Source organism: Tateyamaria sp. (genome assembly GCF_039945315.1).
Classification (GTDB): Bacteria; Pseudomonadota; Alphaproteobacteria; order Rhodobacterales; family Rhodobacteraceae; genus Tateyamaria.
The window spans coordinates 55107-111212 of record NZ_JBDUXB010000049.1 but is presented as its reverse complement, the minus strand read 5'-3'; the positions used below and the strand labels follow the sequence as shown (position 1 = coordinate 111212).

At 58.4% G+C, this 56106-nt stretch carries 56 protein-coding genes (1 of these 56 cut by a window edge); 35 read left to right on the top strand and 21 right to left on the bottom strand.

Going from position 1 to position 56106, the window contains the following annotated elements:
* Nucleotides 1-1417, top strand: partial view of an AMP-binding protein gene (locus ABJD00_RS15520; protein WP_413832400.1) — the 3' portion only. It extends 476 nt beyond the left edge of the window; only the last 1417 of its 1893 coding nucleotides appear in the window; the start codon falls outside the window, past its left edge; its stop codon occupies nt 1415-1417.
* Here the strand turns inward: ABJD00_RS15520 and ABJD00_RS15515 are convergent.
* Nucleotides 1404-2810: a sensor histidine kinase gene (locus tag ABJD00_RS15515; protein WP_413832398.1), complete on the bottom strand. Its 1407-nt coding sequence runs from the start codon at nt 2808-2810 to the stop codon at nt 1404-1406. The genes ABJD00_RS15520 and ABJD00_RS15515 overlap by 14 nt on opposite strands.
* Complete coding sequence (locus ABJD00_RS15510) at nt 2807-3481, bottom strand: response regulator transcription factor (RefSeq protein WP_413832396.1); 675 nt, start codon at nt 3479-3481, stop codon at nt 2807-2809. The genes ABJD00_RS15515 and ABJD00_RS15510 overlap by 4 nt, the downstream gene beginning before the upstream one ends.
* Nucleotides 3482-3619: 138 nt before the next feature.
* Between ABJD00_RS15510 and ABJD00_RS15505 the strand changes: the two genes are divergently transcribed.
* The 3 genes from ABJD00_RS15505 to ABJD00_RS15495 all read left to right on the top strand — a co-directional run bounded on the left by ABJD00_RS15505 (nt 3620) and on the right by ABJD00_RS15495 (nt 7908).
* Nucleotides 3620-4726, top strand: a complete 1107-nt coding sequence (locus ABJD00_RS15505) for a tricarboxylate transporter (protein WP_413832394.1) — start codon at nt 3620-3622, stop codon at nt 4724-4726.
* A gap of 69 nt (nt 4727-4795) precedes the next feature.
* Nucleotides 4796-6823 (top strand): tripartite tricarboxylate transporter permease, encoded by a 2028-nt coding sequence (locus tag ABJD00_RS15500; protein ID WP_413832392.1) that lies wholly within the window; start codon nt 4796-4798, stop codon nt 6821-6823.
* Entirely contained in the window at nt 6820-7908 is a 1089-nt protein-coding gene (locus tag ABJD00_RS15495) for a 4-oxalomesaconate tautomerase (RefSeq protein ID WP_413832390.1), read from the top strand. Before ABJD00_RS15500 ends, ABJD00_RS15495 begins: the two co-directional genes overlap by 4 nt.
* Here the strand turns inward: ABJD00_RS15495 and ABJD00_RS15490 are convergent.
* A complete protein-coding gene (locus ABJD00_RS15490) occupies nt 7905-8579 on the bottom strand; it encodes a transporter substrate-binding domain-containing protein (RefSeq protein ID WP_413832388.1) in 675 nt (224 codons plus the stop codon). The genes ABJD00_RS15495 and ABJD00_RS15490 overlap by 4 nt on opposite strands.
* Nucleotides 8580-8700: 121 nt before the next feature.
* Here ABJD00_RS15490 and tcuA point away from each other — a divergent pair, with 121 nt between their 5' ends.
* Entirely contained in the window at nt 8701-10164 is a 1464-nt protein-coding gene (gene tcuA / locus ABJD00_RS15485) for an FAD-dependent tricarballylate dehydrogenase TcuA (RefSeq protein ID WP_413832386.1), read from the top strand.
* Here the strand turns inward: tcuA and ABJD00_RS15480 are convergent.
* A complete protein-coding gene (locus ABJD00_RS15480; protein ID WP_413832384.1) occupies nt 10161-11789 on the bottom strand; it encodes an AMP-binding protein in 1629 nt (542 codons plus the stop codon). The two genes, tcuA and ABJD00_RS15480, sit on opposite strands and share 4 nt — an antisense overlap.
* Before the next feature lie 122 nt (nt 11790-11911).
* Here ABJD00_RS15480 and ABJD00_RS15475 point away from each other — a divergent pair, with 122 nt between their 5' ends.
* A complete protein-coding gene (locus ABJD00_RS15475) occupies nt 11912-12553 on the top strand; it encodes a Type II secretory pathway, pullulanase PulA (protein WP_413832382.1) in 642 nt (213 codons plus the stop codon).
* 188 nt (nt 12554-12741) lie between these two features.
* Nucleotides 12742-13389: a Hint domain-containing protein gene (locus tag ABJD00_RS15470; protein ID WP_413849049.1), complete on the top strand. Its 648-nt coding sequence runs from the start codon at nt 12742-12744 to the stop codon at nt 13387-13389.
* Between the two features lie 213 nt (nt 13390-13602).
* Here ABJD00_RS15470 and ABJD00_RS15465 read toward each other — a convergent pair whose 3' ends face one another.
* The 10 genes from ABJD00_RS15465 to ABJD00_RS15420 all read right to left on the bottom strand — a co-directional run bounded on the left by ABJD00_RS15465 (nt 13603) and on the right by ABJD00_RS15420 (nt 24009).
* Nucleotides 13603-15801 carry a 3-hydroxyacyl-CoA dehydrogenase NAD-binding domain-containing protein gene (locus tag ABJD00_RS15465; RefSeq protein WP_413832378.1) on the bottom strand — a complete coding sequence of 733 codons (2199 nt, stop codon included), beginning with the start codon at nt 15799-15801 and terminating at the stop codon, nt 13603-13605.
* Nucleotides 15783-16766 (bottom strand): hypothetical protein, encoded by a 984-nt coding sequence (locus tag ABJD00_RS15460; RefSeq protein WP_413832376.1) that lies wholly within the window; start codon nt 16764-16766, stop codon nt 15783-15785. The genes ABJD00_RS15465 and ABJD00_RS15460 overlap by 19 nt, the downstream gene beginning before the upstream one ends.
* Nucleotides 16766-17977 (bottom strand): acetyl-CoA C-acetyltransferase, encoded by a 1212-nt coding sequence (locus ABJD00_RS15455; protein ID WP_413832374.1) that lies wholly within the window; start codon nt 17975-17977, stop codon nt 16766-16768. Before ABJD00_RS15455 ends, ABJD00_RS15460 begins: the two co-directional genes overlap by 1 nt.
* Before the next feature lie 103 nt (nt 17978-18080).
* Nucleotides 18081-18713: a glutathione S-transferase family protein gene (locus tag ABJD00_RS15450; RefSeq protein WP_413832372.1), complete on the bottom strand. Its 633-nt coding sequence runs from the start codon at nt 18711-18713 to the stop codon at nt 18081-18083.
* A 219-nt stretch (nt 18714-18932) separates the two neighbouring features.
* On the bottom strand, nt 18933-20090 hold the full coding sequence (locus tag ABJD00_RS15445) for an acyl-CoA dehydrogenase family protein (protein ID WP_413832370.1): 1158 nt from the start codon (nt 20088-20090) through the stop codon (nt 18933-18935).
* 24 nt (nt 20091-20114) lie between these two features.
* On the bottom strand, nt 20115-20327 hold the full coding sequence (locus ABJD00_RS15440) for a hypothetical protein (protein ID WP_413832368.1): 213 nt from the start codon (nt 20325-20327) through the stop codon (nt 20115-20117).
* A gap of 48 nt (nt 20328-20375) precedes the next feature.
* Nucleotides 20376-22157, bottom strand: coding sequence for an acyl-CoA dehydrogenase C-terminal domain-containing protein (locus ABJD00_RS15435; RefSeq protein ID WP_413832366.1), 1782 nt, complete (start codon nt 22155-22157; stop codon nt 20376-20378).
* Nucleotides 22158-22184: 27 nt separating this feature from the next.
* The gene (locus ABJD00_RS15430; protein WP_413832364.1) at nt 22185-22586 is read right to left on the bottom strand and encodes a MerR family transcriptional regulator; all 402 of its coding nucleotides are present in this window, start codon (nt 22584-22586) and stop codon (nt 22185-22187) included.
* 190 nt (nt 22587-22776) lie between these two features.
* Entirely contained in the window at nt 22777-23526 is a 750-nt protein-coding gene (locus tag ABJD00_RS15425) for a hypothetical protein (protein ID WP_413832362.1), read from the bottom strand.
* A gap of 108 nt (nt 23527-23634) precedes the next feature.
* A complete protein-coding gene (locus ABJD00_RS15420) occupies nt 23635-24009 on the bottom strand; it encodes a MerR family transcriptional regulator (protein WP_413832360.1) in 375 nt (124 codons plus the stop codon).
* 119 nt (nt 24010-24128) lie between these two features.
* Here ABJD00_RS15420 and ABJD00_RS15415 point away from each other — a divergent pair, with 119 nt between their 5' ends.
* Genes ABJD00_RS15415 through ABJD00_RS15405 form a run of 3 tightly spaced genes read left to right on the top strand, consistent with a single transcriptional unit; the run spans nt 24129 to nt 26379 of the window.
* The gene (locus tag ABJD00_RS15415) at nt 24129-24551 is read left to right on the top strand and encodes a PaaI family thioesterase (RefSeq protein ID WP_413832358.1); all 423 of its coding nucleotides are present in this window, start codon (nt 24129-24131) and stop codon (nt 24549-24551) included.
* Complete coding sequence (locus ABJD00_RS15410) at nt 24548-25048, top strand: PaaI family thioesterase (RefSeq protein WP_413832356.1); 501 nt, start codon at nt 24548-24550, stop codon at nt 25046-25048. The genes ABJD00_RS15415 and ABJD00_RS15410 overlap by 4 nt, the downstream gene beginning before the upstream one ends.
* 50 nt (nt 25049-25098) lie before the next feature.
* Entirely contained in the window at nt 25099-26379 is a 1281-nt protein-coding gene (locus ABJD00_RS15405; RefSeq protein ID WP_413832354.1) for an MATE family efflux transporter, read from the top strand.
* Nucleotides 26380-26430: 51 nt separating this feature from the next.
* Here ABJD00_RS15405 and ABJD00_RS15400 read toward each other — a convergent pair whose 3' ends face one another.
* The 3 genes from ABJD00_RS15400 to ABJD00_RS15390 are packed head-to-tail and all read right to left on the bottom strand — an operon-like array spanning nt 26431 to nt 28039.
* Entirely contained in the window at nt 26431-27474 is a 1044-nt protein-coding gene (locus tag ABJD00_RS15400; RefSeq protein WP_413832352.1) for a quinone-dependent dihydroorotate dehydrogenase, read from the bottom strand.
* Nucleotides 27471-27695: a hypothetical protein gene (locus ABJD00_RS15395; RefSeq protein ID WP_413832350.1), complete on the bottom strand. Its 225-nt coding sequence runs from the start codon at nt 27693-27695 to the stop codon at nt 27471-27473. Before ABJD00_RS15395 ends, ABJD00_RS15400 begins: the two co-directional genes overlap by 4 nt.
* Nucleotides 27692-28039: a DUF952 domain-containing protein gene (locus ABJD00_RS15390; RefSeq protein WP_413832348.1), complete on the bottom strand. Its 348-nt coding sequence runs from the start codon at nt 28037-28039 to the stop codon at nt 27692-27694. Before ABJD00_RS15390 ends, ABJD00_RS15395 begins: the two co-directional genes overlap by 4 nt.
* Nucleotides 28040-28180: 141 nt before the next feature.
* Between ABJD00_RS15390 and ABJD00_RS15385 the strand changes: the two genes are divergently transcribed.
* Nucleotides 28181-29740, top strand: coding sequence for a bifunctional metallophosphatase/5'-nucleotidase (locus tag ABJD00_RS15385; RefSeq protein WP_413832346.1), 1560 nt, complete (start codon nt 28181-28183; stop codon nt 29738-29740).
* 93 nt (nt 29741-29833) lie between these two features.
* Here ABJD00_RS15385 and ABJD00_RS15380 read toward each other — a convergent pair whose 3' ends face one another.
* Complete coding sequence (locus ABJD00_RS15380) at nt 29834-30334, bottom strand: flavodoxin family protein (RefSeq protein ID WP_413832447.1); 501 nt, start codon at nt 30332-30334, stop codon at nt 29834-29836.
* Here ABJD00_RS15380 and ABJD00_RS15375 point away from each other — a divergent pair.
* Nucleotides 30263-30430 carry a hypothetical protein gene (locus tag ABJD00_RS15375; protein ID WP_413832344.1) on the top strand — a complete coding sequence of 56 codons (168 nt, stop codon included), beginning with the start codon at nt 30263-30265 and terminating at the stop codon, nt 30428-30430. The genes ABJD00_RS15380 and ABJD00_RS15375 overlap by 72 nt on opposite strands.
* Nucleotides 30431-30485: 55 nt before the next feature.
* Nucleotides 30486-31163: an SOS response-associated peptidase gene (locus ABJD00_RS15370; protein WP_413832445.1), complete on the top strand. Its 678-nt coding sequence runs from the start codon at nt 30486-30488 to the stop codon at nt 31161-31163.
* Here ABJD00_RS15370 and ABJD00_RS15365 read toward each other — a convergent pair.
* Nucleotides 31160-31507 (bottom strand): hypothetical protein, encoded by a 348-nt coding sequence (locus ABJD00_RS15365; RefSeq protein WP_413832342.1) that lies wholly within the window; start codon nt 31505-31507, stop codon nt 31160-31162. The genes ABJD00_RS15370 and ABJD00_RS15365 overlap by 4 nt on opposite strands.
* 297 nt (nt 31508-31804) lie before the next feature.
* On the opposite strand from ABJD00_RS15365, the gene ABJD00_RS15360 reads away from it, so the two are divergent.
* The 22 genes from ABJD00_RS15360 (at nt 31805) to ABJD00_RS15255 (ending at nt 53662) form a co-directional block, all read left to right on the top strand.
* The gene (locus ABJD00_RS15360) at nt 31805-33028 is read left to right on the top strand and encodes an acyl-CoA dehydrogenase (protein ID WP_413832340.1); all 1224 of its coding nucleotides are present in this window, start codon (nt 31805-31807) and stop codon (nt 33026-33028) included.
* Between the two features lie 124 nt (nt 33029-33152).
* Nucleotides 33153-35309 carry a thiamine pyrophosphate-dependent enzyme gene (locus ABJD00_RS15355; protein WP_413832338.1) on the top strand — a complete coding sequence of 719 codons (2157 nt, stop codon included), beginning with the start codon at nt 33153-33155 and terminating at the stop codon, nt 35307-35309.
* A 158-nt stretch (nt 35310-35467) separates the two neighbouring features.
* Nucleotides 35468-36514: an ABC transporter ATP-binding protein gene (locus ABJD00_RS15350; protein ID WP_413832336.1), complete on the top strand. Its 1047-nt coding sequence runs from the start codon at nt 35468-35470 to the stop codon at nt 36512-36514.
* A gap of 102 nt (nt 36515-36616) precedes the next feature.
* Complete coding sequence (locus ABJD00_RS15345; protein ID WP_413832334.1) at nt 36617-37837, top strand: ABC transporter substrate-binding protein; 1221 nt, start codon at nt 36617-36619, stop codon at nt 37835-37837.
* 58 nt (nt 37838-37895) lie between these two features.
* On the top strand, nt 37896-38129 hold the full coding sequence (locus tag ABJD00_RS15340; protein WP_413832332.1) for a hypothetical protein: 234 nt from the start codon (nt 37896-37898) through the stop codon (nt 38127-38129).
* Nucleotides 38126-39154, top strand: a complete 1029-nt coding sequence (locus ABJD00_RS15335) for a carbohydrate ABC transporter permease (protein ID WP_108835332.1) — start codon at nt 38126-38128, stop codon at nt 39152-39154. The genes ABJD00_RS15340 and ABJD00_RS15335 overlap by 4 nt, the downstream gene beginning before the upstream one ends.
* Nucleotides 39154-40305 carry a carbohydrate ABC transporter permease gene (locus ABJD00_RS15330; protein WP_413832330.1) on the top strand — a complete coding sequence of 384 codons (1152 nt, stop codon included), beginning with the start codon at nt 39154-39156 and terminating at the stop codon, nt 40303-40305. The genes ABJD00_RS15335 and ABJD00_RS15330 overlap by 1 nt, the downstream gene beginning before the upstream one ends.
* A 79-nt stretch (nt 40306-40384) precedes the next feature.
* Complete coding sequence (locus ABJD00_RS15325) at nt 40385-40921, top strand: ester cyclase (RefSeq protein WP_413832328.1); 537 nt, start codon at nt 40385-40387, stop codon at nt 40919-40921.
* Nucleotides 40922-40925: 4 nt separating this feature from the next.
* The gene (gene hisD / locus ABJD00_RS15320; protein ID WP_413832326.1) at nt 40926-42254 is read left to right on the top strand and encodes a histidinol dehydrogenase; all 1329 of its coding nucleotides are present in this window, start codon (nt 40926-40928) and stop codon (nt 42252-42254) included.
* 65 nt (nt 42255-42319) lie between these two features.
* On the top strand, nt 42320-43330 hold the full coding sequence (locus tag ABJD00_RS15315) for an ester cyclase (RefSeq protein ID WP_413832324.1): 1011 nt from the start codon (nt 42320-42322) through the stop codon (nt 43328-43330).
* Nucleotides 43327-44376 carry an ester cyclase gene (locus tag ABJD00_RS15310; RefSeq protein WP_413832322.1) on the top strand — a complete coding sequence of 350 codons (1050 nt, stop codon included), beginning with the start codon at nt 43327-43329 and terminating at the stop codon, nt 44374-44376. Before ABJD00_RS15315 ends, ABJD00_RS15310 begins: the two co-directional genes overlap by 4 nt.
* Nucleotides 44373-45134, top strand: a complete 762-nt coding sequence (locus ABJD00_RS15305; protein ID WP_413832320.1) for an SDR family NAD(P)-dependent oxidoreductase — start codon at nt 44373-44375, stop codon at nt 45132-45134. Before ABJD00_RS15310 ends, ABJD00_RS15305 begins: the two co-directional genes overlap by 4 nt.
* Entirely contained in the window at nt 45134-46153 is a 1020-nt protein-coding gene (locus tag ABJD00_RS15300) for a LacI family DNA-binding transcriptional regulator (RefSeq protein WP_413832318.1), read from the top strand. The genes ABJD00_RS15305 and ABJD00_RS15300 overlap by 1 nt, the downstream gene beginning before the upstream one ends.
* Complete coding sequence (locus tag ABJD00_RS15295) at nt 46150-47118, top strand: ester cyclase (protein ID WP_413832316.1); 969 nt, start codon at nt 46150-46152, stop codon at nt 47116-47118. Before ABJD00_RS15300 ends, ABJD00_RS15295 begins: the two co-directional genes overlap by 4 nt.
* Nucleotides 47119-47204: 86 nt before the next feature.
* Nucleotides 47205-47819, top strand: coding sequence for a pyridoxamine 5'-phosphate oxidase family protein (locus ABJD00_RS15290; RefSeq protein WP_413832314.1), 615 nt, complete (start codon nt 47205-47207; stop codon nt 47817-47819).
* A complete protein-coding gene (locus ABJD00_RS15285) occupies nt 47816-48346 on the top strand; it encodes a DUF6653 family protein (RefSeq protein WP_413832312.1) in 531 nt (176 codons plus the stop codon). Before ABJD00_RS15290 ends, ABJD00_RS15285 begins: the two co-directional genes overlap by 4 nt.
* Nucleotides 48347-48350: 4 nt before the next feature.
* Entirely contained in the window at nt 48351-49316 is a 966-nt protein-coding gene (locus tag ABJD00_RS15280) for a cupin domain-containing protein (RefSeq protein ID WP_413832310.1), read from the top strand.
* Nucleotides 49304-50305 (top strand): hypothetical protein, encoded by a 1002-nt coding sequence (locus ABJD00_RS15275; protein WP_413832308.1) that lies wholly within the window; start codon nt 49304-49306, stop codon nt 50303-50305. Before ABJD00_RS15280 ends, ABJD00_RS15275 begins: the two co-directional genes overlap by 13 nt.
* Nucleotides 50302-50928, top strand: a complete 627-nt coding sequence (locus tag ABJD00_RS15270) for a class I SAM-dependent DNA methyltransferase (protein WP_413832306.1) — start codon at nt 50302-50304, stop codon at nt 50926-50928. The genes ABJD00_RS15275 and ABJD00_RS15270 overlap by 4 nt, the downstream gene beginning before the upstream one ends.
* 1 nt (nt 50929) lies before the next feature.
* Complete coding sequence (locus ABJD00_RS15265) at nt 50930-52054, top strand: cobalamin-independent methionine synthase II family protein (RefSeq protein ID WP_413832304.1); 1125 nt, start codon at nt 50930-50932, stop codon at nt 52052-52054.
* A 55-nt stretch (nt 52055-52109) separates the two neighbouring features.
* Complete coding sequence (locus ABJD00_RS15260; protein WP_413832302.1) at nt 52110-52577, top strand: CIA30 family protein; 468 nt, start codon at nt 52110-52112, stop codon at nt 52575-52577.
* 194 nt (nt 52578-52771) lie between these two features.
* Nucleotides 52772-53662: an adenylate/guanylate cyclase domain-containing protein gene (locus tag ABJD00_RS15255; RefSeq protein ID WP_413832300.1), complete on the top strand. Its 891-nt coding sequence runs from the start codon at nt 52772-52774 to the stop codon at nt 53660-53662.
* On the opposite strand, the gene ABJD00_RS15250 is transcribed toward ABJD00_RS15255, so the two are convergent.
* Both ABJD00_RS15250 and ABJD00_RS15245 read right to left on the bottom strand, forming a co-directional pair.
* Entirely contained in the window at nt 53659-54894 is a 1236-nt protein-coding gene (locus tag ABJD00_RS15250) for a mandelate racemase/muconate lactonizing enzyme family protein (protein ID WP_413832298.1), read from the bottom strand. The genes ABJD00_RS15255 and ABJD00_RS15250 overlap by 4 nt on opposite strands.
* A gap of 65 nt (nt 54895-54959) precedes the next feature.
* Entirely contained in the window at nt 54960-56051 is a 1092-nt protein-coding gene (locus tag ABJD00_RS15245; protein WP_413832443.1) for a Zn-dependent alcohol dehydrogenase, read from the bottom strand.
* Nucleotides 56052-56106: the final 55 nt, after the last annotated feature.

Sequence of the window (56106 nt, the reverse complement as noted above, 5' to 3'; positions counted from 1 at the left end):
GATCATTGCCGCCTCATGCGGGATCGAGCCGGGCCGTGTGGTCGCCTATAAGCCCTTGTTGGACGGCGCCATTGAACTGGCCGAGCACACTCCGGACGTTTGCGTGATCTTGCAAAGGGAACAAAGCCGCTGTGATCTTGGGCCGCTGGACGTCGATTGGCATGATTTTCAGGCAGGCGTCGCGCCGGCCCCTTGTGTTCCGGTTCCCGGCAATCATCCGGCTTACATCCTGTACACCTCTGGCACCACGGGCGCGCCCAAAGGCGTTGTCCGTCCCACCGCTGGTCATCTGGTCGCACTGAACTGGACCATGAAGAACATCTATCAGGTCGATCTGGGCGAAGTGTTCTGGGCGGCTTCTGATGTCGGTTGGGTCGTTGGACACTCCTACATCTGCTATGCGCCGCTGATTCACGGCAACACGACGATTGTGTTCGAGGGCAAACCCATCGGGACACCCGATGCGGGGACCTTTTGGCGCGTGATCGCTGAACATGACGTCAAATCCTTCTTTACGGCACCGACGGCAATACGCGCGGTCAAACGCGAAGACCCCAAAGGCCTCGAGCTCAAGAAATATGACATCTCTGGCCTGCGTGCCTTGTATCTGGCTGGCGAGAGGGCCGATCCGGATACGATTGAGTGGGCGCAAAACCTGTTGGGCGTGCCAGTGTACGATCACTGGTGGCAAACCGAAACGGGTTATACCATCGCTGGAAACCCTGCCGGGCTTGAGGCCTTGCCGGTCAAGATCGGATCCCCCACGGTCGCAATGCCGGGCTACGACGTTCAAATTCTTGATGAGGCCGGCCATCCTGTCAAAGCCGGCACGCTCGGCGCGATCGCCATTAAATTGCCGCTGCCTCCTGGCACCCTGCCGACGCTTTGGAACGCCGAGGCGCGGTTCAAGTCGTCCTACCTGAACGCCTTTCCTGGCTACTATGAGACTGGGGATGCCGGGATGATGGATGAAGACGGGTACCTCTACATTATGGCGCGCACCGATGATGTCATCAACGTAGCCGGGCACCGCCTGAGCACGGGTGCCATGGAAGAAGTCCTTGCAGGGCATCCGGACGTGGCTGAATGCGCAGTTGTCGGAGTGTCTGACCCGCTCAAAGGGCAGGCACCGCTTGGCCTTGTCTGTCTGACCAAGGGCGTGAACCGGCCTCATGACGAGATCCAGGCAGAATGTGTGAAGCGGGTGCGCGAACAGATTGGGCCAGTGGCTGCATTTAAGTTGGCGTTGGTTGTCGACCGTTTGCCCAAGACCCGTTCGGGCAAAATCCTACGCGCAACCGTGGTCAAGATCGCCGACAATGAGAAATTCAAGATGCCCGCGACCATTGATGATCCGGTCATTCTGGACGAGATCAGGGAAGCGTTGCAAACTATCGGACTAGCTACGGGCGCTTAACTGCTCTTACGTTACCAGGCGAGGATGTGCGCTGAGACAGAGGCAGCGCCATCTGGATCGCAGCACCCCCGCTGTGATCCAGAATTCTCAACTGCCCGCCATGGTTTTCCGCGACCCTGAGCGCAATGGGCAGGCCCAGACCTGAGCCTGCCCCGCCGCCTGCCTGTGCAAAGCGGCTGATGGCAGCGATGCGTTTGTCCGCTGGGATACCGACGCCGTCGTCGATCACATCAAGAACCGCCATGCCTTCTGTGGCCCGTAGTGACAGAGTGACGGTCGTCATGTCTGGCCCGCCGTGTGTCGTAGCGTTTGTCAGCAAATTTAGAATGGCCTCGTGCAACATCACCGCTTCGCCTCGCACGAACACCTGATCATCGGGCAGTTCATAAACCAATGTGGCCGCCCGATCACTGGTGGCAGTTGTATAAGTGGTCCCCACCTGTCGGATAAGGGCGCCAAAATCGAGTGGTTCACCGGATTGGCGCATGTCGGTCCCGCTTGCCCGCTCAAAGGACAACAGCTTGTTTGTGAGCGCGCTCGCTTCGCGGGCTGCCTGCACCAATTCAGCGCTGCGTTCCTGCGCTGCGTTGGGGTTGGGCGCGTTTTGCACTGCTTCGGCCAATGCTAACACTCCGGCCACCGGATTGCGCAACTGATGCGCCGCGTTCGAGATGAACTCGTCCTTTGAGCTGATCCTGCGCGATATCCGATCGAGCAGGCTGTTGAGTGTTCGGACAAGGCCCTGGGCTTCGACCGGGACGGGCCGCTGAATTGGTTCCAGTTCAGTCGGTGTGCGTTTGGCGATTGCGCTTTCGAGGTCAACGAGTGGGCGCAGGCCCAGACCCACCCCGAACCAGACGACCACAGCGACGCAGAGAACCAGCAGGGCGATGACACCAAAGGATCGGCTAAGCACGTCGCGCACAAAATTGCTGCGCACCTGAGCACTTTGCCAGACGGTGATATTGAACACGCCAGCAATTCCGCTGACCACGGTAACATCTTGGAACCGTAAGACACGGACATCTTCGCCCTGATAACGTGCGTCATAAAAATAGGGTTCGGTCAGGGTTTCGGATGCTTCAGGCGGCAGGATTGGTGGCGTTGAATAGCCGGTCACAAACACGCCGTCCGGGGCGTAGACGTGATAGAACAGTTCACCCCCTGACGTGTCGTTAACCAATGCGCGTGTTGCTGGGCTGAGTGCGTCACCATCTGACACGGCGACGTCGCGCGAAATGGCAAGGGCGGCAGACAGCAAGCCGCGGTCAAAGATGTTGGCGGCGCGCAGGGTTGTGTTGCGAAACTGCCAGGCAGCAGTCACCAGCGCGATCACCAACAGCGGCGTCAAGATGATCAGGATCAGGCGGGCGCGCAGGGAATTGAGTTTCATGCCTCGTTCTCAACCAGCATTTGGTATCCAAGCCCACGCCGGGTGCGGATTATGATGCCATAGGGCTTCAGGCGACCGCGCAACCGGGAGGCATAGACCTCGACCACCGTTTCTTCAGCATCCGCACCCACGCCATAAACATGATCCAGAACAAGGGACTTGGACACGGTGCGCCCTTCGGCCAGCAGCAGGCACTCGAAAACTGACAACTCCCGCCGGGGGATGTCCAATTCAACGCCGTCCGAAAACAACTGGCGCGCGCTGGCATCATAGTCCAGTGCCCCGATGCTGCGCATCTGTTGCTGGGGCACGGCGCGGCGGCGCAGCAGGGCGCGCACGCGCGCCTCCAGCTCTGCCATTTCGAAGGGTTTGATCAGGTAGTCGTCCGCACCCGCATCCAAACCGCGCACCCGGTCGTCGGTATTGGCGCGCGCGGTCAACAGGATGACGGGCCGCGCATCCCCACGCTTGCGCATGTCTGACAGCAAGGTCAGCCCGTCTGTGCCAGGTAGGTTGATGTCGAGAATGACCAGATCGGCGCCATCGTCTTTCAGATAGGATTGCGCCGCACTGCCATCATGCAGCGTGTTCACGGCGTGCCCGGCATCCTCGAGGCGATAGCTGATGCCCTTGGCGAGGCTGATGTTATCTTCGACCAGAGTTATGCGCATTCTGTGTATTTTTGCCTCTGCAAGCCTAACGCAAGGTTCGCAGGTCAAGACAGGGACATCAACAGGGGTGGGCACCCCTGTACGATTCTATTCAAAGCCCCTTTGGGAGAAGGGGTTTTACATAACCGGGAGGAACATATGTCCACTTTCAAAACCACGCGTCGCGTGGCCATGAGCCTTATGGCCACGGCCGCTGCAACATTCGCCACATCCGCATATGCAGGCGGTCATGGCATTGATCTGGAAGGCAAAACCGTTGAATGGATCATTCCATTCTCCGAAACTGGCGGATCGGCAAAATGGGCGAACTTCTACGCGCCTTTGCTGTCCGAAGCGCTGCCGGGCCAGCCCACAGTTGTCGTGAAATTCATGCCCGGTGCGGGTTCGACCAAAGGGGCGAACTTCTTCCAGGAACAGAAATATGAAGACGGAACTCTGATCTTCGGCTCGTCCGGCTCTACGCAGTTCCCTTTCCTGCTTGGCGATCCACGGGTCAAATTTGACTACGCCGACTGGAACGTTGTTCTGGCCTCCGGCACAGGTGGCGTTGCATATCTGCCGCCAGAGCTGGCAGAGAAAATGGACGGCATGGATGCTTCCGGCCTTCAGGGCGAAGACTTCATCTACGGCAACCAGGGCGCTACGCGTCTGGACCTCGTGCCAACGCTGGCATGGGAAATGCTGGGCCTGAACGTTGAGTCTGTTATGGGCATCAAAGGTCGCGGCGATGGCCGTCTGATGTTTGAACGCGGCGAAGCCAACATCGATTATCAGACGTCCTCGTCTTACCTGTCCGGTGTCACTCCGCTGGTCGAGGCGGGCACAGCTGTGCCAATGATGACTTGGGGCGCGTTGGATGATGCCGGTGATATCGTGCGTGACCCGACATTCCCGGATATCCCGACGTTCAAGGAAGTTTGCGATGCGACCCCAGCATGCGAAACATCCGGCGAAAAGTGGGATGCATGGAAAGCCTTTTTCATTGCCGGTTTCCCAGCGCAAAAGATGGTGTTCCTGCCAAATGGCGCCAGCGCAGACGCGATTGTGACGTACACAAAAGCCTTTGAAGACGTCAAAGCACGCGCAGATTTCGCTGAAATCTCTGGCAAGCGTCTGGGCAAGTACCCTCAAATGACTGGCGATGCCGCGGCAACCGCCAAGGCCAGTGCCACTCAAGTGTCGCCCGAAGCAAAAGAGTTCATCGTGAACTGGCTTCAGGAAAAGTACGGCGTGTCGCTGAACTAAGCCTTTGCTTTTTGAACACCCCGCTGGAAACGGCGGGGTGTTTTTCCAAGTAAAGAGGAGGGCGGCGTCATGGAAGTCATCATGGAGGCCTTGCCAGCGTTCGGCGACGCATGGGGTTTGATCCTACAGCCGATTGTACTGGGATATCTGGTTCTTGGTGTTGTGATGGGGCTGTGCATCGGGGTGTTCCCGGGCCTCGGCGGCATCGCTGGACTGTCTCTTTTGCTGCCGTTCATGTTCGGAATGGACCCTGTTCTGGGCCTGGCCCTGATGATTGGGATGGTGGCCGTCGTTCCGACATCCGACACCTTCGCATCAGTTTTGATGGGGATACCGGGGTCTTCTGCATCGCAGGCCACTGTTTTGGACGGCTTTCCGATGGCCAAGAAAGGGATGGCGGCGCGTGCACTTTCAGCTGCTTTTGCCTCGTCCCTTTTCGGCGGGCTGGTGGGGGCCAGTTTCCTCACGATCTTTATTCTGATCGCTCGGCCCATCGTGCTGGAGTTCCGCACGCCTGAACTATTGATGATCACCATTTTTGGCCTGTCCATGGTGGGTATCCTTGCGGGCCGTGTCGCGATCAAGGGCATCGTGGCCGCAGGGCTTGGCATGTTGATCGGCACGATTGGTGAGGGTGCGTCGTCAGGCGATCTGCGCATGTCGTCCTATGACTTTCCCTACCTCACGGACGGTTTGAAACTGGTCATCGTCGGCCTTGGCATCTTTGCTATCCCTGAGATCATTTCGCTGCTGCGCAAAGACCGGGCCATTTCGGAACAACCGCAACTGGGCGGTGGCTGGATCGTCGGCGTGCGGGACTGGTTTGCCAATATCTGGCTGTCGATGCGCTGTTCTATCATCGGGGTGGTCGTGGGTGTGATCCCTGGGTTGGGCGGGTCCGTGGTGGATTGGATTGCCTATGGGCATGCGGTGCAAACCACGCCGGACAAATCTAACTTCGGCAAAGGCGAAGTGCGTGGCGTGATCGGGCCGGAAAGCTCGAACAACGCTAAAGAGGGTGGGGGACTGGTGCCCACGCTGCTGTTCGGCATCCCCGGTTCTGGTTCAATGGCGATCTTTATCGGAGCCATCGCGCTCTTGGGCTCTGGTCAGATCGAAGTCGGCCCGGCCATGCTCAAAAATAACCTCGATATCACCTATGCTATCGTGTGGCTGCTCGCCTTGGCCAACGTGGTGGGCACTGTGATTTGCATCGCGGCCTCGGGCGGCATTGCAAAGCTGACAACCATCCGCTTCGTTTTGCTTGCGCCGTTCCTTTTTATGATCATCAGTTTTGCCGCCTTCCAGTCGGGACAAAACCTGATGGACCTCGTCGCACTGTTCGCCATCGGGTTCCTTGGTATCCTGATGCGCCGTTTTGACTGGTCGCGCCCGGCCTTCCTGATCGGGTTCGTACTGTCCAACCCGGCAGAGACCTATGCCAACCAAGCCGTGCAGATCGCAAGCTCGCGTTTCCGTAAGAGCTTTGGCGAAGGGATCGAGTACATGTTTACGCCGATCGTCATTGTTCTGCTGATCATCACAGTGCTGTCGGTCGTCATCGGGTTGCGTCAGGCCAAACACATCATGGCCGAAGGCGACGTGAAATCCGGCTCAAAGCGTGCCCCTTTCGTCTTCATGCTGCTGGTCACAGGTTACATCGCCTATGCGTTCTACGATGCCGCTTCGATCCCGTCATTCAGCCGCGACCGCACGTTCCCGATGTTTGTGGCTGGTGTAAGCCTCGTTGGGTGCGTGGCGCTGATCATCCGAATGATGCTCAAACCAGAAACGGACGTCATGTTTGCAGACCGCGAACGCGAGGGGGATGACGCCGAAGCCACCCATGGCCTCTGGCCAACGTTGGGGTGGTTTGCGGCGCTGTTGGTGCTGACGTCCTTGCTGGGTTTTATTCTTGCGCTGGCGGTATTCCTCTTCAGCTTCATGTTGTTGCGTGCGCGTCTGAGTGCACCAATGGCGGCCGGATACACGGCAGCCGGTATCGTGTTCATGTGCACAATGGCGTGGCTGTTGAACCGCGACTTCCCGCCCGGTTTGCTGCAGGAATACGTTGATCTGCCCTGGCCACTGACATGACGCAAACGGCAATCCCATTTGTGTTCATGCGCGGCGGCACGTCGCGTGGGCCATATATGAACCGCGCTGATCTGCCTAAAGATCTTGAGACCTTGGCCAATGTGCTGGTCGCCATTGTGGGATCGGGCCACCCCATCAACATTGACGGAATCGGGGGCGGTGTTGCTGTTACGACCAAGGTCGCCATGCTGTCGCGCTCTGAGGATGACTGGGCGGATGTCGATTACTTTTTTGCCCAAGTCAGCGTGGACGACGCCCAGGTTGATTTCAAACCGACCTGTGGGAACATCCTGTCTGGTGTCGGCCCTGCTGCAATTGAAATGGGCCTTGTCGCAGCACAGGATGGCGAAACACCCGTCAACATCCGCGCTGTCAATACAGAGGCCCGCGTGGCTGCCGTGGTCCAGACGCCGGGTGGCGTGGTGAGCTATGAGGGGGACGCACAAATCGATGGCGTGCCCGGAACTGCTGCGCCGGTCGCATTGCAATTTATGGAAACTGTCGGTGGTGTGACGGTGGCTTTTCTGCCCACGGGAAACCTCGTGGATGATATCGACGGGATCAACGTCACGTGCATGGACGTGGCCATGCCGATGGTCATCGCGCGGGCATCCGACTTTGGACTGACGGGGTATGAGTCTGCCGCTGAACTGGACGAAAACACTGACTTCTTTGCGCGGATGGAGGCTGTGCGCATCAAGGCGGGTGCGCTGATGGGGATGGGGGACGTGACCAAATCGGTCACGCCCAAGTTTGGACTGCTGGCCCCTGCAAAAGACGGGGGCACCATCGCGACCCGATATTTCATGCCATGGCGCACGCATCCGACTATGGCAGTGACAGGCGCGCAGTGCCTTGCCTCTTGTGTGCTGACCCCCGGCACAGTGGCGGATGGGCTTGCAGCCAAGCCCAATGAAACGCCTGTGACGATCACGCTGGAACATGCAAGCGGGCAGATTGAAGTGTTGGTGGACTATGATCAGACTGATGTCGGTTTCGAGATCAAGTCGGCAGGCCTTGTCCGCACCGCGCGCAAGCTGGCTGCTGGAGAAGTATTCGTACCGGCATCCCTTTGGGGCGGCTAGCTGTTCGCCTTTACAAAACCGCTGTCGATGGCCCGCTCAACGAACGCATCCAATGCCGCAAGCCGTGGATCATCGTGGTGGGGAAGCACCATGGCTTGACGCACGGACGTCAAAGCGCCCGGTAGCAGTCGCGCGTTCATGTCACCTTCAAAAAAACCTTCGAGCGACTGTCGTACCCAGGCAACGGCATCACAACGCCCGTCACGGAATGCTGCAAAACTGTCGGGCGGCGTTCCGAACCGTTCCAGCGTGGCCTGCTGTAGGGTGTCGGTCAGGTACATGTCATAGGCTGACCCTTTGGCGGTGAGCACTTGCACGCCCGTACGGTCAACGTCGCCGATTTGTTGAAACGCCGCCTCTGCGCGAACTGCATAGGTCGCCTCGATCACGATATAGGGTCGGGTGAATGCGATCTTTTCGGCGCGCGTTGAGTCGATGGCCAGAAACCCCACGTCCCAAACGTCGCGTTCAGCACCCGCAAAGACTTTGCCCGCGCCCTCATAGATCACATGCTCCAGACGCGACCCTATTTCATCTGCAAGGCGCTGGGCGAGGGCCGGGCTTATGCCGCATAACTGAGCGCTATCCTCCTGCACCAACGCACGATTGCCGGTGTTGATGGCCACCCGCAACACTCCGTTTTTGGCGAGGCTGGTGAGGTCGTTGGTCATTTTATCCACCTTGTTGTTTGCGCGCCCGATGTCGGATCGGGGCTTGCCATTTCCAATGACTCATTCTAATCACAAATAAATTGTATCCGCTGGGATACAAAAATGAACCAGAGGAAAAGAAATGTCAAAATCCGTGATCGTTGTGGGAACTGGAAACGCCGCCTTGTGTGCTGCCATCGCGGCGCTGGAGAAGGGCGCGCGCGTGACCTTGCTGGAAAAGGCGGACGAAGCGCTGGCCGGCGGCAACACCAAGTACACTGCGGGGGCCATGCGCTTTGCCTATGATGGGGCGGACGACCTACTGCAGTTACTGCGCGACCCGAACGATGCACGGCTGAGCGCCACCGACTTTGGCAGCTACACCACCGACAAATTCGGTGGCGACCTACTGGGCTTCAACGACGGTCGTCCTCTGTCGGAAGAACAACAAACGCTAGTCAACACGTCGCTTGAGACAATGGGATGGCTGGCGTCGCATGACGTCAAATTCGAACCGATCTACAGCCGCCAAAGCTTTGAGAAAGACGGACGGCATGTGTTCTGGGGTGGGCTGACACTGGCGGCTGAGAACGAAGGCGTCGGACTATTTGACATGGAACTGGCGGCAGTCGAGCGGATGGGCGGAACTGTACGCTACAACAGCGCTGTGACCGGGTTGATCATGGACGGGGCACGTGTTGTCGGCGTGCGTGTGGGTGATGAGGAACTGCATGCGGACGCGGTCATTCTGGCGTCTGGTGGGTTTGAGGCGAACGAAGAGATGCGTGTCGCCCACATGGGTCCCAACTGGAAAGCGGCCAAGGTGCGCGGGACGCCGCATAACACCGGCGACGGGTTGCGCATGGCTGAGGCCGCGGGGGCAGAGGCAAATGGCCTTTACAAGGGCGGGCACGCGACGCCGATGGATCTGCATATGGCGGATTTCGGAAACCTTGATCTGCCCCCGGGCGAGCGCAAGAACTATCGCAAGATCTGCTACTTCCTTGGCGTGATGCTGAACGCCAACGGGGAACGTTTTGTCGATGAAGGCATAAACTTCCGCAACTACACTTACGCACAATATGGCGCCGCCATTCTGGGGCAGCCCGGACAGTTTGCCTGGCAGGTCTTTGATTCCAAGGTGTTTGACCTGCTGTATGGCGAGTACAGTTTCCATGACGCCCACTTTGTCGAGGCCGATACGCTGGAGGCGTTGGTGGCCAAGATGGAAGGCGTGGACACGGCAGGCGCCATGGCGACCCTGTCGGCTTACAATGCGGCTGTGGATACAGAGACACCGTTTGATCCAACCGCCCTAGATGGCAAAGGCACGAGTGGTCTGCCGCTTGCCAAATCGAACTGGGCGCAAACGTTGGACAAAGGGCCCTTCCGTGCATACCCTGTCACAGGCGGCATAACCTTTACCTATGGCGGCGTGAAAGTGGACGACCAAGGCCGCGTAATCGGAACAGATGGCGCCCCAATCTCAGGGCTGTTCGCTTGTGGTGAGATGGTGGGCGGCGTGTTTTTTGCAGGCTACCCCGGCGGGTCGGGCCTGACATCAGGCGCGGTGTTCGGGCGGCGTGCGGGGTATGGTGCGGCCTAAACGGCCGCCGCCAGTTTTCGCAGCTCGAACTTCTGGATCTTGCCCGTGGATGTCTTAGGCAATTCCTGAAACACGACCTTCTTGGGGGCTTTGAACCCGGCCAGTTTCTCACGACTGAACGCGATTAGGTCGGCCTCGCTCGGGGCTGTGCCCGGTTTTAGTTCTATGAAGGCGCACGGGACCTCACCCCATTTCTCATCCGGTTTGGCCACCACCGCGGCAAGGTTCACATCCGGATGCGCCATCAGCACGCCTTCGACCTCGACCGAGCTGATGTTTTCACCGCCCGAAATAATGATGTCCTTGGCGCGGTCTGCGATCTGGATGTACCCGTCCGGGTGCTGGATCGCGATGTCACCGGAATGGAAGTAGCCGCCTTCAAAGGACTCAGACGTCGCTTGCGGGTTCTTATAGTACCCCTTCATCACCGAATTCCCTCGGATCATGATCTCGCCCTGAGCCGCCCCGTCCATCGGCACCTGCGCCATGTCCGTGTCCATGACCGTGATGTCTTCCATCATTGGAAAGGCGACACCCTGACGGGCTTTAATGGCCGCTTTGTCGTCCTGAGGGAGTTCATCCCAGTCTTCGCCCCGCCACACGCATTCTGTGACGTGACCATAGGTTTCCGTCAGTCCATAAACTTGGGTGACGTTGAACCCCATGGTTTCGATCTTGCCCAGTGTTGCCGGGGCAGGGGGCGCGCCTGCAGTAAAGACCTCGACCACGTGATCAAACGGACGGCGATCACTTGCGTCGGCGTTGACCAGCATGTTGAGCACGATAGGCGCACCGCCGAAGTGAGTGACCCCTTCGTCTGCGATGGCGTTAAAGATATTCGCGGCGGTGATGTCACGACAGCATACGATCGTGCCGCCGAGCATGGGCATCATCCACGTATGGTTCCACCCATTACAGTGAAACAGTGGTACGATCGCCAGATATACGGGGCGCAGCGTCAACTGCCAGCTCACCACAGTGCCCATCGTCATCAGATACGCTCCGCGGTGGTGATGCACGACACCCTTGGGGCGACCGGTGGTGCCGGACGTGTAACTAAGCGCGAGGCTTTCCCATTCATCCTCAGGCATGATCCATTCAAATGTTGGATCAGCGGCTGCAAGCACCTCTTCATAAACCGGGTGCTGTCCAGTTGCGGGAAAGCCCGCAGCCTCATCTGGCACTTCAATAATCTCGGGGCCAGACCCGCCCATATCGGCAATTGCGGCCTCTGCCAGCGGGACAAATTGTGTATCGACCAGCGCGACCTTGGCGCTGCCATGGGTGAAAATGTAGGATACGGTATCCACATCCAGCCGCATGTTGATGGTGTTCAGAACCGCACCACAGGCGGGCACGCCGAAATGGGCCTCGGCCTGTGCGGGTAGGTTGGGGATCAGAGTCGCAACGACGTCTCCGGATTTCACGCCACGCGCGGCCAATGCAGAGGCAAGTCGCGTGCAGCGTTCGTAGTATTGGGCGTAGGTGACGCGATGTGTGCCGTAGACTACCGCCGTGCGGTGGGCAAATACGTGGGCTGCGCGGCGCAGATGCGAAAGGGGCGTCAACGCCACATGGTTCGCCGGTGTCTTGTCCAAACCCGTTTCATCTGCCATCCAACCCATCACGTCTCTCCCCATAACCGCAATACGATGTCGGCAAACTATGGCGATGTAAGTCGGGGAAGAAAAGAGAGGATGCGTTGCAAAACATTGGACGCGCGCGCGTGCATCACTAGGGTGCGATCATGATCCTGAGTCCGGGCCGCCGATACGTCTTTATCCATGCTCCCAAAACGGGTGGCACGTCCATGGCTTTGGCCCTCGAAGGGCGGGCGATGAAGGATGACATCATGCTGGGCGATACGCCCAAAGCATCAAAGCGGCGCAATCGGGTCAAGGACATCGAGACGCGCGGGAGGCTTTGGAAACACAGTACACTGGCCGATATCGACGGACTGGTACCAACTTTTGTTGGGCTCTTTGCGTTTACGCTTGTCCGCAACCCTTGGGACCGGATGGTCAGCTATTACCATTGGCTGCGGGAACAGTCCTTTGATCATCCGGCTGTTGCTTTGGCGGCGAGGGCGGAATTTGTGGACTTTGCGTGTGCGCCCGAGACGTGCGCTTCCATGCGGGCGGCCCCGGCGCGATATTACATGACCGATGCGACAGGGCAGGAACGGTGTAACCTCTACATCCGGCTGGAGGCGTTCGAGGCGGACGTGGCACCGCTGTGGGATCATCTGGGATTTGAACTGACCCTGCCTCAATCAAACGCATCAACGCGTGGCCCTGATTATCGAGATTACTACACCCCGGCTGCTCAAAAAGCAGTGGAGGAGGCCTGTGCAGAAGACATTGAGAGATTCAGGTACGCCTTCGAATAATCCCGTCTAAAGAGAATTTTCTTCCAAATTGTCCTAAATATGCAGCTAGTCTTTGGCACTTGACGGGGATTGTACGGCAATGTGGCGACAGTGCCCAAGTTCCGCCTTATTCGTGGCAAGACTTCGCCCCGAGAATCATTCCAACTGACTCCATCAAACGCAACCGGCGTTCCAAAGGCGCCGTCACCATGGGGATGGATGAGATGTTTGGATGGACGAAGAAAAATGCGCCACGCTACATGCCAGAAACTTCTGGCGCGAGTGATGGTGTTGCCTTGAATACCGCCGGGCTGCTGAGTGGATGCTATGTAGCGACTGCCACGGGGTGGCGACCAGTCGAAGCCATTGCGGTAGGCGACATGATAATGACCTTTGACTGTGGGTTATGCCCGGTCCGTGAAGTGCGTCGTGAGACGTTTTGCGTCGCGGGCATGATAACGCCTTCGGTTTACGACTCGGTTTTTGTGCCAGCCCGTGCTCTGGGCAACTCGAAAGATATCGAACTTCTGCCGGATCAGGGAGTGTTGATTGAGAGCGACGCTGCCTGTGACGCGCATGGCGACCCGTTCGCTGTTGTGCTTGCTCGGTCTCTGGTTGGGTATCGCGGCATAAGCCGCACCCCGGCCCGTAGACAGATCGAAGTGATCACACTGGTCTTTGATAAGGCTCAGGTCATTTATGCAAATGGCGGCGCCTTGATTTATTGCCCGCCTGCGGAAATCTGCCTTTCGGATTTCGGCAAACAGCGCGACCTGTACGATGTCATTCCGGTGGATGAGGCAGAGTTTCTGGTCGAGTGCATGATGGTCGAAGATCGCGCTCGAGTAGCCGCCTGACCACAGTTGAATATGTCAACGCGCCGAAGCCAGCGCGCTGATGCCCTCCAAGGAAGAATGCCTCGTGCCTTTGGAACAATTGCTCGTGCCCTCGGGTTGTTCCAGGCATTCGGCAGTGATGGTTTGACCAGTTTGGGCGTTGGAGATAGGCCATCCACACAAGAGAAAGGCCACGCGTATGCGTGGCCTTTCTTTTCAGTGTTCTTGAGTTAGTTAGGCGGCTTGGGCGTCTTTCGGACCAAACCGACCATAAAAGCTCTGACCTTTCTCGGCCATCTCGCGCAACAGGGCCGGGCATTTGAACCGCTCGCCATATTTGGCTTCGAGCTGATCGCAGCGTTCGGCCGCATAAGGCGCACCGATGATATCAAGCCACGAGAGCGGCCCACCTGACCAAGGGGCAAAGCCCCAGCCAAGGATTGCACTAACGTCGCCTTCGCGGATGTCCATCAACACGCCTTCTTCGAGCGCGCGCACAGCTTCCAGCACTTGAGAGAAGAGCAGGCGGTGCTGCACTTCAACCAACTCCGGTTGATCTTCGGCCAGCGGGTATTTGTCGTTCAAACCGCTCCAGAGACCGGTGCGCTTGCCCTTGTCGTCATAGGCGTAAAAACCTGCATTGACTTTGCGCCCAAGACGCCCTTCGCCCTCAAGCCAAAAGATCAGATCGTCAGCACCCGATTTTGGATATGCATCGCCCATGGCTGCCATAGTGGCACGGGCAATCTTGGCCCCGAGGTCGATGGCTGTCTCGTCGGTGAGTTGCAGTGGCCCGAGCGGCATGCCCACGAGCTTCGCCGCGTTTTCGATCAGCGCAGGTTCGATCCCTTCGGTGACCATTCGCGCCCCTTCGTTGACGTATGGGATGATGCAGCGGTTGGCGTAGAAGAACCGCGCGTCGTTCACAACAATCGGCGTTTTGCGGATCTGGCGGACATAGTCGAGCGCCTTGGCGACAGCCCGGTCGCCTGTTTCGTTGCCTTTGATGATCTCGACCAACAGCATCTTTTCAACGGGAGAGAAGAAGTGGATGCCAATGAACTGGTCCTGATTTTTGGACGCCTTGGCAAGTTCAGAGATAGGCAGGGTAGAGGTGTTTGAGGCAAAAATGCAGTCTTCAGGAATGATCGCCTCTACCTTTTGGGTGATTTCCGCTTTGATCTTTGGATCTTCAAATACCGCTTCGATGATCAGATCGCAGCCCTTGAGCGCTTGCAGATCTGGCGTCGGGGTGATGCGTGCGAGCAGCGCGCCGGCCTTTTCTTGCGTGGTCTTGCCCCGCTTCAATCCACCCTCGGTGTATTTCTGTGCGTAGGCTTTGCCTTTGTCTGCGGCCTCCTGATCGCGGTCGATCAAGACAACCTCGATCCCGGCTTGCGCGGATACCAGCGCAATGCCAGCTCCCATCAGGCCCGCACCCAGTACGCCCAGCTTTTTCACCCGCTGATCAGGTACACCCGCAGGCCGCACAGCGCCTTTTTCTAAGGCTTCCTTATTTAGGAAAAGCGAGCGGATCATGGCACCCGAAGACGGGTTGAGCAGAATGTTGGTGAACCAGCGCGCCTCAACCTTGAGGGCTGTATCAAAGGGCACAAGTGAGCCTTCGTAGACCGCCGAAAGAAGTGCTTTGGCGGCTGGATAAACGCCTTGCGTCTTGCCGTTGACCATAGCCGCAGCGCCCACAAAAGTCATGAAGCCCGCAGGATGGTAAGGCGCACCGCCGGGCATTTTGTACCCCTTTGCATCCCATGGTTTGAGAAGGTCAGCGTCCGTCGCGCTGAGCACCCATGCGCGTGCCGCGGCGATCGGGTCATCGACCACTTCATCCACCAGAGTGCCCTTGGCCTTGTCGGGGCTCAGCATCTTGCCTTCCAGCAGGAAGGGGGAGGCGCCCATCGCGCCCAGTTTGCGCACCAGTCGGGTTGTGCCACCCGCGCCGGGGAAGATGCCGACCATGATCTCTGGCAGGCCAACCTTGGCTTTGGGATTGTTGGCAAGGAAAATGCGGTGCGTGGCCAGTGGCAGTTCCAGCCCAATGCCGGCAGCTGTGCCGGGTAGGGCTGCGGCGATCGGCTTGCCGCCTTTGTTAGTTTTGGGGTCCATGCCCGCCCGCTCAATCTTGCGCAGCAGGCCGTGCATTTTCATGGTGCCATCAAAGAGGCCCTTTGCGGGATCGTCGCCCGCGGCCTCCTTCATTTTGGCCAACAGGTTCAAATCCATACCGCCGGCAAATGTATCCTTGCCGGACGTGATCACGACACCTTTGACGGCCTCATCGGCCAGTACGTCGTCGATCATGTCGTTGAGCAGTTCGAGACCTTCGAACGACATAACGTTCATGGATTTTTCGGGCACATCCCACGAGATTGTGGCGATGCCTTCCGCGTCCTTGACTAGAGTGAAGTCGGCCATGATTTGGTCCTTTCCTGAATTTCACGGTGCGTCGGCAAAGCATCTGTCGGCTTTGGAGCGCCATATGGGTACGTTTCGTTGGCGATAGAGTTGGTGACGTGTTTCAGTTTCCAACCCATGCCTATGTGTTTGAGGATCATGCGGGATTTGATCGCAGGTATGGCCTCTTGGCCGTCCTTGGAAAATACACTGTTGTGGTAGCCGCACATGATATTGGGGCCCAGAAACTGGGCTGTTTCAGCCATGCGCTCGAACGTGTCGGCCTTGTCCCCGCTGATCATATCGACCGTCAGATCAAAAAATGGACGGACATCCTCTGGGGTGACCATCAGAGTGTCCAATGCGTTGCCATGACACGTATACGGCAAGTCGCACAGCGCCATGTAGGCGTCAAAATCCTGATCCCGGGTGGCATCAGTCAAACGATCCAGAAACTGTTGATAAACCGGCAGCGGGTTTTTCACGTTGCGTCTTTGATCGTTCAACTCCTTTGGTTTGCGCACGGAGCCTTCCGCAGCGAAATGCATGAGGTTTATCGGCCAACCGCGCGATTCAAATTCGCTGGCCACTTCAACCGCGCGCCACACTCCGTCGAAGTTCTGCAACACGATCCTGTTGAGGTAACTTGGCACCATCTGGGTAGCGTTTCGCAACGCGTGCGTAACATAGTACCCTTCGATCATATGATCGTTGATAAACTCCGCATCCGTGGAAAGCCGGATCAGTTGGTTCACACCAAGATTGCGCAATGAGTTGGCAAAGGCATCGACCTCGATATGCAAGTCGGTGTCTTTTTCAACGATCAAGTCGATGTCGAACGTAACACGCCGGTATGGCATGCTTAATGTCGCCCGCATCGCGGAGACATCGCCGTCGAGCAGGGCGCGAGACTGGATGTCCAACACGTCCTGCATCAACAACATCGCCTCGGCGTGTTGGACCTGGTTTCCCGATCCTTCGCCCATTAAACGCGCTCGATTATCGTAGCAGCTCCCATGCCGGAAGCTATGCACAAGGTCGCAAGACCCACTTCTTTGTCTGCACGCTCAAGTTCGTCCAGAAGAGTGCCGATGATCATCGCGCCTGTCGCACCGAGCGGGTGACCCATCGCGATCGAACCGCCGTTTACGTTGACTTTGTCATGGTCCACGTCAAAGGCCTGCATGAACCGCAAAACGACGCTGGCAAAGGCTTCGTTCACCTCGAACAGATCGATGTCGGAGATGTCCATGCCATTGTCCTTGAGGATCTTTTCGGTCACGGGCACCGGGCCAGTAAGCATGATGGTTGGGTCAGTTCCGATCTTGGCCGTGGCCCGGATACGGGCGCGGGGTTTGAGGCCCCATTTCTCGCCAAATTCCTTGTTGCCGATCAGTATGGCCGCCGCTCCATCAACGATGCCAGACGAGTTGCCCGCATGGTGGATGTGATTGATCCGCTCAAGGTGCGGGTACTTCATCAACGCGACTTTATCAAAGCCGGGCATGACTTCGCCCATCGCTTGAAATGCCGGGTTCAAGCTGCCCAGCGACTGCATGTCGGTTTGGGGACGCATGTATTCGTCGTGATCCAAGATGGTCAGGCCATTGACGTCCTTGATTTCGATCACTGACTTGGCAAAGCGGTTGTCAGCCCATGCGGCCTTGGCGCGCTGCTGGCTGGCGACGGCCAATTGGTCGGCGTCGTCGCGGGTAAAGCCGTATTCGGTGGCAATAATGTCCGCACTGATGCCCTGAGGGACAAAATACGTGTCCATCGCGATGCTGGGATCAGCGGCAATGGCTGCCCCGTCCGAGCCCATAGCAACACGGCCCATCATCTCGACGCCGCCCGCGATATATGCGTCGCCCGCTCCGCCGCGCACTTGGTTAGCGGCGAGATTAACGGCTTCCATGCCGCTGGCACAAAAGCGGTTGATCGCAAGGCCCGGGATCTTTTCGTCGAGGTCCGATGCAAGCACGGCAGAACGTGCAAGGCATCCGCCCTGTTCCATGACTTGGGTGACGTTGCCCCAGATCACGTCTTCGACCGCGTGCCCGTCAAATCCGTTACGTTCTTTGATCGCGTTCAGTGTCTGTGCGGACAAGCGCAGCGAGGTCACTTCGTGCAGGCTGCCATCTTTGCGCCCCTTCCCACGCGGGGTGCGGATCGCGTCGTAGATATAGGCTTCGGTCATGATGTTCGTCCTTTCGGAATGGGCGTCGTATTCATATCATAGGTGGAGTAGACCGGTTGGTCTAATCAAGAGTGACGTTACGGCGATTTACGTAAACGTTAAGTCAGGCGCGATCCGAAGGGGACCCGGGCATGAGGTCGTAAGGTGCTTTCCAGCCTTCAAGCCCCTGCAGGTTGGTCAACCAGCGATCAATATTGGGCCAATCGGCACGCGAAAACCCGAACGGTTCTGGGTAAAACAGATATCCACAGCAACTCAAATCGGCATTTGTGACGCCATCACCCACAATCCAGTCACGGTTCGCAAGATGTGTATCAAGTACGGTGTAGGCCCCTTTTAACCGCCCCTGATTGAAGGCGATGACCTCTTGGGGCCGTTTATCTTCGGGCAAGAAATTCATCAGGAACCGAGTGACGCCGCACATGGATGACAGCTTGTGATTGTCCCACAAAACCCAACGCAAGACTTCGTATTTGGCTTCGCCCTCTCCTCCGAACTTGCCAGTTTTATCTGTGATGTATTGCTGGATCACGCCGGACTGGCTGATCTTTTTGTCTCCGTCAATTAACAGAGGGGCTTCGCCCATTGGGTTCAGCGCGCGGTAGGCATCGCTGCGCGCAGCGCCGCCGAAAAAGTCGACGTAAACCGGTTCCCACTCAAGACCGGACAGTTCCAGGGCAAGAGCAGCCTTGTAGGAATTTCCACTTTCGCCGAAGCAGTGCAGTTGGAGCGTCATGTTGTAGACCCTTTTTGTCGGTGTGATTGAATTGGCAGGGCCGGGGGGTTCACACCCCGAAACCTCCATGGAGTTTGTTGCGCGGGTTTAAGCCTCGCCTTAGATTCTTTGCAGATATGGAAGACGTGTTAGAATTTTGGGCTGCCGGTCCCGTCATCTGGCCAGAAAGGCATCTGACGAAAGCTCTCTTGCTCAGGGATCTTGCTGTAGCGGAAGGCGTCAAAACGCCCTCGCGATAAGCTCTTTCATGATTTCGTTGGTGCCGCCGTAAATGCGTTGGACCCGCGCGTCTGTCCACATCCCGCCGATGTCATAGTCTTGGGTGAACCCATAGCCACCGTGCAGTTGCAGACACTCGTCCAAGACCCAAGCTTGCGTGTCAGTTGTCCAGTATTTGCACATCGCGGCCTTGTCGACGCTCAGCTCTCCGCGCAGGTGCTCGGCCATGCATTCATCAAAAAAGGCCCGACTGACCATCGTTTTGGTTTTTGCCTCGGCCAGTTTGAATCGGGTGTTCTGGAACTGCATGATCGGCCCGCCAAAGGCTTCGCGTTCTTTGCAATACGCTATCGTACGCTCAACCGCGCCCTCCATCGCACCGACAGCAGAACAGGCGATGATCAGCCGCTCTTGGGGCAATTGCTGCATCATCTGATAGAATCCCTGACCCTCGGTGCCGCCAAGAATGTTTTCAGGTGGGATTTCGACGTTGTCGAAGAACAGTTCGGACGTGTCAGAAGCATGCATCCCAATCTTGTCAAGGTTGCGACCTCGTTCAAAACCTGCGGCACCGTCTGTTTTGACGACGACAAGAGAAACGCCTTTTGATCCCAAAGCTGGATCAGTCTTGGCCGCAACGACAATCAAATTGGCATGCTGGCCGTTGGTGATGAAGGTCTTGGACCCTGTTAGCTTGTAGGCGTTGCCCTCGCGGATGGCGCGGGTCTTGATTGCCTGCACGTCTGATCCGGTCGAGGGTTCGGTCATCGCAAGCGCGCCGACCATCTCGCCAGTTACCATCTTGGGCAGCCAGCGGGATTTCTGATCGTCGGTGCCATAGGCGAGGATGTAATGGGCAACGATGCCGGAATGGATGCCATGCCCCCAGGCCGCCAGATTGCAGCGCGCCGCTTCGATCAGGATCGCCGCTTCGTGGCCAAAGTCACCGCCTGCGCCGCCGTACTCTTCGGGAATTGACGGGCAAAGGAGTCCCAATTCACCAGCCTGTCCCCAGGTGCTGCGATCCATCTCGCCCTGTTTGCGCCAGCGTTCGAATTCGGATGCCCACTCATTGGTGATGAACTGCGCAGTCATATCCGCGATCATCTGATGCTCGTCGGTTATCCAGCCTGCGGGACTTTGTTCCAGATCCTTCATTTTCTCCTCCCCAAAAGAAAAAGGTCAGCGTTTGCGGGCCTCAAGTTCTGCGTTGAACAAGCGCAGCCGTGCCGTCAGGTTTTCTTCGTTCATCACACTGTCGAAGTTTTCGAACAGAAAAGACAGTGCCTCGCCCTCATCTAATCCCGCCTCGGCCGCGAACCGCTTTAGTCGGCGATAACCGTCTTCGGTCATGGCAACAGGAAAACGGCGGGTGAGGCGAAAGCGTTTGGGCATGAGGACAACTCTGAAAAGGGTAGGGCGGGGGTGTGCCCCGCCCCGACCTTAGAAGTTTGCAGCCTCAAGCGCCATAACTGTATCGCTTCCGGATTGAATGCGCGTCAGGTGCAGCGCCGTGGCAGGCAATTGGCGCGCCATATAGTAGCGCCCGGTGGCCAGCTTCGTCTCGAAGAACTCAGGATCAGATGTCCCGTCCGCAAGTGCGGCGCGCGCTGCTTTACCCATCCGTGCCCACATCAGGCCAAGGCAAACGTGACCGAACATGTGCATGAAGTCATAAGACCCCGACAGCGCGTTGTTGGGGTTCTTCATCCCTTGCTGCATGAAGTACATGCCCGCTGCTTGCAGATCTTTTGATGCGGCCTTCAACGGTTCAAGGAACTCCTTGTCATAGGCCTCGTCTTGACCTGCGTTGTCCTTGATAAAGGATTTCACCAGATCAAAGAACGCCATCACATGCTTGCCACCGTCCTGGGCCAGCTTGCGTCCGACAAGGTCCAATGCCTGAACGCCGTTGGCTCCTTCGTAGATCATCGCGATCCGGGCATCGCGGGTGTATTGCGACATGCCCCATTCTTCGATGTAGCCGTGTCCGCCATAGACCTGCTGGGCCTTGATGGTGTTGTCATAGCCCCCATCCGTCAGGAACCCTTTGATGACCGGGGTCAGCAGCGACACAATGCCGTCCGCATCCTTGTCATCAGACCGGTGGGCCGCGTCGATCATTGTCGCACCCCAAAGGATGAATGCACGGGCGCCTTCGGCAAATGACTTCTGATCCATCAGCGAGCGACGGATATCGGGGTGTACGATCAGCGGATCGGCAGGGCCTTCTGGGTTTTTCACGCCTGTGACGTCACGACCTTGCAAGCGGTCTTTGGCGTAGTCCAGTGCGTTCTGGTAGGCGACTTCGGCCTGAGACAGCCCTTGCATACCCACACCCAGACGTGCCTCGTTCATCATGGTGAACATGGCGCGCATGCCTTTGTGCTCTTCACCGATCAAGTAACCGATGGCGCCATCATAGTTCATCACACAGGTCGAGTTGCCGTGAATGCCCATTTTTTCTTCGATGTTGCCGACGGCCACGCCGTTGCGGGCACCTAATGATCCGTCTTCGTTCACAAGAAACTTGGGCACAATGAATAGAGACACGCCTTTGATGCCTTCAGGCCCGCCAACGATCTTGCCCAACACAAGGTGGATGATGTTGTCGGCCATGTCGTGCTCACCGGCAGAGATAAAGATTTTCTGGCCCGTGATCTTGTAGCTGCCGTCATCCAGCGGTTCGGCCTTGGTGCGCATCAGGCCTAGGTCGGTGCCGCAATGTGGCTCGGTCAGGTTCATCGTGCCGGTCCATTCGCAGGACACCATCTTGGGCAGATAGGTATCTTTCTGCTCTTGCGTGCCATGCGCCAGGATTGCCGAGGCCGCGCCGTGCGTCAGGCCTTGATACATCGTGAAAGCCATATTGGCTGAACTGAACATTTCCCCAACGGCGGAGCCGATGACGACGGGCATATTCTGCCCCCCGAACTGTTCGGGCATATCGAGGCCGGGCCATCCACCTTCCTTGACCTGCTCGAACGCGTCCTTGAACCCTGTGGGCGTGTAGACGATACCGTTTTCAAGGCGGCAGCCTTCGGTGTCGCCGACCACGTTCAGGGGGGCCAGCACCCCAGCGGTCAGCTTGCCTGCCTCTTCGAGGATGGCAGAGGTAAAGTCTGCCTCTAACTCATCATAGCCGGGGATCGTGCTGCCTGTGATGTTTAGCACATCGTGCAGGATGAATTGCATGTCTTTGGTGGGTGGGGTGTAGCTTGGCATGGTGTTCTCCCAGTCGTAGCGCGCCGCTTATTCAGCGGCGTTTTTGGCGGTGTTCATAGAGGCGAGCATTTTCTCACCCCATTTCAGTTGGTCTTGCAGATCGCCGATGGCTTCGTTCAATTCGTCGCGCTGGGCGACCATGTCTGCAAGGCGATCGCTGGCAATTTCGTAGGTGCGTGCCAGTTGGGTCTGTTGCTGGTCGCCCATGTCATACAGGTCGAGAAGTTGTCTGATCTCTTCGAGGCTGAAGCCAAAACGCTTCCCACGAAGGATCAGTTTGAGCCGGGCCCGGTCGCGCTTGGTGAACAGGCGCTTTTGCCCTTCGCGCACTGGGGACAGCAGTTCCTTGGCTTCGTAGAAGCGCAATGTCCGCGGTGTGACGTTAAATGCGTCGCACATTTCACGGATGGTCATCATTTTCTCGTTCATCTTTGGAACACTCGCGTATCTTGTTTCGACAAGTACATGGGAGAGCTAGTAGAGCGATGCAACCATGCCATTACGTTTACGTAAGTCTACGTTACGTCATTTTGGAGTTGACGTGGCTGTCTGCTGCGTCAAGCGGGCAAGTCGCGCTAAATTTTGGGAATCAGTTCGCAGTTTTGGACGCAGAAAGACGTTAGGCGCTAGGCTGGTCTGACGCGCGAGCGCTGTTACCAGCGCTGATCCACAGCTGGTCCAGTTCATCAAGACGTTCGGTTGAGTAGTTTGGAGCCGAATCCCAATATCTGCCCGATTCCACGAAGTATCCGAGGGTATCTTCGTAGCCATGCGCACGGTTAAACGCAGAAGGATTGGCGCGCATCCGAGGCAAAGTGATCTGGCCGATGTCTTTCAGATCCATAGGCGGAAAGACAAGACGGCTTTCGCCACCTGGTGCTCGCATGCATGCGCAGCCCTGTTCTGATGCATGCAGCATCAGGCGTGCTGACTTGGCTTCAAGATTGCGTAAAGTGATGTCTTCACGCAGAGGATCTGCCGACCCTTTGCCATAAAAATGTGGATTTCCGGTTGTAGAATAAACCATGTCACAGCCAACAAAAACCATAGCTGAGGGGCGCAAGGCACTGAGAACCCAATACCCTGCCGTAAAGGCCATGGTCGCGCCCGCATAGATGATCCCGCCGTATGTGTTGTTGGCGGGAACGTATTCGTCCGCACCTATGCGCTTTTGCCCGTCAGTCAGATCAGTTGGCGCGCGGTCTGCCGGAAAGTCTTCCGGTGAGATGTGATAGTCCCAATCGTCGCGCACGCTCCAAGCATTGTTGATCGCAACGATCGAAGAAAACAGCGATTTGGGCAGATCCCGGGCCGCCAGCACACCCGGAGCGCTGCCGAGGATCAGTACTGGTTTCGTCGATTGTGTCATTGCAGCGTTTACCTTGGCCTGTGCCTCCAACGGTTTAGGACGCGTGAGGCGGAGGTCAAACGAAGTACATCTAAAAAGGGACCCAAGTCCAAAAAGTGAGCAGTGCGCCTATTTGTCGGCCAATTCGCTTGCGACGCTGTCACGCAAGTCCTTCAACTCGGCCGTGGCGTCGGCGAGCTGTTTGCGCTGTTCTTCCAGTTCGGCCAGCTGTCCATCAGCCAATTCGACCCAAGCCCGCATTTGGGCTTCATTGCCTTCATTTTCGTAGATCAGTAACCACTGGCGGATATCTTCCAGCTGAAACCCGAACTTTCGGCCCCTCAGGATCAGTTTCATACGCGCCTTCTCGCGCGCGCCGTAAAAGCGTGAACGCCCTTCGCGGTCAGGCTTGAGCAGCTCAATGTATTCGTAATAGCGCAACGTACGCGGCGTTACATCGAACTGCGCGCACATTTCTTTAAAGCTCAAGCGCTCATCTGACATGGCTTGCCTCTCCCCTAAAGCGAATCCTAAGGCGGGATTTCCCCGAGGGCAACAGGTGCCTTGCCCTGATCGAGGGGCACGCCCATAACGTGATGACTGTCCAGAAAGAAACGAGCGATATGTCCGACCGACTGAAGAATGTGCGCCAGTTCATCGAAGCCATCCCGCATTCCCGCGATCTGGGTATGGCTCTTGTCAAAGTGACGGACGGCGAGGCGGTGATCTCGATGCCGTATGACAAGCGCCTGATCGGTGATCCCGAAACCGGTGTCATCAGCGGAGGAGCCGTTTCGGCGCTAATGGATACGTGTTGCGGAGCGGCCGTGATGGCGCATCCGTCCAATACCGGTGGCACTGCTACGCTGGATCTGCGCATCGACTACATGCGCGCGGCCACTCCGGGACAGGCGATAACGACCCATGCAACTTGTTACCATGTGACCCGTTCCGTCGCCTTTGTTCGTGCTACGGCGGTAGATGAAGATGCCGACAACCCGGTGGCGACCGCGACCGGGGCATTTACGGTGGAGGGCGCGCGATGAAACGACCCGAGCCCGTTCAGGCCGTCAAACAACGACGCGATGCCGCCCTGCGTGCACTGGTGGATGGGGTGCCATACATCCAGTATCTCGGCGTCCGGATTGATCGTCGTGGTGACGAATTGACGGCAATCCTGCCTTTTGCTGACAAACTTATCGGAAACCCCATGTTGCCTGCCCTTCATGGCGGAGTGACGGCTGCCTTTCTTGAGGTGACGGCAGTGATCACGCTAAGCTGGTCATATCTTTGGGACGATATCGAAAGTGGTGCGCTCGATTTTGAAGTCGCTGATTCGCCATCCTTGCCGCGTCTCCCGAAGACAGTTGATTTTTCGGTGGATTACCTCCGCTCCGGCTTGCCCCGCGATGCCTATGCACGTGCACGGATCAACCGGTCCGGGCGGCGCTATGCCAGCGTCCATGTGGAGGGGTGGCAAGACAATCGCGACCGGCTTTTTGCGCAAGGCACGGGCCACTTCGTAATGCCCCAACGACGGTGAGCACGGCTGCGAGCCCAACTGCGCCTGCAGCGCCCCTCACGCATCGCAGGGTGCTGAAAATTGCGCTGCCCATCGTTTTGTCCAATGCAACGGTACCGATCCTCGGAGCCGTGGACGTTGGCGTGGTGGGACAGATGGGAGAGGCCGCGCCCATCGGGGCCGTCGCCATGGGCGCAATCATCCTGACCACAGTGTATTGGATCTTCGGCTTTTTGCGCATGGGCACCGTTGGTCTGGTCGGGCAGGCGGCCGGGGCGGGGGATGACGATGAGGTGTCTGCATGGCTGACACGCGCGCTGCTGGTCGCGGGGCTTGGTGGTCTGAGTCTGATCGTGTTGCAAATCCCGCTGTTCTGGGCAGCGTTCCAACTGTCACCGGCCAGTGCCGAGGTCGAAAGCCTTGCCCGTGGTTACCTGACCATTCGCATTTGGACGGCTCCTGCGGCGATTGCGGTTTACGCCCTTACCGGTTGGCTGATCGCGATGGAGCGCACAGGCGCTGTATTCTGGATTCAGCTGGGCATGAACGGGGTTAACATCGCGTTGAACTTTGTCTTTGTGCTCGGCTTTGGTTGGGGGGTTGAGGGCGTGGCCATCGCCACAGTCATCGCCGAAGTGCTGGGCGCGGCTCTGGGGCTTTGGTTTTGCCGCTCGGCCTTTGTGCGTCCTGCATGGCGGGACCGGACGCGGGTGCTTGAGAGGGCGAAGCTGGTTCGGATGGCGTTGCTAAACACAGATATCTTGCTGCGCTCAGCCATGTTGATGGTCATCTTTTCCAGCTTTGTTTTTATCGGCGCACGGTTTGGCGATGTGACGCTTGCGGCCAACGAGGTGCTGATCCAGTTCATGTATATCACCGCACACGCTATGGATGGGTTTGCTTTTGCGGCTGAGACGCTGATCGCGCGGGCCTACGGGCGCGGAGACGGGCGCCGTGTCCGCCGTGCTGCGCTTATAACGGGGATGTGGGGATTGACGGTCTGCGTGATCACGGCCGCGGCGTTCCTGTTGGCTGGTCCGTGGCTGATTGATTTGATGGCCAAGGACGCGGACGTCCAACAGGAGGCGCGCGCCTATTTGTGGTGGATGGTGGCAGCACCCTTGCTGGGCTGTGCGGCGTGGATGCTGGACGGCATTTTCATCGGGGCCGCGCGGGGGCGGGACATGCGCAACATGATGGCGCTGTCCTTTTTGATCTACTGGGGGGCCATTTTCGTGTTGTTGCCGGTGATGGGCAATCACGGCCTTTGGGCAGCTCTGCTGATCTCCTTTGTGGCACGTGGGGTGACGCTGGGTGCGCGCTATCCCGCGCTGGAACGGGCCGCGGGTTGAGAGCTGGGGTGCTGCCCAAGCCTTGAGTTTAATCTGCGAGATGAAGGTGGGTCAGAGCCAATTCTGGACTTTGGTTCCGACAGCATCCGTGACCGACGCATGCCCATCCTGTTCCAACAACCCGTCGAGACACCGTGCGATTTCTGCCGCAAGGCTTAGCCCGCCATAGACAAGGCCGGTGTAAAGTTGCACCGCCGATGCACCAGCGCAGATTTTGGCATAGGCGTCTTCGGCAGACGAGATGCCGCCTACACCGATCAGCGGGATGTCTGTCAACTTGTGCAACTTGGCCAATACTCTCGTGGATTTTTCAAACAGGGGCGCGCCGGACAGCCCGCCTTTTTCCTGTGCATGCGCGCTGCGCAAACCAGAACGGTCAAGCGTGGTGTTGGTCGCAATGATCGCGCTGATCCGGGCGTCTTGCGCCACTTTGGCAATATCGGCCAGATCCTGATCCGTCAGGTCTGGTGCGATTTTGAGAAAGACTGGCACGTTGCCGCGCACCTGCATCACACCATCAAGCAGAGCGGCAAGTGCCATGGGGCCCTGCAGATCGCGCAAGCGCTCGGTGTTGGGGCTTGAAACGTTCACAGTGGCAAAGTCGATATGCGGTGCGCAATGGGCCAGCACCTTTGCAAAGTCCTCAGCCCGGTTCGCACTGTCCTTGTTGGCCCCAAGGTTAAGCCCGACAGGCACCCCTTTAGGTCGTTTGGAAAGGCGCTGCGCAATCGCCTCCATCCCGTCGTTGTTAAACCCGAAACGATTGATCGCCGCTCCGTCCTCGGGCAGTCGGAAGAGGCGTGGGCGCGGATTGCCGGGTTGCGCGACTGGAGTAGCGGCCCCCACCTCAATCCAGCCAAATCCGGCGCGTGACAAAGGCGCGATGGCCGTGGCGTTCTTGTCAAAGCCTGCGGCAAGGCCGACGGGGTTGGGCAGGGTAAGCCCGGCAATTTCGGTGCACAGCCGGTCGCTGGTTACGGGGCCGGGCAAATGCGCCAGTGGCGTGTGAACAGCGCGCAAGGCCAATCCGTGTGCGGTTTCCGGGTCAATGCGACGCAAGGCTGCCATGCCGAGGTTTTCAATTGTGCGTTTCATCCAAAACTGGTCCCGATTGTGCCCGTTTTAGTGCCCATCAGGCGGGACGTGGCCACACCGGCTTGTCCGTGCACCACGGCGCTTTGATAGTCAGGGTCTGAAATCATGGCGAGGTCACGAAACCGGACAAGATTCAACAATTCGATCTGTTGGTCTCTGTCCAGTCCTTTGAACGCATCGAATTGTGCGCGTGTAGGATCGACAAAGGCCGCCTCGCTCATGTGTCAAACCCGGCCCCGACGGGGAACTGATGCGCTCCGTCGACGATCGGCAAAGGCTGCGCCCAATGTACGTCTGCCAGTCTCATCTCGCGATAGAGGTGCGGGAACAACGCACCACCGCGCGAAGGCTCCCATTTCAGATCATCGCCCAGTGCATCGGTCTCAACTGCGATCAGAAACAGATCATCTATGCCCGCAAAATGCTTTGCCGCAGTCTCGCCGGCCTGTTCAGCCGTCGAGAAGTGGATATAGCCGTCCGTGACGTCTATCGGTGCCCCCGTCGTGGTTGTGTCCCGACGCAAAGCTGCCCATTCGGGGGCGCGGAAAATTTTGTAAATCAGCATGCGCCCCTGATGCCCGCCGCTTATCAAACAATCAAGTGGGCGTTGTCACGTGTGCGTTGCGTCAATCATGCAGGATGTCCTTTGACTCGGGACGCGGATTGTTGTCACGTAACGCTCATAATCAACATGGGAGAAACCGACATGACCCGACTTTTGATGGGCACAGCGGCATTGGCATTGAGCGCTGGCGTCGCTTCGGCCGAGTATACACTGCACATTCTGCATACCAACGACATGCACAGCCGGATCGAATCGATCAACAAATATGATTCCACCTGCAACGCTGACGGCGAAGCCGAGGGTAAGTGCTTTGGCGGCATTGCGCGCGTCAAGACGGCCATTGATGCCAAGAAGGCGTCGCTCGACAACCAAAACGTTGTGGTTCTGGACGCAGGCGACCCATTTCAGGGCTCTCTGTTTTACACCACCTATAAAGGGGCCGCAGAAGCCGAATTCATGGAACAGATGGGCTATGACGTCATGGCCGTGGGCAACCACGAATTTGACGATGGTCCTGCCGGTTTGGGCAGCTTTGTAGACACGGTCAGCTTTCCTGTGATTTCAGGCAATCTGGATGTATCTGGCGAAGCCACTTTGGCGGGCAAAGTTGAGAACCACGTTGTTCTTGAGGTTGGCGGCAAGAAAATTGGTGTGATTTCGGCCTTGGCCGTAGACACCGTTGAAACGTCCAGCCCCGGCGAAAACGTGATCTTTCAGGACGAGATCGAGGCGCTGAGCGCGGATGCCGCCGCCCTTGAAGCCGAAGGCGTCGATATCATCATCGCCCTTAACCACGTCGGCCTGAACAAGGATCTGGACATCGCCGCAGCCGTTCCCGCCATCGACGTTGTGATCGGAGGGCACAGCCACACGTTGATGTCCAATGACGATGACGGCACGCCTGCCTATCCCACGATGGTCGACGGCACACCCGTGGCACAGGCCTATGCCTACACCAAGTATCTGGGCCATATGACCGTCACTTTTGATGATGATGGCAACGTGACTGCGGCTTCAGGTGATCCGATGGTGCTGGATGCCTCGGTCACTCCGAACGACGCCTTCCTTGCCCGGATCACCGAAATGGGTGCGCCGATCGAAGAGATGAAGACACGTGTCGTTGCCGAAGCGGCTGACGTCATCGAAGGCGGCCGTGACACCTGCCGCGCGATGGAGTGCGCCATGGGTTCGCTTATCGCTGATGCGATGCTTGACCGGGTAGCGGATCAGGGGATCGAGATCGCGATCCAGAACGGCGGGGGCATTCGTGCGTCCATCGATGCAGGGCCTGTTACCATGGGTGAAGTCCTGACTGTTCTGCCGTTCCAGAACACACTGTCCACGTTCCAGGTGACCGGAGCGACTATAGTTGCTGCTCTGGAAAATGGTGTAGGCCAAATCGAAGATGGCGCAGGCCGTTTCCCACAAGTGGCAGGCATGAGCTATGCCTTTGATGCGGCAGCCGAACCAGGTGCGCGCATCAGTGATGTGATGGTTGGCGGTTCGCTGATTGATACTGACAAGCTCTACGGCGTCGTGTCCAACAACTATGTGCGCAACGGCGGTGATGGCTACGGCATGTTCAAAGAGGCGCTCAATGCCTACGACTTTGGACCGGATCTTGCTGATGTCACGGCTGAATTCCTAGCCGCGAAAGGTCCGTTCACGCCCTATACGGATGGACGTATCACTGCCAAGTAAGCGGCAGTGCGCACCATCAGGTGCGCCTAACGAGACTGATTGCGAACCCCCGATGGCCAGTGCCGTTGGGGGTTTTGCTTTGCTTGCCCGGGCTTAGCTGTCTGATCCTCGCAAGCGCTGGGCAATACCGGCCACCCTCGCGCCAAACTGAGCGGCGGTTTCAAGATCGCCCTCACGCACAGCGCCACGCCGGCTGCGCGCACTGGTCGCCATCAACCCAAGCCAGCCGCCATCTGCGTTCACGCCTTCCCGCTCAGGAAAGACAGGAGCGCCAATATCAACGGGGCCAACCCAGATCATGCCCATTTGCGCGGCAAAGATCGAAAATCGCTGCAAGGTCGCCAACTTGTCCCCGGACGGAAACGTAGCGACGGTAAATCCACCGGCGAGTTTGTCCTTCCAGCCCAGGTCCATCCATCGTTCGCCCGCCTCTTCAAGAAAAACGCCGTAGCGTGCGGCGGTCGAACCCATATATGTCGGAGCGCCAAGCAATATCGCGTCCGCACTATCCAAGAGGGCCCAATGATCCGCCGTCATATGCTCGATATCGATGACCTCTGCCCGGGTCTGATCGCCTCTTGCACCGCTTGCGATGGCTTGGGCTACCTGCGCGGTGTGACCGGCGCCGGAATAATAGGGCAGGACGATGAGGCGTTGTGTGCGATCCCTTGCGCCACCTTGCCCGGCTGATCATTGGCCTGCAAGCGGGTTGCCTGTGCGGCCGCGTCGTTCCATTCTTGTGCCTATGTGCGGACGCTTTTCCATCACCCTGCCCACGGACGCCATGGCGCAGCTGTTTGAGGCTACGCCCGCAAACGACCTGCCGAATGTGCCGAACTACAATGTCTGCCCGACCAACGCTGTGCATGTTGTGACCACATATGAAGGGCAGCGCCGACTGGGTGCCATGCGGTGGGGGTTCATTCCGCACTGGTACAAGAAACCAAATGACGGGCCGTTGCTGATCAACGCACGGGCAGAAACGATTGCAGAGAAGCCGGCCTTTCGTGCAGCTTGCCGAGAACGGCGGGCCATAATTGTTGCCTCAGGCTTTTATGAATGGACCCGGGATGGGGATGTTCGGCTGCCGTGGTATATCAGCCGAACAGACGGCGCGCCTTTGGCTTTCGCAGCGATCTGGCAGACGTGGTCGACCAAGGATGACACTGACGAAATGCGCACGGCCGCGATCGTGACTACAGGAGCGAACAAAGCCATGTCCGCGATACACCACCGCATGCCTGTAATTCTCGAGCCGGACGACATCCCGCTTTGGCTGGGCGAAAAGGGAAAAGGGGCCGCGACGTTGATGCGTGCGGCCCCGGAAGAAACTTTGAGTTGGTATCGTGTCGACACCACGGTCAATTCCAACCGGGCCGCCGGGCCTGCGCTGATTGAACCGCTAAGCGATACGCCGACTTAGTTCAGTGGCGCTGTGTCAAAGCTGATCTCGCCTTGGACAAGCATTGTGCCGTCTTCAGCAGTGGCATCTTTGTTGAAAAAGGCTTTCTCGACCACGTTGCTGACTTCCAAGACCGCTTCGCCCTGATCCGGAATGGGTCCGATTTCCCAAGCCGCACCTTCGGCAATGATATTGTGTTCACCTCCGGACATGTTGATGAAGCGAACCGAGTCGCCGTTGTCCAGATAAGTCACCTGCGGGAAATAAGCGTCGGGCAGTATGAGAACAGTGTGTTCGTCCGCCGCCGCAGCGGTGGCGATGGACATTGCGGCAACTGTGGCCGCGAGGGTAAACGCGCGCTTCATGGCAGCACTCCTTTTACATTTCGGCCCCACCCGAATGTCAGAATCATAGGGCTGTTTTATCGGCTGCTATTGCGGCGAAAATGGGGCAACGGCGCGTCGAGGATCTGGCACTTTTGCCCAATCGAGATCGTATCCCACCGAGTTCGCCAAATGGAGAACCGTGCGTATTGTCGAAAAAATAAGCTTGTACGCATTGCCATTGGACACCGGTTCGCGGCACAACACATAGGTGCTGAAGAGGTCGTGCCCAAGTATGGCATAGCCCGCGCGCCACGATATCCGCAAAGGAGAGTTCAGATGAATGCAGAAGCCAAAATACTCAAAGCCAAGGACGCCCCTGATCTGGGCAGCTTTGACTGGGCAGATCCGTTCCGCCTGTCTGAACAGCTCAGCGAAGATGAGCGGATGATCCAAGCCTCGGCTGCAGCCTATGCGCAGGAAAAACTGGCACCGCGGGTCGTTCAGGCCTTTGCCGAAGAGACATCGGACCCGGACATTTTCCGCGAGATGGGTGAAATGGGGCTACTGGGAGTAACGCTGCCTGAGGAATACGGAGGGCTAGGCGGATCTTATGTGTCCTACGGCCTCGTTGCGCGCGAGGTCGAGCGGATCGATTCCGGGTATCGTTCGATGATGTCGGTACAATCGAGCCTCGTGATGTATCCCATCTATGCCTACGGGTCCGAAGCGCAGCGCACCAAGTACCTGCCCAAGCTGGCGAGCGGAGAATGGATTGGCTGCTTTGGGCTGACCGAACCGGACGCGGGCTCCGATCCGGCGGGCATGAAGACAAATGCCAAAAAGACAGACGGTGGCTATGTGTTGAACGGCGCGAAGATGTGGATATCGAATTCACCCATTGCGGATGTATTTGTGATCTGGGCGAGGTCCGACGCACACGGTGGAAAAATCCGGGGTTTCGTTCTCGAAAAAGGGGCAAAAGGTCTGTCCGCACCAAAGATCGAACAAAAACTGTCTTTGCGCGCCTCCATCACCGGCGAGATTGTGTTGGAAGATGTTGAAGTCGGTGAGGACGCACTGTTGCCGAATGTTCAAGGTCTCAAAGGGCCTTTTGGCTGTCTGAACCGTGCCCGCTACGGGATCAGCTGGGGGGCGATGGGGGCAGCCGAGTTTTGCTGGCACGCCGCGCGCCAATACGGATTGGACCGCAAGCAATTCGGCAAGCCTTTGGCTCAGACCCAACTGTTCCAGAAAAAGCTGGCGGACATGCAGACGGAGATTGCGCTTGGCTTGCAGGCTTCGCTGCAGGTGGGTCGTTTGATGGACGCAGCCGAGGCTGCGCCAGAAATGATTTCCATCGTCAAACGCAACAATTGCGGCAAGGCGCTCGACATTGCGCGCAACGCCCGTGATATGCACGGCGGAAACGGGATTTCGGGTGAGTTTCAGGTCATGCGCCACATGATGAACCTTGAAACCGTCAACACCTATGAAGGCACCCATGACGTGCACGCCTTGATTTTGGGTCGTGCACAAACTGGGCTGCAGGCCTTTTTCTGACCCATTGCCGGGGGCGGTCTGTCCCCGGAGGAGTGATTGGGAACAGAAAAGGTTGGGGTTTTGTTCTTTTCTGTTCTGAAAAACCCGCCAGAGGAACGAAATCAAACATCCTGACAGAGGCCGCATGGACCGCGTTTCGATCGTTCACGATAACTTCCTGAGACAGGTGGCAGCGCGTGACCTGCCCGAGGTCACGCCGCACGGGCTGGACGCCGAGACCGCGCATCGTCTGTTCGAACACCAATGCCTGACCCGTGCGCTGGATATTGTGAGCCGTGAAATGCAGAAAGCGGGTCAGGGGTTTTACACCATCGGCTCGTCCGGGCACGAGGGCATGGCGGCGGTTGCCCATGCGCTGCGCGTGGATGACATCGCGTTTCTGCATTACCGGGATGGCGCGTTTCAGGTGGCCCGAGCAGCCAAGGCCGGGCAGGACGCCTGTCGCGATATGCTGCTCAGCTATGCCTGCGCCGCAAGTGATCCCACCAGCGGCGGGCGTCACAAGGTGCTGGGAAGCCGCGATCTTTTCATTCCGCCGCAGACCTCGACAATTGCCAGTCACCTGCCCAAGGCCGTTGGTGCGGCCTATGGCATCGCGTTAGCCCGCCGTAATCGTCCCGAACTGGCGATCCTTCCAGACGATACGATCGCCGTCGCGAGTTTTGGGGATGCCTCGCTCAACCACTCAACGGCGCAAGGCGCGATCAACGCGGCAGGCTGGACCAGTGTACAGGGCGCTCCCTTGCCCTTGTTGTTCATCTGCGAAGACAACGGAATTGGGATTTCGACCAAGACCCCGACAGGCTGGGTCGAGAGCAGCCTCGCGCACCGTCCGGGGCTGACGTATTTCAGCGGTGATGGTTGCAATATGTGGGATGCCTATGCGGCTGCATCCGAGGCCGCAGACTATGTGCGTCGTACACGAAAACCCGCCGTCCTGCATCTGCGCACCGTGCGCTTGTATGGACATGCCGGTGCCGATGTGGCGACAAGCTATTTGCCGCGCGCAGAAGTCGAGGCGGATGAGGCTAACGATCCACTGTTGCACACAGCGGCTGGGCTGGTCGCTCAAGGGATGGAGCCCGATGCTGTCCTTGCTATTTACACGGGCGCCCTTGCCCGCACCCGAGATGAGGCCTCGCAGATTGCCGATTCCCCACCCCTAAAAGGGGCAGAGGCGGTGATGTCCGCCATCGTGCCTCCTGCGCGGGCCGCTTCTTTGACAAATGGTCCGGACGCCTCGGCCCGTACTGCTGCCTTTGGGACGGACTTTGCCCAGATGGACCGCCCACAACCAATGTCGAAACTGATCAATTGGGCGCTGACCGACTTAATGCTCGCCCATCCTGAAACGGTGATCATGGGCGAAGATGTTGGGCGCAAGGGAGGGGTCTATGGCGTCACGCAAAAGCTGTCTGCGCGGTTTGGAACGTCCCGTGTGATCGACACACTCTTGGACGAACAGTCCATTCTCGGGCTTGCGATCGGGATGGCCCATAACGGGTTTGTCCCGATGCCTGAAATCCAGTTTCTTGCGTACCTGCACAACGCCGAGGACCAGATACGCGGCGAAGCGGCGACCCTGCCGTTCTTTTCCAACGGGCAATGGGCCAATCCGATGGTGCTGCGTATCGCCGGTCTTGGTTATCAAAAAGGGTTCGGCGGTCATTTCCACAACGACAATGCGCTTGCTGTGCTGCGCGACATTCCGGGGCTGATCCTTGCCTGTCCATCGGACGGGGCAGAGGCCGTCCAAATGCTGCGCGAGTGCCACCGCCTTGCGCGCGAAGAAAACCGTCTGTGCGTCTTTGTGGAACCCATTGCGCTTTACCCGATGCGGGATGTGCAGTCCGGAGATGGCGCGTGGATGCGCACTTATCCCGATCTGGATCAACGTATTGAGGTTGGTGAGGTCGGTGTGCAGGGCCAAGGCGATCTGGCCATTGTGACCTTTGCAAATGGCCGATACCTCGCCGAAAAGGTAGATATTCCTGGTGCGCGGCTGATTGATCTCCGTTGGCTGGCACCGCTGCCCATCGACAGTCTTCTGGACGCTGTGCAGGGCAGTAAACATATCCTTGTCGTCGATGAAACGCGCCGTTCTGGCGGAGTCTCGGAAGGCGTCATGACCGCGCTTTTCGAGGCCGGTCATCGAAACATTGCGCGCTACACCGCCGAAGACAGCTTTATTCCTACGGGGCGTGCTTATGGCGACACGCTGCCTTCCGTTGAGGGGATTCGCGCGGCAGTTGCCGGTTTGCAGGCGACGAATACAGCCTGAAAAGACATTTTCGAACGTTCCAGAATTCCGTGAAAGCACGCGATTCCATCGCTTTGGCGACGTTGGGTTAACTATTTTGCACACGTGTGCAAAAAACTGTTGCCAAGACGTACGTGCGGTGGCTAGCGTTTGATATCAAGCTGTCGCGAGGGATCATTATGGCCGAAATTCAGCTACGCAACATCAACAAGCGCTGGGGTACGTTTGTCGGGGTCGACAACTTCGACCTCACGATTGCGGACCAGGAATTCCTCGTACTGCTGGGTCCTTCAGGCTGTGGAAAAACCACGACGATGCGGATGATTGCGGGGCTAGAGGACGCAACAGACGGTGACATCGTGATCGACGGCAAGCGGGTCAACGATCTGGACCCAAAAGACCGCGACGTGGCGATGGTGTTTCAATCCTACGGGCTCTACCCGCACCTCAATGTCTATGAAAACATCCGCTTTCCGTTGAAGGTGCGAAAAGCAGACCCCGCAACGCATGACGAGCGGGTACGCCGCGCCTCCGCAATGGTTGAGCTCGATGAATTTCTGCACCGCAAGCCCGCTGAACTTTCTGGTGGTCAGCGTCAGCGCGTCGCTCTTGCCCGAGCGATTGTGCGCGAGCCGAACGTGTTCCTGATGGATGAACCACTCTCCAATCTGGACGCCAAACTGCGGGTTTCCACCCGCGCCCAGATCAAGAACCTAAGCCACGAGTTGAAGGTCACAACCGTCTACGTGACCCACGACCAAATCGAAGCAATGACATTGGCTGACCGCGTCGTGGTGATGAAACAGGGCAAGGTCCAACAAGTGGGCACCCCAACTGAAATCTACGACAACCCGGCCAACACTTTCGTAGCAAGCTTTATCGGCTCACCTGCGATGAACCTGATGGACGGCACAATGGCGGGCGGTACATTTACCGGCGACAAGGTCAAGATCGGCGGCCTTGGCGTGCCCGACGGGCCTGTCACCTTGGGGTTCCGTGCCGAAGACGCTGCATTGGCTGAAGCCGACGGCCAGATCAACGCCCCGATCTACACAATCGAACTTCTGGGTGATGCGACCATGCTGACGGTCCGTGCGGGCGGACAATTGGTTTCGGTCAAGGCGCACAAAGAATTCCGGGCAGAGATAGGCGACATGATCTCCTTCTCGATCCCGAACACGATCTGTCACGCATTTGACAGTACGTCAGGCGAACGCCTCGGCTGACATGACACCCCGTTGTCCCCGGGGGCACCCGGGCATCGGGCAATCCAAGTTGGTGCAGGCTTGCAAGGTGCACTGACAAAAAACGCAACAGGGAGTTTGCACATGTATCTTAAGAAACTGGCACTGGCGGGCGCTGTCTCGCTTATGGGCACATCCGCGTTCGCGGCGTGCTCTTACGAAAACACGGTGCCGCTGAAATCGCTGAGCGCTGGATTTGAAGCGTGGAAAGCCGTCACAGACGCCATGGCCGAGTGCGGGAATTTTCAGGCCGAGCTTGATCAGGAATTCCGCACCAAGCAGCCTGCCGCCTTCGAAGCGAACCCATCACTTTATCACATCGGTGGCGTATCCAACGGCACCGTCACACCGTTGCTGAACGCTGGCACGATCCGCCCGCTGGACGATCTGGTCGCAAAATACGGTCAGAACCTGTCGCCCAACCAGCTGATCAAAGTTGACGGCAAGACTATGGCGATTGCCATGATGGTCAACACCCAGCACCTGATGTACCGCGAAGACATCTTCAACGATCTCGGTCTTGAAGTGCCCACCACATGGGACGAAGTGTTTGCCGCCGCCGAAACTATCAAAGAGGCCGGTGTTGTGGACCACGCCATCGGTGCCACGATGAAATCGGGCTGGAACCTCGCGCAGGAATTCGTGAACATGTACCCGGCCTTTGGTGGTGCGTTCTTCAACGCAGACAACTCTGCCGCGGTGAACTCCGAGGCGGGTGTGAAGGCCCTGGAAACATTGGCGAAAACGCTTCCATACGCCGATCCAGAGGTGCTGGTTAGCGACTCAACTTACGTGCAACAGCAGTTCCAACAGGGCAAAATTGCCATGTCGAACCTCTGGGCGAGCCGTGGCGCCGCCATGGATGACGAAGCCGAAAGTACAGTTGTAGGCAAAGTCAAAATGGCTGCCGCACCGCTTGCCATGGAGGGCGGCGCACCTGCCACCACACTGTGGTGGGACGGCATTGTGATCGCGGCGAACATCACCGATGAGGAAGCTGACGCTGCTTTCCGTCTGGCGATGGAAGGTCTGGACGAGGAAATGGTCAAGGCCAACAACGGAGCCGCGATCTGGCTGGTCAAAGGCTATGAGCCCGGTCCTCTGGCCGCAGGTGCGATTGCAACGGCCACCGCGTCTCCCGCGGCTCCGCCTTACCCGTCGACCACTCAAATGGGTCTGATGCACACGGCGCTTGGGAACGAACTGCCTGCATTCCTGACAGGGGAACGTGACGCAGCAGCCACGCTCGTCGCGATTGAGGAATCCTACGCTACCGCGGCCAAAGAGGCCGGTGTGCTGAAGTAAGCCACTTACTTGGCTGGCCGGGGCGTTCCCGGCCAGCCAATCCAAACACTGGGATGTCATGCAAACTGAATTCGATCATATCGTTGTGGGCGGTGGCTCTGCTGGATGCGCGGTTGCTGCGCGTCTTGCCGAACAACCGGGCGCACTGGCGGGAATGCCGCCGGCCCGATTGCGGCATCCGCGTCGACCAAGAGCAACCTTTGGCGCCAACACCAATGGCGCATCCATGATGAACGGCTGGCAGATCGGGGGCCCAATGGCCGCTGCCACCCACGAAAGGACTGCAACATGAAGTTTAAGACTTTCTTCTGGTTCGTCGCGCCGTCGGTATTCATGATGCTGCTCTTTATCGCAGCGCCACTGGTTTCGGTGTTCATCCAGTCCTTTCAGGTGACCCAACCGGTCATGCAACAGATCGAGGTGGAAACCTGCACGCCCGGGTTCCTGACCCAGACCTGCACCACTGAAATGAAAACAGTGCCAACGATCGACGAAGAGACAGGCAAGACGATCACGACAACCTCGTGGGTTGGTTTTCAGAGCTATGCCAACGTGCTGCAAATGGACAAGGTTTGGGAGGCGATTAGCAGCGGAGCTGTCGGTGACATTCTGCAGATCGACTTCTGGAAGGCGCTGCGTTTCACCCTGATGTTCACGCTGCTGACACTGCCTTTGGTCATCGGTGTAGGGCTGATGATTGCGCTGGCGGTCAACAATGCAGCCAAGGCATTCAAGGGCCCCATAATCTTCGTCTCCCTTCTGCCCTTTATCATCACGCCGGTGATTGGGTCACTGTCGATCTACTGGCTTTTCGTGGGCGACGGCATCCTTACGGCAACGCTGGAACGCTGGACCGGGCAGGACATTGCGATGTTCGCTCAGGCTTGGACAATTGAACTCCTGATGTACTTTTACCGCGTCTGGCACGTGGCGCCCTTTGCTTTCGTGATCTTCTATGCGGGCCTGCAAACCGTGAATATGGACACGCTGGAATCCGCGATCATCGACGGAGCCAGCCGGTTCGAACGTCTTCGCTATGTGATCGTGCCGCACCTGATGCCGCTGATCATCTTTATTGCGCTGATCCACCTTATGGACTGCTACCGGACGTTCGAAGAAATCGTCGGCTTCCGCTCTCAGGCGCACGTGATTTCGCTGCAGTGGCTCACCTACGATTTCATGGTGCCGGATGATGCGGGCAACCGTGCGATTAGCCGGGCGTCGGCCTCGGCCATGCTGACCATGATTGGGATCGTTGTTCTGTTGATCCTGCCGTTGCGCCGCACATGGCGTGACCACAAAGGGGGGGCACACTGATGTCGAAGGCAACCGCACAACCGCTTTCGCTCAAAGTTGCATCGGGCGCATTCCTCGCCTTCTGGTGCTTGCTGGCGGCCTTCCCAATCGTGTGGATCGCGGTGATGAGCGTCAAATCCCCGCGCGACGCCTTTGCGGCGAGCGCTTGGGACGTCATAACCGGGCCTGCGACCCGGGCCGCGGGCAACGGGCTGTCGATCATCGACATCGTGCTGGGGCTGGCATTTCTGTTCTTTGCGATCCGCTGGGCCTTTACGGGCCTGCCAAAACTGGTTGAGCGGTTCTCTCGTCCGGGGCTGATCGTTGTGGGATGGCTGGTCGGCGCGGCCGTCTTTGGCCTCGCATTCGTGCTGATCTTTTTTGGGATATTGCCGCCGGTATTCGGGGTGATCAATTCGATCCTAGGACCCATTGGCGAGCCGATCATTGGGCTTACGACCGAACACTATCAGGCTGTCTGGGGCGAAAACCAGTTCTACCGCAACTTTATGAACTCGATGATTGTGACGGCTGGTGTGGTTCTCATCTCTTTGACCGTGGGTACGCTGGCAGGCTACGGGTTGGCGCGTTCGGGTTCGAACCTTGCCTTTTGGCTTTTGATCCTCGCTCTTGTTTTCCGCGCACTGCCGCATTCGGTTCTGGTGGCGGGGTACCTGCCGTGGTTCATCAATTCCGCTGAAATCCTGCGGCCCATCTTTGGGGACCTCTCGCCGACGCTCTACGGGCAACCGTGGGCGGTGATCGCGGTGCTTGTGTCCATCAACCAACCGTTCACGATCTGGATGCTGCGCAGCTTCTTCCAGAACATTCCTTCCGAACTAGATGAGGCCGCCCGGGTGGATGGGTGCAGCCACTTCCAGGCCTTCCGCCGCGTTATCATGCCGGTCATGTGGCCGGGGGTAATCACAACGGGCCTGTTCTCATTCCTCTTGGGCTACAACGACTTCCTTGTGACCTCGCTGCTTCTGGATGCGCAGAACCAGACGATGGTTCCGGCCATCGCGGGCTACTTCAACCGTGAAACCACAACAACAGATCAGGTCGAGGCGGTGGCGGCGGCGGTGTCGATCACAGCGCCTTTGTTCTTGCTGGTGATGGTGTTCCAGCGCCAGATCGTGAGCGGGCTTACGGCGGGGGCCGTCAAAGGCTGATGGTTTCTTCTGACCCAAAATACCACGGGGTCCGGGGCAGCGCCCCGGTCCTGTTCTCAAAAATCAAGGATGACGTTGCATGAAAGGGTCTCGCCCCGAACAAGCCGTGCTGACACGCGACACCGATCTCAGCAAAACAGACGAAACCCGCGCTGTGATCGAAGGAATGGTGGACGGCCTCAACGATCACCGCATTGATGATATTGGCCAGTTCTTTGCCGAAAGCTTTCGCTGGATGGGCAATCAGGGCTGCGGGACCAAGACCGGGTTGCAAGAGTTTCAGGACAACTGGCAGCGCCCGTTTCAGGCCGCCTTCAGCGACAAGGTCTGTGTGGACGAGGCGCGCATTTATATGGGCGAATGGGCCGCAGCCTTTGGACGGCAAGAGGCAACGCATTCGGGTGACTTCATGGGGGTCGCCCCCACGGGCAAGCGGATCGACATCCGCTACATGGATTTCTGGAAAGTCGAAGACGGGCGGATCACCGACAACTACGTCATGGTCGATTTCCCGCATGTGCTGGCCCAGCTTGGGGTCGATGTTTTCAAAGGTGAGGGATGGGAGGCGTTCGATAATGGCGACAGGGTCGCGCCCCACCCCTCAGGGATGAGGTGACGAAATGACAATTGAGTATTTGAAAACCGGGAAGCCGGAAACGGAGCGGGACGCAGACGATGCCAAAACGCGTGCGATCGTTGAGGCGACTCTGGCGGATATCGCGGCACGCGGGGACGTGGCCGTGCGCGAATTGTCGGAAAAGTTCGACAATTACTCGCCACCTGCGTTCAAACTGTCGGCCGAAGAGATCGATACGTTGATCGCGCAACTGACCCCGCGCGAGTTGGAGGACATCCGTTTTGCACAGGAGCAGGTACGCAACTTTGCCCAAGCCCAGCGGGACTCGATGCTGGACATCGAGGTTGAGACGATGCCGGGTGTGATCCTCGGGCACAAGAATATCCCGGTGCAGTCCGTTGGCTGCTACGTGCCCGGTGGCAAGTTCCCGATGGTGGCTTCGGCCCACATGTCGGTCGCGACAGCTTCTGTCGCTGGTGTCCCGCGGATCATCGCCTGCACGCCCCCCTTTCAGGGCAAACCCAACCCGGGCGTGATCGCGGCCATGCACTTGGGCGGCGCGCACGAGATCTACGTGATGGGTGGCATTCAGGCGATCGGCGCGATGGCTTTGGGCACCGAAACGATTGAACCTGTGCATATGCTCGTCGGGCCCGGCAATGCCTTTGTGGCAGAGGCCAAACGGCAATTGTTCGGCAAGGTGGGCATTGATTTGTTCGCCGGGCCGACCGAGACGATGGTGATCGCGGACGACACGGTGGACGCTGAAATGTGTGCCACCGATCTCTTGGGGCAGGCCGAGCATGGGTACAACTCTCCGGCTGTTTTGCTCACCAACAGCCGCAAGCTGGCCGAGGCGACGCTGGTCGAGATAGACCGCATTCTGACCATCCTGCCAACGGCCGACACTGCGTCCAAGTCGTGGGAGGACTACGGCGAAGTGATCTTGTGCGATACCTATGACGAGATGCTGGAAGTCGCAGACGACATCGCGTCGGAACATGTGCAAGTGATGACTGATCGCGACGCCTGGTTCCTCGAGCATATGACCTGCTACGGCGCGCTCTTCCTTGGTCCACGCACCAACGTGGCCAATGGGGACAAGGTGATTGGAACCAACCACACGCTGCCAACCAAAAAGGCGGGGCGGTACACGGGCGGTCTGTGGGTCGGCAAGTTCCTCAAGACGCATTCCTATCAAAAGGTCACAACAGACGCGGCGGCTGCTGAAATCGGCGCCTATGGTTCGCGCCTGTGCATGCTCGAAGGGTTCGTGGGCCATGCGGAGCAGTGCAACCTGCGTGTGCGCCGCTACGGCGGTGTGAACGTGCCTTACGGCACCGGTGCCCCAGCACGGGATGCCGCAGAGTAAAAAGGGGGGCTAGCCTCCGTCCTGCGGACTCCCCCAGGATTTTTGAAATCAGAGAAGAAGACCCTATGGGGACCGACATCAATCAACGCAACAAGGCGAAGGCACTGACACTTTGGGCGGAACTTGACCGCGACCCGAACAGAGCGTTGGCGTTGCTGGACAAGGTCAAGCAGTGGCAGGGACCCGAACCCATTGGCATCCACAGCAGCGGTGCGGGCATCGTTGCTGCGATGTTTACCCCCCTGCGGGCCGCGATCCCGGATTTGCAGCGCCAGACCCATATCCTGATGGGCGGTCAGTCTTCGGCCAATGAAAGCGGGCAGGGGGATGGTGCGTGGTGGGTCGCTGGCACGGGCTACTACACTGGCCGCGCCATCGCGGACGTCTTTGGCATTCCGGCAACGACGCGCGATCTGCGCATTCGCTGGGGTGAATTTTTGCGCTTTGATGCAGACGGGCAAGTGACACATGCCCAGACCATTTGGGATTTTGTCGATTGGTTCGAACAGATTGGACTGCCCATCCTGCCGCGCCCGAACGGGGCCTCGCATGTCTACCCGGCCCCGACGGGCTATGATGGAGTACTGGCTGATGCCCAAAACGTCAAAGAGACCGAGCAAAGCATGGGGTTGGGTCAGGCGTTGATCTTTGGGGGTCTCAACACCTTTGACGAAAGTGATCTCTCAAGCATGGGTATGGCCCGCTTTTTCCATCCCAAAATCAAATGGTATGGCCCCGGCGGGATCGGAGCCTGCCTGTCATTGCACGAGTTCGAAACCTTGCACCAACGCCCGTGGCTGACGGCCTTTCCTGACCGCAAGGTGATGCATCTGGAAAGCCTATTTGCCGAAGGCCGTATGGTCGCCGCCTCTGGACCCAAGGGCGTTGTCGCGACACATACCGGTCCTTATCTGGGCCAGCCTGCCAGTGCTGCGCATCTGGAGGTCTCGGGCCTTGATTTCTGGCTGCGCACTGGCGGGCAATTCACCGAAAACTGGGTGTTTGTAGATATGATCCATCTCTTTGCTCAGATGGGTGTCGATCTATTTGCGCGGGCCAAGGGGCATTGGCCATGAGCGATACACATACGCTGCACAAGACTCTTTTGGCCCCTTTGCGGGCTGCCATGTATGATTTTAACGCGAACGCAGTGCGCGCCGCCCTGCATGCTGTTTGTGACACCGATGTCCAATTCAATTTGGCTTTTCCGTTCGAAACGACTGCGGGGGTGGACGCCTATTTTGACAAGGCTTACGACCCACTGCTGGCTGCGATCCCTGATCTGGAACGGCGCGATTTCATCGTTATGGCCGGCCCCACCCCGGATGGGCACGACTGGGTTGGATGTGGCGGCTACTACACCGGCACCTTCCAGCACCCTTGGCTGGATATCCCGGCCACGGGGCACATCGTGCACATGCGGTTCCACGAGTTTTACCGCTTTGTTGACGGTCGCGTGGTCGAGATGCAGGCGCTCTGGGATATTCCCGAGGTGATGATGCAGGCGGGCGCGTGGCCAATGGTGCGGAGCCTTGGGCGCGAATGGCACGTGCCGGGGCCTGCCACCTGCGATGGGCTGGTGCCGGGACCCTATGACGACAAAGAGGGCGCGGCCACCTGCCAGCATATCATCGACATGCTGGAGCACATGAAACGCCACCCCAGCCAGGGCGGCCCTGAAGTGATGGAGATGGAACGGTTCTGGCACCCGCGCGTGATGTGGTACGGCCCCTCTGGCATCGGCTCGGGACGGGGTATCGCGGGTTTTCGCAACTGGCACCAGATCCCGTTTCTGAATGGGATGCCGGATCGTGGTGCCTTTGTGGATGACATCGTCTATCACTTCTTCGGGGACCGCGCCTATGCGGCGGTCACGGGCTGGCCGAACATGTATCAGACCATAACGCACGATGGATGGTTGGGCCTGCCCCCGACAGATAAAAAGGTTGCGATGCGCAGCCTGGATTTCTGGCGGCTTGAGAACGGGTTGATACGGGAGAATTGGGTGATGGTGGACCTGCTGCATATGTATGACCAGATCGGGGTAGACGTGCTGGGGCGCATGCGCGAGTTCAATAAGGCACGCGCTGGGTTTGGTCCTGAAACGGGGCAGGCGCTATGAGAACTTTGCCACGCACACCATCGCTCGATTTGACGGGAAAACGCGCTCTGGTGACAGGGGCATCGTCGGGCATTGGGCTGGGCTGCGCCGTGGCGTTGGCCGAGGCCGGCGCGCATGTGGTGTGTGCGGCAAGACGCGCAGACGTGCTGAACGATGCGGTCGCCGCCATGCAAGCCGCCGGGCTGAGCGCAGAGGCGTTGCAGCTGGATCAGACCGACATTCCCGCCGTCTACGCCGCCTTTGAGACGCCCTGTGATGTCGTCGTCAACTCGGCTGGCCTTGCGCGGCACAGTGCAGCCCTCGACACTGTACCGCAGGATTATGACGCGGTTTTCGACATCAACGTCAAAGGTGCATACTTCCTGTCGACGTCCGCCGCACGCGCGCTGATCAAGGCAAACAAACCCGGCTCGATCATCCACATTTCATCCCAGATGGGCCACGTGGGCGGTATCGACCGCACGGTCTATTGCGCGACCAAACACGCGGTCGAAGGGATGGTCAAAGCCATGGCAATCGAGTGGGGTAAATCAGGTGTCCGCATCAATACGATCTGCCCGACCTTCATACGCACGCCGCTGACGGAACCGACGTTCAACGACCCGGACCGCTATACGTGGATCATGGACAAGATCAAATTGCCCCGCGTGGGCGAGGTGAGTGACATCATGGGCGCGGTGCAGTTTCTGGCAAGTGACGCCTCGGCCATGGTGACAGGCACTTCAATGCTGATCGACGGAGGTTGGACGGCAGACTGATGGGCGAAAAGGTAACAGCATTGGACGTGGCGGAACGGGCGGGTGTGTCGCGCTCGGCTGTGTCTCGTGTGTTCACGCCGGGTGCCTCTGTGTCCGAACGCACGGCCAAAAAAGTCCGCTCGGCAGCCGAAGCCCTCGGGTATCGCCCCAACGTACTGGCACGCTCCCTGATCACCGGGCGCTCGCGTATTATCGGTCTTCTGGTCGCCTATCTCGAAAACCAATTCTATCCCGAAGCCATCGAACGGCTCAGCCACGAGCTACAAAAGCGGGGCTATCACGTCCTCGTCTTTATGGCTGCGAACTCCGGCGAAGAGGCGGACGAGGTGATGGAAGAACTGCTCGACTACCAGGTCGATGGGATCATCGCGGCCTCTGTCGGAATGTCCAATGATCTGACGCGTCGATGCGAGGCCGCAGGCATCCCGATCGTGCTGTTCAACCGCGCGCAGGATGATGATCGCCTCTCTGCTGTGACATCCGACAACTACCACGGTGGGCGCAAGCTGGCTGAATTCCTTGTCGCGGGCGGGCACAGCCGCATTGCCCATATCGCTGGTTGGGAGGGGGCCTCGACGCAGCGGGACCGCGAGGCGGGGTTCGTTGCGGGGTTGAACGCAGCAGGCCAGAGCCTGTTCGCCCGCGCCATGAGTGACTTTCAGTTTGAGCAGGCCAAGGCGGTCGCGCGCGACATATTTTCCGCAACCGATATTCCTGATGCGGTGTTCTGCGCCAATGACCACATGGCCTTTGCGGTCATGGATGTCCTGCGTTTCGAACTGGGGCTTTCGGTTCCGGGCGACGTGTCCGTTGTGGGGTACGACGACGTGACGCTTGCCGCATGGCCCAGCTATGATCTGACCACAGTGCGCCAGCCTGCCGGGCAAATGGCGCAAGCCACTGTGGGTATCCTGATGGATCGCCTGAGCGATCCCGACACCAAACCGCGCCGTGTTGCACTTGACGGCCCCCTGATCATTCGCGGCTCTGCCCGCATTCCCAAAGGATGGACCTCATGAAGGGTTTTTCAAACCGGTGGAAAGATTTCCCCGACTACATCATCGGCATCACCAAAGAGATATGGGAAGACCGCGGCATCGCGACACTGCACCATTACTACAGCAACGACATTGTGGTGCGTTCGCCCGGAAGTGTGGTGATCGGGAACGAAAAGGTCATCGGGGCGACAATGGCCACGCTTGCGGAATTCCCTGACCGCACGCTTCTGGGTGAAGACGTCATTTGGTCAGGCACCCCGGAAGAGGGCATGTTGTCGTCCCACCGCATCCTGTCGACAGCGACACACACGGCCGACGGCGTCTATGGGCCTGCGTCTGGCAAGAAGCTGCAATACCGGATCATTGCGGACTGCCACGCGATCAACAATCAAATCAACGATGAATGGCTGATCCGGGATCAAACGGCCATCGTCAATCAAATCGGCTGGGACGCCAAGGAATACGCCGCTGATCTGATCGCACGCGAAGGCGGACCAGAAAAGGCAGCGCGCCCGCTGACCCCTGCAACAGATCAGCCCGGGCCCTACAAAGGGCGGGGCAATGACAACGCATGGGGTAAGAAATACGCCGATATCCTCACCCGGATCATGAGCGCGGACATGGCCGTGATCCCGGCTGAATACGATCGCGCCGTGCAGTCCGAATATCCCGGCGGCACCACCGGGCACAGCCATGGCCCGGTTGATCGGTTCTGGATGGGCCTGCGCGCGTCTTTCCCGGATGCAACCTTTACCATCGACCACCAGATTGGGCGCGACGATGATCATATGCCACCCCGCGCAGCGATCCGCTGGGCGTTGCATGGCAAACATGACGGCTGGGGCTACTTTGGCGCGCCGACAGGGGCAGAGGTTTACGTGCTGGGCATCAGCCATGCCGAATTCGGCCCATGGGGTCTGCGCCGTGAATTTGCACTGTTTGATGAAACGGCGATCTGGAAACAGATCCTGCTTCAAACAGGATAACGCGCGAATGGCCTTGAATGGGAACCATACGGTCTCCAACTCTCAATCGTCTGCACACACCGCAGACGACAAAAGGGATCTGACCTATGCAACGCTATGACGAATTGATGTTCACACTCGCCGTGCAAGCGCTTCAAGACGTCGAGGGCACGCGCGAGATGTATGCCCGCAACTACGGTGCGCGCACGCGACCAATGGGCGCGGATGACATCGCGTTCATTACCAGCCGAACCTCGTTCTACATGGCCAGCGTCTCTGAAACTGGCTGGCCTTACATCCAGCACCGGGGCGGTCCCGTGGGATTCCTCCAGGTGCTTGACGATCACACGCTCGCCTTTGCCGATTACAAAGGGAACAAGCAGCATATCAGCCATGGCAACGTGGACCATGACGACCGGGTGTCGCTGTTCCTGATGGACTACCCGCGCAAAGCCCGTTTGAAGCTGCAAGGTCACGCCACGTTCCAAAATGCAGCCGACAGTGCCGACCTCGCCGCACGCCTTACCGTCGAAGGGCAGGGACGTGTAGAACGCCTCGTCACCATCAAGCTGGCAGCCTTCGACTGGAACTGCCCGCAATTCATCACGCCGCGCTTTGACAGTGCAGAAATTGCGCAACTGGTTGGCCCGGAAATGGACAATCTGAGCGCACGTATCCAAGAACTCGAGGCTGAAAACGCGGCGCTGCGAGGGCAGGGATGACAGACATCTACCGCGCCGCAGAACGACTGATGGGGATGCAGGACGCTGATTGGCAGCGCCATGCAAACCCGCTCAGCGTCTGGTCGCGGTTCACCTGCCTGCCACTGCTGGCGCTCGCGATCTACGCGCGCCAATGGATCGGTTGGTGGTCATTGCCATTGTTTATGCTGGCGTGCCTCTGGACTTGGGCAAATCCGCGGGTCTTTCCAGTGCCGTCGGACTTTGGGTCGTGGGCGTCGCGCGCCACGTTGGGCGAACGTATCTTCCTTGCCCGAGACCGTTACGACATCCCTGATCACCACATTCGTGCCTCTCATGTGCTGACAAGCCTTTCAGCCATAGGCCTTTTGCCCCTCGCATACGGCCTGATTGTGCTTGACCCCTTTGCCGTTCTGGCAGGGCTTGTGGCCATCATACTGCCAAAACTCTGGTTCTGTGATCGCATGGTCTGGATCCACGCGGAAATGACCGGGACCACACCCGGAGCACCTCTCTCAACACCCCTAATGCCCCCCGAAAGGACCTAAGCCCATGACCCCCGCTGAGATGGAGCCGCGCATTGTGCGTTACGGCGATCTGATGCCCTGCAAGACCGCGTTCATCGACGCACATACGCCGGGCAGTGATCAAAAGGAAAACTTCACCATCATTGGTGGCGGAGTCTCAGAGAGCGCGGATCAGCACGTCCACATCTCCATCCCGCATGGCTTTAATATTGGGGCGGCAGGGCAACCGCCCAAATGCCGCAACTCGCTGCACAGTCACCGCACGGCTGAGGCGTTCTTTGTGCTGTCGGGTCGTTGGCGCTTTTTCTGGGGCCGCTGGGGAGATGCGGGCGAGGTGGTGCTGGAAGAGGGCGACATCATCAACATCCCAACCGGCATCTTCCGTGGGTTTGAAAACATCGGCACCGACTACGGGATGATCATGGCGATCCTTGGCGGTGATGATGCGGGCGGTGGTGTCATCTGGGCACCCCAAGTGATCGAGGATGCCGCCGATCACGGGTTGGTGCTGGGCGAAAACGGCAAGCTTTATGATACCAAACAGGGTCAGGCGCTACCCGATGGGGTGAAACCGATGCCAATCCTGACCGAGGACGAATTGACCGAGTACCCTGAGATGACGCCGATGCAGGTCGTCGGCATGGGGGTACGCCGCTACAACGACATGATGGCGCTAGGCCAGCACGCGCCCTGCAAGGTGATTGGCGAAACAGGCATCATTCGCGACAAACCGGGGTTCGAGGTGGACCTGATCACCCGGGGCAGCGCGACCAATGAGATGCACCAACACGAGCGCCCGTCGGTGTTGATGCCAATGCGCGGCCATTGGCGTGTGACGTGGCAAGGTGGGGCAACAACACTTGCCCCAGGCGACACGATGAGCGTGCCCGAGAACATTCCCCACAGTGCGGTTCCTTCAATGACAGGTGAGGCGTCGCTGTATCACATCGTCGCGACGGATGACGCAGCAGGGCCCACATGGATGGGCTAAGGGCAACCCTTTGCGCCTTCGTGCTGGCGACACCTGTGCATGCTAGTTGGGTTGCGCGCACGGCGGATGACGGCGCGCTTTTTTACGGACTTGCCGTGGCCGAGGGAACAGGGTTTGCCGTGCGTTGCAACGGCACATCGCGCCAAGGGCTGCCCGCAGTGAGCGTCGGCGCCCACGAAGAGGCGCGCACAGATCCGTTCCATTTGATCTACAGCCTGCGCCCACCACTGATGGCGGCACCCGCCACGGTGTATCAGCGCAGTGATGTGGTGATCTGGTCGGGTGGCACCGGCTACCGTCTGCCGCCAACCATCTGGAACGAACTTGACGGTGAATGGCAGGTGCAGGTGGGCATGACCGATGCACTGTCCCTGTCGCTGATGACGTCGGCGGATGTTGTCGTGGGGCCAGAGGCCGGGCCACATACCCGCGTTACAACCGACCAAATGAACCAATCGGTGGCCGAAGCGATGGCGTTCTGTGTTGTCGAATACCGCCGGGCGGGGCTGCCAGCTCCGGCGCCGCTGGATCAATTCTGGCCACAAGCGAACAACAGCCTGATGGCAGACGATACTGGACCTACCATACCTGATGGTATGGTCGGCTACGCCCGCGCGCATATCCGCGATGGTTGCTCCGGACCGGCGCAAATCGAAGACAGCGCGATCCTTCTGGGCGAGATTGACGGCGACGGGCAGGAAGACGCAGTGGTGAACTGGGGCCGCATTACCTGCACCCAAGGGCTACCCCGCCCGTTCTGCGGCGCATCCATGTGCAGCGCAGATGTGTACCTGTCCAGCGCATACGCGCGCATTGGCGGCCCACTCAACCTGCTCGCGCTCGGCGTTCAACTGCAACCGCTCACCAATGGCCTGCAAGGCGTCTCGCTGGGTGGGTCTCTTTCAATGTGCGATGCGGCAGGGCAAACAGGCGGGGCCTGCAACTTTATCTGGTATTGGAACGGGGCTGAACTGGTGCAACTGAAATGAGCGAACTCGATCCCCTCGCGGACGAAACCCAAGCGATCTATGAGCGGCAAGCGGCGCGCTATGACGCCAACCGGTCGCGCGCCTTGTTCGAGGCGCGATGGCTGGCGCGATTTGCAGCCAGCCTCGCGCCGGGTGCGCATGTGCTTGATCTGGGCTGCGGCACAGGCGAACCAATTGCGCGTTGGTTCATGGCTGAAGGGTTCAAAGTCACCGGCGTCGATTTCGCGAACGCGATGCTCAACATTGCCCGCAGTCGCTGGCCGGATGGGGATTGGCGCGATGGCGACATGCGCACCCTCGATCTGGGACAGACATTCGACGGGATCATCGCGTGGAACAGCTTTTTCCATTTGCGGCCCGACGAACAGCGCGTTTGCATCGCACATCTCGCAAACCATCTTGCTCCGGGCGCGCCATTGATGATCACCGTCGGCCCGCGTGCAGGCGAAGTCAGCGGCACCGTGGGCGAGGACACAGTTTACCACGCATCCCTGTCGCCGGCAGGCTACGCGTCTTGCCTTGAAGCGCACGGCCTGCGTCTCACCGGATTTCTGGCCGAAGACCCAGAAGCCAATAAACACAGCGTGCTGATGGCACGCAAAGACCACGATCAGGAGACTTAAAGTGACCATTCTGACCACCCACGCCGGCAGCCTACCACGGACCCAAGAGGTCGTGGATTTCATTTTTGCGCGCGAACACGGCAAGGATTACGACCAAGCCGCATTTGATGCGGCCATGACGGCTGCGGTCGATGTCACGGTCGGCAAACAGGTGGCCGCAGGCGTCGGGATCGTGAGCGACGGCGAGACGTCAAAAATCAGCTATGCAACCTACGTCAAAGACCGCTACACCGGCTTTTCCGGCGACAGCCCGCGCAACGCACCTGCCGACCTCAAACAATTCCCCGGCTTCCTCAAACGGCTCGCAAACGAAGGCGGCACACCGCAATACGCCCGCCCCATGTGCAGGGGCGAGGTCAAGAGCCGCGGACAGGGCGAGTTGGAAAAAGACATCGCAAACCTCAAAGCCGCTATGGCCAAGCATGGCGCACCGCGTGGGTTCATGAACGCAGCCTCACCCGGAGTTATCTCTCTGTTCCTTCAGAACGATTTCTATCCAACACGCGACGCATACCTCGCCGCTCTGGCCGATGCGATGAAGGCAGAATACGACACGATCATCGCCGCAGGGCTCGATCTGCAACTTGATTGCCCGGACCTCGCGCTCAGCCGTCACATGCTGTTTGCAGACCTGTCGGATGCTGATTTCGTCAAGATCGCCGACGCCCATGTGGAAGCGCTCAATCACGCATTGCGCGACATTCCTGCGGAAAAGGTGCGGGTGCACATCTGCTGGGGCAACTATGAGGGGCCACATGTCTGCGACATCGACATGGACACTGTGTTCCCGACACTCATGTCCACGCGGGCCTCGTACCTGCTTTTTGAAACATCAAATCCGCGCCATGCGCACGAATGGACAGTATTCCGCGACCGCAAGGCGGAAATCCCCGACAACAAGGTTCTGGTGCCGGGCGTCGTGGACACCACCACGAACTTTGTCGAACACCCGCAAGTGGTCTCGCAACGAATCGAACGCTTCACTGACATCGTGGGCAAAGACCGCGTTGTGGCGGGCAGCGATTGCGGCTTTGGCACTTTTGCAGGCTTTGGCGCGGTCGATCCCGACATCGCCTATGCCAAACTCGAGGCGTTGTCTTTGGGCGCGGGCCTTGTCTCCGCTTAAGGCGGTCGTCCTGTGCGCGCTGTTGGCGGCCCCGACCCAAGCACAAGAGGCTGATATGAAATTGTCTCCAAACTGGGAGTACGTGGCGGACACCGTCATGGGCGGCGAGTCCCAAGGCCAAGCACGTCAGGAAACGGTGGCCGGACGAAAGGCCATCCGGCTGACGGGGGCCGTATCACTCGACAACAATGGCGGGTTTGTGCAGATCGCATTTGATCTGGCCGAGGGACGCGATTTTGATGCACGCAGCTATGCTGGGCTGGTTTTCGAGGTGCTGGGCAACGGCGAAACCTATGATCTGCGACTGCGCACGCGTGCGCTCAACCGTCCATGGCAGTCCTTCCGCACAAGCTTTGTCGCGCCAGACAAATGGACAAAAGTGCGTGTGCCCTTTGACGCACTCGCAGCCCATCGGACGGATGCGGAATTTGATCCTGCAACCCTGCGTCGAATTGGGATCCTTGCAATTGGAAAAGTCATGCAGGCGGACATTTCCATATCCACCATCAGGTTCTACCGCTAACCAAAAGGGTGCATGCACTCACAGCCTAATGTGCATACGAGATGGGCACCCAAACGCACTACCCCTTTATTTTTCTGAACATATGACGCTAAATACAGTCACGCATTTTGATTAGCGATTTTTTTTGTGTTTTGAATTACGCGCTGCGTTCTCTTTTTGGGGAAGAGGCCAGCATTGTTGGAGGGTCCATTGCCATGAGGGTTGAGCGCGCAATATTGCTTGCCGACGTGTCGGGCAGCACGGCGCTGTACCGAAGCCACGGCGACGAACGCGCAAGCCAGCTTGTGTTTGAATGCGTGGAAGGAATGCAAAAGATTGCCACGATCCACGGTGGTGAATTTGTGCGCTCCAAGGGCGATGACGTGCTCTGCCTGTTTGAAGGCGCAGATTCGGCGATTGCTGCTGCGGGCGATATGATGACCCACGGCGCGCGGGGTGAGGTGTCACTGCATGCAGGACTCCATTGGGGCCTTGTTGTTCATCGCGGCACGGAATTGTTTGGAGACGCCATCAACATCGCGGCGCGTCTGTCCAGCCAGGCCAAAGAAAACGAAGTACTGATGAGCCGCGAATTGGTCAACTATACCAAGTCTGTGGACCGGGCCACGCTGCGCTCGATCGGGGAACACACACTCAAAGGCATCAACATGCCGACCGAGATCTTCGCTCTGATGGCCGGTGGGGACGAAGACGGTGGTGTGACCAGCTTTGCCGCCCAACCCACTATGTTTCAGGCACAACGCAAGGAAACAGTGGCCAAAACCGCCGTGCGGCTGTCTTGGATGAACTGGTCTCAGGACATCCAAGAAGGCCAGCAGATCACCGTTGGCCGCTCGTCTGCTTGCGGCCTCGTGGTACCCGAAGCCTGGGTGTCTCGGGTGCATGCAGCCATCTCTGTGCGCGGTGGGATCGTGGAGTATAAGGACAGCTCATCCGCAGGAACGACGCTGACCATCGGCACCGCCCCCGAATTCTACATTTGCCGACAGACTGTGGCTCTCACCGGTTCGGGATCCATCGCGCTTGGCGGCGTCGCCTCAGGCGAAGCCCCGCGGATCGCCTACGAAGTGGTGCAGGTCGACTAGACCTCGTGCGGCGCGGGCGCACCGCCCTCAAAACAATTGCCATTCTGATAATCGCAAGGCGCGTCCTGCATCTGCAAATGCAAACCGTCTCCTTCATAAGGGTGGGCACGTGCAAGAGCTTCGTCAACGTTAATCCCCAGACCGGGTGCATCCGAGGGCGTGATGAAACCATCCTCCACCCGGATCGTGCCTTTGATCAGTTGATCATGGAACGGCGTTTCTATTGTCTCGCACATCAGGATGTTCGGGATCGAAGCCGCCAGTTGCACGTTTGCTGCCCACTCAACAGGGCCTGCATACAGGTGCGGCGCCATCTGAGCGTTGTAGACCTCCGCGATGGCCGCGACTTTTTTCATCTCCCAGATACCGCCAGCCCGGCCAAGTGCTGGCTGCACAATGCTTGCCGCACCACTGCGCAAAACAGGTGCGAATTCCGCCTTCGTGGTCAGACGTTCGCCCGTCGCCACCGGAATACGCACAGCGCGGGCGACCTTGGCCATCTCCTCTACCGCATCCGGTGGAATCGGCTCTTCAAACCAAAGCGGCGAATAGGGCTCTAACGCCTGACCCAAACGGATCGCCCCCGCCGTGGTGAACTGCCCATGGGTGCCAAAAAGCAGATCGGCCCGGTCTCCCACCGCTTCCCGGATCGCTTTGCAAAAGGCCACAGACATCGAAATGTCACGCATGCCCGGCATATGCCCTCCGCGCATGGTGTAGGGGCCAGCGGGGTCAAATTTTACGGCGGTGTATCCACGATCCACACAGTCGAGCGCTGACTCAGCCGCCATCTCCGGCGACGTCCAGAAATCCTCAAGCGAATGATGGGGCAGGGGGTAGAGGTAAGTATAGGCGCGTATACGATCATTCATCCGGCCGCCCAACATTGCATGAACAGGCCGCCCACGTGCCTTGCCCACAATATCCCAACACGCGATCTCGAGCCCCGAAAAGGCGCCCATCACGGTCAAATCTGGGCGCTGGGTAAAGCCCGAGGAATAGGCCCGGCGAAACATCAACTCGATATCCTCGGGGTTTTCACCGGCCATATGGCGGTCAAACACATCTTCGATAACGGCGCGCATCGCCTCAGGGCCGACAGACGACGCATAACACTCGCCCCAGCCGACAATCCCGTCATCTGTTGTCAGCTTCACCAATATCCAATACCGGCCACCCCAACCGGGAGCAGGCGGGGCTGTGATGATGATGTCGAGATCGCGCAGTTTCATGATGCGTCCCTTCTCTGATTTATGAAATCCCGGGGGAGTCCCGCAGGGGCGGGGGCTGGTCCCCTTTACCGGTTAAACATGATCACGTTGCGCCGGGCTTTGCCGCCCTTAGTATCGGCAATCGCGTCATTGATCTGATCAAGCGACCACCGGCCCGAAATCAGACTGTCCAATTGCAAGCGGCCTTGCAGATACAAGTCGACCATCCAGGGGATGTCGCGCTGGATCACCACATCGCCCATTTTTGAGCCGACCATACCCTGACCCAGATATGCCAGATTGACGGGTTCGTATTCCGCCATCGCGCCGGAATGCGGCATGCCGACCATAACGACCTTGCCACCACGACCAAGATACCTTGGAGCCTGATCATAGGCGGGGATCGCGCCAACAGTCACGATGACGGCCTCGGCGCCTTTGCCGCCAAGGGCTTTATAGGCTTCGCGCCATGGCGCCTCGCTCGTGGCCAACACACCGTGCGTTGCTCCAAAGGCGGTCGCGTCGTCCAGTTTGTCCTCGGTCATGTCAACGGCGACGATGCGGCGGGCCCCGGCGATACGTGCACCCTGAATAGCGTTCAGGCCCACGCCGCCGGCACCGATGACCACGACATCCTCACCTGCCCGCAAGCCTGCTGCGTTCACCACAGCGCCAACGCCGGTGATCACACCGCAGGCAATCAGGCTGGCCGCGTCCATCGGCATTGAGGCGGGGACTTTGACCAACTGGCTCTGATCCACGACGACTTTTTCGGCAAATGCGCCGCAGGCCATGGCCTGATGCAGCATACCATCATCTGCCGTGCGGATCGGGCCCTGATCTCCGTCATATGGAGTCTCGCAAATGGTGGGCTTGCCCCCGGCACAAGACGGGCAGGTGCCGCAGGCCCGGATCAGTGTAACGACGACACTGTCGCCCACCGCGACACCTTGCACGGTTTCTCCAACGGCGCTGACGACACCAGCGGCCTCGTGCCCATAAACCGCAGGCAAACTGCCGCCCCATGCACCATCTGCAAAGGAAATGTCAGAGTGGCAAATAGCGACCGCGTGTAGGGTCACCTCAACTTCGCCCACCTTGGGCTCTCTCAATTGGATGTCTTCTATTACGAGGGGGGCGCCGAATTCGTGGCAAACGGCCGCTTTGATTGTCTGCATGTCTGTCCCTTGTAGCGCGCTCATTGTGACTGCGTTTGGTGTTTCGATTTTAGGG

What these genes read in the sequence shown, in the direction of transcription:
- ABJD00_RS15515 (WP_413832398.1), bottom strand. Translation starts at nt 2,810, where the DNA reads ATGAAACTCAATTCCCTGCGCGCCCGCCTGATCCTGATCATCTTGACG.
- ABJD00_RS15510 (WP_413832396.1), bottom strand. Translation starts at nt 3,481, where the DNA reads ATGCGCATAACTCTGGTCGAAGATAACATCAGCCTCGCCAAGGGCATC.
- ABJD00_RS15505 (WP_413832394.1), top strand. Translation starts at nt 3,620, where the DNA reads ATGTCCACTTTCAAAACCACGCGTCGCGTGGCCATGAGCCTTATGGCC.
- ABJD00_RS15500 (WP_413832392.1), top strand. Translation starts at nt 4,796, where the DNA reads ATGGAAGTCATCATGGAGGCCTTGCCAGCGTTCGGCGACGCATGGGGT.
- ABJD00_RS15495 (WP_413832390.1), top strand. Translation starts at nt 6,820, where the DNA reads ATGACGCAAACGGCAATCCCATTTGTGTTCATGCGCGGCGGCACGTCG.
- ABJD00_RS15490 (WP_413832388.1), bottom strand. Translation starts at nt 8,579, where the DNA reads ATGACCAACGACCTCACCAGCCTCGCCAAAAACGGAGTGTTGCGGGTG.
- tcuA (WP_413832386.1), top strand. Translation starts at nt 8,701, where the DNA reads ATGTCAAAATCCGTGATCGTTGTGGGAACTGGAAACGCCGCCTTGTGT.
- ABJD00_RS15480 (WP_413832384.1), bottom strand. Translation starts at nt 11,789, where the DNA reads ATGGGTTGGATGGCAGATGAAACGGGTTTGGACAAGACACCGGCGAAC.
- ABJD00_RS15475 (WP_413832382.1), top strand. Translation starts at nt 11,912, where the DNA reads ATGATCCTGAGTCCGGGCCGCCGATACGTCTTTATCCATGCTCCCAAA.
- ABJD00_RS15470 (WP_413849049.1), top strand. Translation starts at nt 12,742, where the DNA reads ATGGGGATGGATGAGATGTTTGGATGGACGAAGAAAAATGCGCCACGC.
- ABJD00_RS15465 (WP_413832378.1), bottom strand. Translation starts at nt 15,801, where the DNA reads ATGGCCGACTTCACTCTAGTCAAGGACGCGGAAGGCATCGCCACAATC.
- ABJD00_RS15460 (WP_413832376.1), bottom strand. Translation starts at nt 16,766, where the DNA reads ATGGGCGAAGGATCGGGAAACCAGGTCCAACACGCCGAGGCGATGTTG.
- ABJD00_RS15455 (WP_413832374.1), bottom strand. Translation starts at nt 17,977, where the DNA reads ATGACCGAAGCCTATATCTACGACGCGATCCGCACCCCGCGTGGGAAG.
- ABJD00_RS15450 (WP_413832372.1), bottom strand. Translation starts at nt 18,713, where the DNA reads ATGACGCTCCAACTGCACTGCTTCGGCGAAAGTGGAAATTCCTACAAG.
- ABJD00_RS15445 (WP_413832370.1), bottom strand. Translation starts at nt 20,090, where the DNA reads ATGAAGGATCTGGAACAAAGTCCCGCAGGCTGGATAACCGACGAGCAT.
- ABJD00_RS15440 (WP_413832368.1), bottom strand. Translation starts at nt 20,327, where the DNA reads ATGCCCAAACGCTTTCGCCTCACCCGCCGTTTTCCTGTTGCCATGACC.
- ABJD00_RS15435 (WP_413832366.1), bottom strand. Translation starts at nt 22,157, where the DNA reads ATGCCAAGCTACACCCCACCCACCAAAGACATGCAATTCATCCTGCAC.
- ABJD00_RS15430 (WP_413832364.1), bottom strand. Translation starts at nt 22,586, where the DNA reads ATGAACGAGAAAATGATGACCATCCGTGAAATGTGCGACGCATTTAAC.
- ABJD00_RS15425 (WP_413832362.1), bottom strand. Translation starts at nt 23,526, where the DNA reads ATGACACAATCGACGAAACCAGTACTGATCCTCGGCAGCGCTCCGGGT.
- ABJD00_RS15420 (WP_413832360.1), bottom strand. Translation starts at nt 24,009, where the DNA reads ATGTCAGATGAGCGCTTGAGCTTTAAAGAAATGTGCGCGCAGTTCGAT.
- ABJD00_RS15415 (WP_413832358.1), top strand. Translation starts at nt 24,129, where the DNA reads ATGTCCGACCGACTGAAGAATGTGCGCCAGTTCATCGAAGCCATCCCG.
- ABJD00_RS15410 (WP_413832356.1), top strand. Translation starts at nt 24,548, where the DNA reads ATGAAACGACCCGAGCCCGTTCAGGCCGTCAAACAACGACGCGATGCC.
- ABJD00_RS15400 (WP_413832352.1), bottom strand. Translation starts at nt 27,474, where the DNA reads ATGAAACGCACAATTGAAAACCTCGGCATGGCAGCCTTGCGTCGCATT.
- ABJD00_RS15395 (WP_413832350.1), bottom strand. Translation starts at nt 27,695, where the DNA reads ATGAGCGAGGCGGCCTTTGTCGATCCTACACGCGCACAATTCGATGCG.
- ABJD00_RS15390 (WP_413832348.1), bottom strand. Translation starts at nt 28,039, where the DNA reads ATGCTGATTTACAAAATTTTCCGCGCCCCCGAATGGGCAGCTTTGCGT.
- ABJD00_RS15385 (WP_413832346.1), top strand. Translation starts at nt 28,181, where the DNA reads ATGACCCGACTTTTGATGGGCACAGCGGCATTGGCATTGAGCGCTGGC.
- ABJD00_RS15375 (WP_413832344.1), top strand. Translation starts at nt 30,263, where the DNA reads ATGATCCGCCGTCATATGCTCGATATCGATGACCTCTGCCCGGGTCTG.
- ABJD00_RS15370 (WP_413832445.1), top strand. Translation starts at nt 30,486, where the DNA reads ATGTGCGGACGCTTTTCCATCACCCTGCCCACGGACGCCATGGCGCAG.
- ABJD00_RS15365 (WP_413832342.1), bottom strand. Translation starts at nt 31,507, where the DNA reads ATGAAGCGCGCGTTTACCCTCGCGGCCACAGTTGCCGCAATGTCCATC.
- ABJD00_RS15360 (WP_413832340.1), top strand. Translation starts at nt 31,805, where the DNA reads ATGAATGCAGAAGCCAAAATACTCAAAGCCAAGGACGCCCCTGATCTG.
- ABJD00_RS15355 (WP_413832338.1), top strand. Translation starts at nt 33,153, where the DNA reads ATGGACCGCGTTTCGATCGTTCACGATAACTTCCTGAGACAGGTGGCA.
- ABJD00_RS15350 (WP_413832336.1), top strand. Translation starts at nt 35,468, where the DNA reads ATGGCCGAAATTCAGCTACGCAACATCAACAAGCGCTGGGGTACGTTT.
- ABJD00_RS15345 (WP_413832334.1), top strand. Translation starts at nt 36,617, where the DNA reads ATGTATCTTAAGAAACTGGCACTGGCGGGCGCTGTCTCGCTTATGGGC.
- ABJD00_RS15340 (WP_413832332.1), top strand. Translation starts at nt 37,896, where the DNA reads ATGCAAACTGAATTCGATCATATCGTTGTGGGCGGTGGCTCTGCTGGA.
- ABJD00_RS15335 (WP_108835332.1), top strand. Translation starts at nt 38,126, where the DNA reads ATGAAGTTTAAGACTTTCTTCTGGTTCGTCGCGCCGTCGGTATTCATG.
- ABJD00_RS15330 (WP_413832330.1), top strand. Translation starts at nt 39,154, where the DNA reads ATGTCGAAGGCAACCGCACAACCGCTTTCGCTCAAAGTTGCATCGGGC.
- ABJD00_RS15325 (WP_413832328.1), top strand. Translation starts at nt 40,385, where the DNA reads ATGAAAGGGTCTCGCCCCGAACAAGCCGTGCTGACACGCGACACCGAT.
- hisD (WP_413832326.1), top strand. Translation starts at nt 40,926, where the DNA reads ATGACAATTGAGTATTTGAAAACCGGGAAGCCGGAAACGGAGCGGGAC.
- ABJD00_RS15315 (WP_413832324.1), top strand. Translation starts at nt 42,320, where the DNA reads ATGGGGACCGACATCAATCAACGCAACAAGGCGAAGGCACTGACACTT.
- ABJD00_RS15310 (WP_413832322.1), top strand. Translation starts at nt 43,327, where the DNA reads ATGAGCGATACACATACGCTGCACAAGACTCTTTTGGCCCCTTTGCGG.
- ABJD00_RS15305 (WP_413832320.1), top strand. Translation starts at nt 44,373, where the DNA reads ATGAGAACTTTGCCACGCACACCATCGCTCGATTTGACGGGAAAACGC.
- ABJD00_RS15300 (WP_413832318.1), top strand. Translation starts at nt 45,134, where the DNA reads ATGGGCGAAAAGGTAACAGCATTGGACGTGGCGGAACGGGCGGGTGTG.
- ABJD00_RS15295 (WP_413832316.1), top strand. Translation starts at nt 46,150, where the DNA reads ATGAAGGGTTTTTCAAACCGGTGGAAAGATTTCCCCGACTACATCATC.
- ABJD00_RS15290 (WP_413832314.1), top strand. Translation starts at nt 47,205, where the DNA reads ATGCAACGCTATGACGAATTGATGTTCACACTCGCCGTGCAAGCGCTT.
- ABJD00_RS15285 (WP_413832312.1), top strand. Translation starts at nt 47,816, where the DNA reads ATGACAGACATCTACCGCGCCGCAGAACGACTGATGGGGATGCAGGAC.
- ABJD00_RS15280 (WP_413832310.1), top strand. Translation starts at nt 48,351, where the DNA reads ATGACCCCCGCTGAGATGGAGCCGCGCATTGTGCGTTACGGCGATCTG.
- ABJD00_RS15275 (WP_413832308.1), top strand. Translation starts at nt 49,304, where the DNA reads ATGGATGGGCTAAGGGCAACCCTTTGCGCCTTCGTGCTGGCGACACCT.
- ABJD00_RS15270 (WP_413832306.1), top strand. Translation starts at nt 50,302, where the DNA reads ATGAGCGAACTCGATCCCCTCGCGGACGAAACCCAAGCGATCTATGAG.
- ABJD00_RS15260 (WP_413832302.1), top strand. Translation starts at nt 52,110, where the DNA reads ATGAAATTGTCTCCAAACTGGGAGTACGTGGCGGACACCGTCATGGGC.
- ABJD00_RS15255 (WP_413832300.1), top strand. Translation starts at nt 52,772, where the DNA reads ATGAGGGTTGAGCGCGCAATATTGCTTGCCGACGTGTCGGGCAGCACG.
- ABJD00_RS15250 (WP_413832298.1), bottom strand. Translation starts at nt 54,894, where the DNA reads ATGAAACTGCGCGATCTCGACATCATCATCACAGCCCCGCCTGCTCCC.
- ABJD00_RS15245 (WP_413832443.1), bottom strand. Translation starts at nt 56,051, where the DNA reads ATGCAGACAATCAAAGCGGCCGTTTGCCACGAATTCGGCGCCCCCCTC.